The organism is Palleronia abyssalis, from assembly GCF_900302445.1.
GTDB classification, from domain to species: Bacteria; Pseudomonadota; Alphaproteobacteria; order Rhodobacterales; family Rhodobacteraceae; genus Palleronia; species Palleronia abyssalis.
The window spans coordinates 55,626-112,490 of record NZ_ONZF01000009.1; the positions used below are offsets into that span (position 1 = coordinate 55,626).

Annotated in this window: 50 protein-coding genes and 1 pseudogene (2 of these 51 running past the window's edge); 26 read left to right on the forward strand and 25 right to left on the reverse strand. The window is 65.3% G+C overall.

All coding sequences use genetic code 11. The features are described from left to right. The 4 genes from PAA8504_RS16205 to PAA8504_RS16220 form a co-directional block, all read left to right on the forward strand. A protein-coding gene (locus tag PAA8504_RS16205) for an ABC transporter permease (protein WP_108895251.1) crosses the window boundary here: on the forward strand, window positions 1-17 show its 3' portion. It extends 799 nt beyond the left edge of the window; only the last 17 of its 816 coding nucleotides appear in the window; the start codon falls outside the window, past its left edge; its stop codon occupies window positions 15-17. Next, a complete protein-coding gene (locus PAA8504_RS16210) occupies window positions 14-880 on the forward strand; it encodes an ABC transporter ATP-binding protein (RefSeq protein ID WP_108895252.1) in 867 nt (288 codons plus the stop codon). The genes PAA8504_RS16205 and PAA8504_RS16210 overlap by 4 nt, the downstream gene beginning before the upstream one ends. Further along, window positions 873-1,682 (forward strand): ATP-binding cassette domain-containing protein, encoded by an 810-nt coding sequence (locus PAA8504_RS16215; RefSeq protein ID WP_108895253.1) that lies wholly within the window; start codon window positions 873-875, stop codon window positions 1,680-1,682. Before PAA8504_RS16210 ends, PAA8504_RS16215 begins: the two co-directional genes overlap by 8 nt. A gap of 142 nt (window positions 1,683-1,824) precedes the next feature. Beyond that, window positions 1,825-2,481 carry a hypothetical protein gene (locus tag PAA8504_RS16220; RefSeq protein WP_108895254.1) on the forward strand — a complete coding sequence of 219 codons (657 nt, stop codon included), beginning with the start codon at window positions 1,825-1,827 and terminating at the stop codon, window positions 2,479-2,481. Window positions 2,482-2,547: 66 nt separating this feature from the next. Here the strand turns inward: PAA8504_RS16220 and PAA8504_RS16225 are convergent, their stop codons facing one another. The 4 genes from PAA8504_RS16225 to PAA8504_RS16240 form a co-directional block, all read right to left on the reverse strand. Next, window positions 2,548-3,117 carry a hypothetical protein gene (locus PAA8504_RS16225; RefSeq protein ID WP_108895255.1) on the reverse strand — a complete coding sequence of 190 codons (570 nt, stop codon included), beginning with the start codon at window positions 3,115-3,117 and terminating at the stop codon, window positions 2,548-2,550. Window positions 3,118-3,204: 87 nt separating this feature from the next. After that, window positions 3,205-5,799: a DUF927 domain-containing protein gene (locus tag PAA8504_RS16230; protein WP_108895256.1), complete on the reverse strand. Its 2,595-nt coding sequence runs from the start codon at window positions 5,797-5,799 to the stop codon at window positions 3,205-3,207. Continuing rightward, window positions 5,796-6,137 carry a hypothetical protein gene (locus tag PAA8504_RS16235; protein WP_219928938.1) on the reverse strand — a complete coding sequence of 114 codons (342 nt, stop codon included), beginning with the start codon at window positions 6,135-6,137 and terminating at the stop codon, window positions 5,796-5,798. The genes PAA8504_RS16230 and PAA8504_RS16235 overlap by 4 nt, the downstream gene beginning before the upstream one ends. Before the next feature lie 686 nt (window positions 6,138-6,823). Next, on the reverse strand, window positions 6,824-7,678 hold the full coding sequence (locus PAA8504_RS16240) for a transporter substrate-binding domain-containing protein (protein WP_108895257.1): 855 nt from the start codon (window positions 7,676-7,678) through the stop codon (window positions 6,824-6,826). Window positions 7,679-7,755: 77 nt separating this feature from the next. On the opposite strand from PAA8504_RS16240, the gene PAA8504_RS16245 reads away from it, so the two are divergent. After that, complete coding sequence (locus PAA8504_RS16245) at window positions 7,756-8,508, forward strand: DUF4760 domain-containing protein (protein ID WP_108895258.1); 753 nt, start codon at window positions 7,756-7,758, stop codon at window positions 8,506-8,508. Further along, window positions 8,505-9,179, forward strand: a complete 675-nt coding sequence (locus PAA8504_RS16250) for a DUF1028 domain-containing protein (RefSeq protein ID WP_108895259.1) — start codon at window positions 8,505-8,507, stop codon at window positions 9,177-9,179. Before PAA8504_RS16245 ends, PAA8504_RS16250 begins: the two co-directional genes overlap by 4 nt. Window positions 9,180-9,391: 212 nt before the next feature. Here PAA8504_RS16250 and PAA8504_RS16255 read toward each other — a convergent pair whose 3' ends face one another. The 7 genes from PAA8504_RS16255 to PAA8504_RS16285 all read right to left on the reverse strand — a co-directional run bounded on the left by PAA8504_RS16255 (window position 9,392) and on the right by PAA8504_RS16285 (window position 13,493). After that, entirely contained in the window at window positions 9,392-9,613 is a 222-nt protein-coding gene (locus tag PAA8504_RS16255; protein WP_108895260.1) for a hypothetical protein, read from the reverse strand. Further along, window positions 9,606-9,881: a BrnT family toxin gene (locus PAA8504_RS16260; protein ID WP_245897668.1), complete on the reverse strand. Its 276-nt coding sequence runs from the start codon at window positions 9,879-9,881 to the stop codon at window positions 9,606-9,608. Before PAA8504_RS16260 ends, PAA8504_RS16255 begins: the two co-directional genes overlap by 8 nt. Before the next feature lie 391 nt (window positions 9,882-10,272). Next, the gene (locus PAA8504_RS16265) at window positions 10,273-10,698 is read right to left on the reverse strand and encodes a type II toxin-antitoxin system VapC family toxin (protein ID WP_108895261.1); all 426 of its coding nucleotides are present in this window, start codon (window positions 10,696-10,698) and stop codon (window positions 10,273-10,275) included. Further along, entirely contained in the window at window positions 10,695-10,937 is a 243-nt protein-coding gene (locus PAA8504_RS16270; protein WP_108895262.1) for a FitA-like ribbon-helix-helix domain-containing protein, read from the reverse strand. The genes PAA8504_RS16265 and PAA8504_RS16270 overlap by 4 nt, the downstream gene beginning before the upstream one ends. A 575-nt stretch (window positions 10,938-11,512) precedes the next feature. Further along, window positions 11,513-12,544, reverse strand: coding sequence for an adenylate/guanylate cyclase domain-containing protein (locus tag PAA8504_RS16275; RefSeq protein WP_108895263.1), 1,032 nt, complete (start codon window positions 12,542-12,544; stop codon window positions 11,513-11,515). After that, the gene (locus PAA8504_RS16280) at window positions 12,541-12,942 is read right to left on the reverse strand and encodes a DUF1987 domain-containing protein (protein ID WP_108895264.1); all 402 of its coding nucleotides are present in this window, start codon (window positions 12,940-12,942) and stop codon (window positions 12,541-12,543) included. The genes PAA8504_RS16275 and PAA8504_RS16280 overlap by 4 nt, the downstream gene beginning before the upstream one ends. Further along, complete coding sequence (locus tag PAA8504_RS16285) at window positions 12,939-13,493, reverse strand: SiaB family protein kinase (protein WP_108895265.1); 555 nt, start codon at window positions 13,491-13,493, stop codon at window positions 12,939-12,941. The genes PAA8504_RS16280 and PAA8504_RS16285 overlap by 4 nt, the downstream gene beginning before the upstream one ends. Window positions 13,494-13,604: 111 nt before the next feature. On the opposite strand from PAA8504_RS16285, the gene PAA8504_RS16290 reads away from it, so the two are divergent. The 3 genes from PAA8504_RS16290 to PAA8504_RS16300 are packed head-to-tail and all read left to right on the forward strand — an operon-like array spanning window position 13,605 to window position 16,296. Beyond that, a complete protein-coding gene (locus PAA8504_RS16290; RefSeq protein ID WP_108895266.1) occupies window positions 13,605-13,994 on the forward strand; it encodes a hypothetical protein in 390 nt (129 codons plus the stop codon). Window positions 13,995-14,007: 13 nt separating this feature from the next. Continuing rightward, window positions 14,008-15,459 (forward strand): SpoIIE family protein phosphatase, encoded by a 1,452-nt coding sequence (locus PAA8504_RS16295; protein ID WP_108895267.1) that lies wholly within the window; start codon window positions 14,008-14,010, stop codon window positions 15,457-15,459. A 33-nt stretch (window positions 15,460-15,492) separates the two neighbouring features. Then, the gene (locus PAA8504_RS16300) at window positions 15,493-16,296 is read left to right on the forward strand and encodes an MBL fold metallo-hydrolase (RefSeq protein WP_108895268.1); all 804 of its coding nucleotides are present in this window, start codon (window positions 15,493-15,495) and stop codon (window positions 16,294-16,296) included. A gap of 76 nt (window positions 16,297-16,372) precedes the next feature. Here the strand turns inward: PAA8504_RS16300 and PAA8504_RS16305 are convergent, their stop codons facing one another. After that, the gene (locus tag PAA8504_RS16305) at window positions 16,373-18,157 is read right to left on the reverse strand and encodes a cyclic nucleotide-binding and patatin-like phospholipase domain-containing protein (protein WP_108895269.1); all 1,785 of its coding nucleotides are present in this window, start codon (window positions 18,155-18,157) and stop codon (window positions 16,373-16,375) included. A 514-nt stretch (window positions 18,158-18,671) separates the two neighbouring features. Between PAA8504_RS16305 and PAA8504_RS16310 the strand changes: the two genes are divergently transcribed. From PAA8504_RS16310 to PAA8504_RS16320, 3 genes are all read left to right on the forward strand, one after another. Next, window positions 18,672-18,917, forward strand: a complete 246-nt coding sequence (locus PAA8504_RS16310) for a type II toxin-antitoxin system Phd/YefM family antitoxin (RefSeq protein WP_108895270.1) — start codon at window positions 18,672-18,674, stop codon at window positions 18,915-18,917. Continuing rightward, entirely contained in the window at window positions 18,917-19,321 is a 405-nt protein-coding gene (locus PAA8504_RS16315; RefSeq protein WP_108895271.1) for a type II toxin-antitoxin system VapC family toxin, read from the forward strand. Before PAA8504_RS16310 ends, PAA8504_RS16315 begins: the two co-directional genes overlap by 1 nt. Window positions 19,322-19,887: 566 nt before the next feature. Then, window positions 19,888-20,133 carry a type II toxin-antitoxin system prevent-host-death family antitoxin gene (locus PAA8504_RS16320; RefSeq protein WP_108895272.1) on the forward strand — a complete coding sequence of 82 codons (246 nt, stop codon included), beginning with the start codon at window positions 19,888-19,890 and terminating at the stop codon, window positions 20,131-20,133. Here PAA8504_RS16320 and PAA8504_RS16325 read toward each other — a convergent pair. Beyond that, on the reverse strand, window positions 20,130-21,455 hold the full coding sequence (locus PAA8504_RS16325; protein ID WP_108895273.1) for a UDP-glucose dehydrogenase family protein: 1,326 nt from the start codon (window positions 21,453-21,455) through the stop codon (window positions 20,130-20,132). The two genes, PAA8504_RS16320 and PAA8504_RS16325, sit on opposite strands and share 4 nt — an antisense overlap. A gap of 257 nt (window positions 21,456-21,712) precedes the next feature. Between PAA8504_RS16325 and galE the strand changes: the two genes are divergently transcribed. Continuing rightward, window positions 21,713-22,735 carry a UDP-glucose 4-epimerase GalE gene (gene galE / locus PAA8504_RS16330; protein WP_306419537.1) on the forward strand — a complete coding sequence of 341 codons (1,023 nt, stop codon included), beginning with the start codon at window positions 21,713-21,715 and terminating at the stop codon, window positions 22,733-22,735. Between the two features lie 929 nt (window positions 22,736-23,664). Here the strand turns inward: galE and PAA8504_RS16340 are convergent. After that, window positions 23,665-23,862 carry a hypothetical protein gene (locus PAA8504_RS16340; protein ID WP_108895275.1) on the reverse strand — a complete coding sequence of 66 codons (198 nt, stop codon included), beginning with the start codon at window positions 23,860-23,862 and terminating at the stop codon, window positions 23,665-23,667. A 1,048-nt stretch (window positions 23,863-24,910) separates the two neighbouring features. Between PAA8504_RS16340 and PAA8504_RS16345 the strand changes: the two genes are divergently transcribed. Then, on the forward strand, window positions 24,911-26,074 hold the full coding sequence (locus PAA8504_RS16345) for a helix-turn-helix domain-containing protein (protein WP_108895276.1): 1,164 nt from the start codon (window positions 24,911-24,913) through the stop codon (window positions 26,072-26,074). A gap of 25 nt (window positions 26,075-26,099) precedes the next feature. Here the strand turns inward: PAA8504_RS16345 and PAA8504_RS16350 are convergent, their stop codons facing one another. From PAA8504_RS16350 to PAA8504_RS16375, 6 genes are all read right to left on the reverse strand, one after another. Further along, entirely contained in the window at window positions 26,100-30,998 is a 4,899-nt protein-coding gene (locus PAA8504_RS16350; RefSeq protein WP_108895277.1) for a lysozyme inhibitor LprI family protein, read from the reverse strand. Between the two features lie 5 nt (window positions 30,999-31,003). Next, window positions 31,004-31,840 carry a M15 family metallopeptidase gene (locus tag PAA8504_RS22550; RefSeq protein WP_245897669.1) on the reverse strand — a complete coding sequence of 279 codons (837 nt, stop codon included), beginning with the start codon at window positions 31,838-31,840 and terminating at the stop codon, window positions 31,004-31,006. A gap of 215 nt (window positions 31,841-32,055) precedes the next feature. Further along, the gene (locus PAA8504_RS16360) at window positions 32,056-32,766 is read right to left on the reverse strand and encodes a YrbL family protein (protein ID WP_181375831.1); all 711 of its coding nucleotides are present in this window, start codon (window positions 32,764-32,766) and stop codon (window positions 32,056-32,058) included. 180 nt (window positions 32,767-32,946) lie between these two features. Then, window positions 32,947-33,132 (reverse strand): hypothetical protein, encoded by a 186-nt coding sequence (locus PAA8504_RS16365; RefSeq protein WP_108895279.1) that lies wholly within the window; start codon window positions 33,130-33,132, stop codon window positions 32,947-32,949. Between the two features lie 122 nt (window positions 33,133-33,254). Then, a complete protein-coding gene (locus PAA8504_RS16370; protein WP_108895280.1) occupies window positions 33,255-34,043 on the reverse strand; it encodes a hypothetical protein in 789 nt (262 codons plus the stop codon). A 391-nt stretch (window positions 34,044-34,434) separates the two neighbouring features. Further along, window positions 34,435-35,232 carry a hypothetical protein gene (locus PAA8504_RS16375; RefSeq protein WP_108895281.1) on the reverse strand — a complete coding sequence of 266 codons (798 nt, stop codon included), beginning with the start codon at window positions 35,230-35,232 and terminating at the stop codon, window positions 34,435-34,437. A gap of 462 nt (window positions 35,233-35,694) precedes the next feature. Between PAA8504_RS16375 and PAA8504_RS16380 the strand changes: the two genes are divergently transcribed. Continuing rightward, entirely contained in the window at window positions 35,695-36,906 is a 1,212-nt protein-coding gene (locus PAA8504_RS16380) for a Hint domain-containing protein (protein ID WP_108895282.1), read from the forward strand. 25 nt (window positions 36,907-36,931) lie between these two features. Here the strand turns inward: PAA8504_RS16380 and PAA8504_RS16385 are convergent, their stop codons facing one another. Together PAA8504_RS16385 and PAA8504_RS22120 are read right to left on the reverse strand one after the other, a co-directional pair. Next, window positions 36,932-38,080: a site-specific integrase gene (locus PAA8504_RS16385; protein ID WP_181375832.1), complete on the reverse strand. Its 1,149-nt coding sequence runs from the start codon at window positions 38,078-38,080 to the stop codon at window positions 36,932-36,934. A 104-nt stretch (window positions 38,081-38,184) separates the two neighbouring features. Then, entirely contained in the window at window positions 38,185-38,412 is a 228-nt protein-coding gene (locus PAA8504_RS22120) for a hypothetical protein (RefSeq protein WP_181375833.1), read from the reverse strand. A gap of 93 nt (window positions 38,413-38,505) precedes the next feature. Between PAA8504_RS22120 and PAA8504_RS22125 the strand changes: the two genes are divergently transcribed. Continuing rightward, window positions 38,506-38,643: a hypothetical protein gene (locus PAA8504_RS22125; protein WP_181375834.1), complete on the forward strand. Its 138-nt coding sequence runs from the start codon at window positions 38,506-38,508 to the stop codon at window positions 38,641-38,643. Between the two features lie 218 nt (window positions 38,644-38,861). Then, window positions 38,862-39,086 (forward strand): hypothetical protein, encoded by a 225-nt coding sequence (locus PAA8504_RS16390; RefSeq protein ID WP_108895284.1) that lies wholly within the window; start codon window positions 38,862-38,864, stop codon window positions 39,084-39,086. 348 nt (window positions 39,087-39,434) lie between these two features. Here the strand turns inward: PAA8504_RS16390 and PAA8504_RS16395 are convergent, their stop codons facing one another. Continuing rightward, complete coding sequence (locus PAA8504_RS16395) at window positions 39,435-40,400, reverse strand: replication initiator protein A (RefSeq protein WP_108895285.1); 966 nt, start codon at window positions 40,398-40,400, stop codon at window positions 39,435-39,437. A 427-nt stretch (window positions 40,401-40,827) separates the two neighbouring features. Here PAA8504_RS16395 and PAA8504_RS16400 point away from each other — a divergent pair, with 427 nt between their 5' ends. From PAA8504_RS16400 to PAA8504_RS16430, 7 genes are all read left to right on the forward strand, one after another. Continuing rightward, on the forward strand, window positions 40,828-41,556 hold the full coding sequence (locus PAA8504_RS16400; RefSeq protein WP_108895348.1) for a class I SAM-dependent methyltransferase: 729 nt from the start codon (window positions 40,828-40,830) through the stop codon (window positions 41,554-41,556). Continuing rightward, a complete protein-coding gene (locus tag PAA8504_RS16405) occupies window positions 41,553-42,824 on the forward strand; it encodes a hypothetical protein (protein WP_108895286.1) in 1,272 nt (423 codons plus the stop codon). The genes PAA8504_RS16400 and PAA8504_RS16405 overlap by 4 nt, the downstream gene beginning before the upstream one ends. Further along, window positions 42,821-43,828 (forward strand): class I SAM-dependent methyltransferase, encoded by a 1,008-nt coding sequence (locus PAA8504_RS16410; RefSeq protein WP_108895287.1) that lies wholly within the window; start codon window positions 42,821-42,823, stop codon window positions 43,826-43,828. Before PAA8504_RS16405 ends, PAA8504_RS16410 begins: the two co-directional genes overlap by 4 nt. Then, entirely contained in the window at window positions 43,825-47,295 is a 3,471-nt protein-coding gene (locus PAA8504_RS16415) for a glycosyltransferase (RefSeq protein ID WP_181375835.1), read from the forward strand. The genes PAA8504_RS16410 and PAA8504_RS16415 overlap by 4 nt, the downstream gene beginning before the upstream one ends. A 248-nt stretch (window positions 47,296-47,543) precedes the next feature. Continuing rightward, complete coding sequence (locus PAA8504_RS16420) at window positions 47,544-49,454, forward strand: DUF4214 domain-containing protein (RefSeq protein WP_108895289.1); 1,911 nt, start codon at window positions 47,544-47,546, stop codon at window positions 49,452-49,454. A gap of 352 nt (window positions 49,455-49,806) precedes the next feature. Continuing rightward, on the forward strand, window positions 49,807-51,747 hold the full coding sequence (locus PAA8504_RS16425; RefSeq protein ID WP_108895290.1) for a DUF4214 domain-containing protein: 1,941 nt from the start codon (window positions 49,807-49,809) through the stop codon (window positions 51,745-51,747). A 132-nt stretch (window positions 51,748-51,879) separates the two neighbouring features. Then, complete coding sequence (locus PAA8504_RS16430; RefSeq protein WP_108895291.1) at window positions 51,880-52,899, forward strand: nucleotidyltransferase family protein; 1,020 nt, start codon at window positions 51,880-51,882, stop codon at window positions 52,897-52,899. Window positions 52,900-52,953: 54 nt separating this feature from the next. Here PAA8504_RS16430 and PAA8504_RS22800 read toward each other — a convergent pair. Beyond that, window positions 52,954-53,019: pseudogene (locus PAA8504_RS22800) on the reverse strand (BrnA antitoxin family protein); the annotation flags it as partial. A 468-nt stretch (window positions 53,020-53,487) separates the two neighbouring features. On the opposite strand from PAA8504_RS22800, the gene PAA8504_RS16440 reads away from it, so the two are divergent. After that, window positions 53,488-55,227 (forward strand): type I secretion system permease/ATPase, encoded by a 1,740-nt coding sequence (locus tag PAA8504_RS16440; RefSeq protein WP_108895292.1) that lies wholly within the window; start codon window positions 53,488-53,490, stop codon window positions 55,225-55,227. A gap of 37 nt (window positions 55,228-55,264) precedes the next feature. After that, complete coding sequence (locus PAA8504_RS16445) at window positions 55,265-56,560, forward strand: HlyD family type I secretion periplasmic adaptor subunit (protein WP_108895293.1); 1,296 nt, start codon at window positions 55,265-55,267, stop codon at window positions 56,558-56,560. A gap of 3 nt (window positions 56,561-56,563) precedes the next feature. Here PAA8504_RS16445 and PAA8504_RS16450 read toward each other — a convergent pair whose 3' ends face one another. Then, a protein-coding gene (locus PAA8504_RS16450) for a hypothetical protein (RefSeq protein ID WP_108895294.1) crosses the window boundary here: on the reverse strand, window positions 56,564-56,865 show its 3' end. It continues 1,417 nt past the right edge of the window; 302 of the gene's 1,719 nt are visible here — the last part of the coding sequence; its start codon lies beyond the right edge, outside the window — the gene reads right to left on this strand; it ends in the stop codon at window positions 56,564-56,566.

The following is a 56,865-nucleotide window of genomic DNA, read 5'->3' on the forward strand; positions in this document are numbered from 1 at the left end:
ACCCGGTGCTGCGATGAGCGTGGTTCTGGAGATCGACGGCCTGGAGGTGCGCACCCGGGGCGGCCAGCGCCTGCTGCGAGGCGTCTCGCTGTCGGTCGAGACGGGCGAGACGCACGGCCTTGTCGGGGAATCCGGCGCCGGCAAAAGCATGATCGGCAAGGCCGTCGCCGGGATCCTGCCGCGCGGCGTGACGGTAACAGATGGGTCAATTCGGCTGGACGGGCAGGACCTGCTTGCCCTCGGTCGCACCAAGCGTCGGCGGCTGGTGGGCGAACGGGTCGCCATCATCCCGCAGGACCCGCTGACCGCGCTGAACCCCTGCCGCCGGATCGGCGGGCAGATCACCGACCGGCTGATCCATATCCTGGGCTGGGACGCCAAACGCGCCCGCCTCCGCGCCGCCGAATTGCTCGAGGAAGTCGCGATCCGCGACCCCGCCCGCGTGCTGAACGCCTATCCGCACGAGATCTCGGGCGGGATGCGCCAGCGCGTGCTGATCGCCGCCGCCTTCGCCGCCGAGCCTGCGCTGATCATCGCGGACGAGCCGACGACGGCGCTGGACGTGACCGTGCAGAAACAGGTGCTGCGCCTGATCGGCGACCTGCAGGCACGCCATGGCACGGCGCTTCTGTTCGTGACGCATGACATGGGCGTGGTCGCCAAGCTGTGTCCCAGCCTGACGGTGCTTTACGCTGGGCACGTCGTCGATCAGGGCAAGGCCGCGCGCATCTTCGGCCCCGCCCCGCACCCCTATGCCCGCGCCTTGATCGCCGCGACGCCGCGCTATGACCGGCCAGAGGAGTCGCTGCTGCCGGTGCCGCAGGATGTGATCGACGCGCTGGACCGCGAAGTCGCGCAGGCGGATGGTGCCCATGGCTGACCCCCTCCTTCAGGTCCGTGACCTGCATCTGGCGCTGCCCGACCTGAATGCCCCGCGTCTGTTCGGCCCCGCCCCGCAGGTCGGGATCCTGCACGGTCTGACCTTCGACATCCCCCGTGGCGCGACCCTGGGTATCGTCGGGGAATCAGGCTCCGGCAAGTCGACGCTGGGCCGGTGCCTCGTGCGGCTGCTGGAACCGACCGGGGGCACCATTCTCCTGAACGGCGACGACATCACCCATGCCAGCCCCCGCGATCTGGCGGCACACCGGCGCGATCTGCAGATGATTTTCCAGGATCCCATGTCCTCGCTGAACCCGCGCCATTCCGTCTTGCGTCTGATCGCCGATCCCATGCGGCTGCACGGAATTCAGGACGCCGACGCCAAGGCGCGCGACATGCTCGACCGGGTGCATCTGGGCCGCCGCTTCGCCGACCGCTATCCGCATCAGCTGTCCGGCGGGCAGCGCCAGCGGGTCGGGATCGCGCGCGCCGTGGGCCTGTCGCCGCGCTTCATCCTTGCCGACGAGATCGTGTCGGGTCTGGACGTCTCGACCCAGGCGCAGATCATCCGCCTGCTGGAAGAGCTGGTGGCCGACATGGACCTGACGCTGGCCTTCATCAGCCACGACCTGTCGGTGATCCGGCGGCTGTGTCGCGAGGTGATCGTGCTGCGCGCGGGCCAGATCGTCGAGGCGGGGGCAACGTCGAAGATTTTTTCGGCCCCGGCTCATCCTTACACTGCGGCCTTGCAGTCTTCGATAGCTTTGCCGGAGCTAGACGAGGGCTGGCTTTTGTCGTGATGGGTTTGCGGGCGTTTGTGGTCTGGATGCGTGGTTTGCATGGTTTTTCATGTGCTTGCGCTGTGTTTTCTGTGGACAAGTGGTGGGAGGTTTCGGGACCGGGCCGTACCTTTGTGATGTCATGTCAACGAAGAGGGACATCATGTTTTTGACGGATTCGATACGGATCGATGCGGGGGAGTGGTCTGAACTTGAGGCGGCTTTCCGAGCGGGTGGGGGCAAGCGGAACACGCGGATGGAAGACGAGGTCGCGGACAGGGTCTTGACGCGGGGCTGGGCGGACATGATCGATGTCGATGACCTGATCTATGCGCAGGACGATCGTTTGTCGTTCGTGCTGGGGGCGGGGCTGGTGCGCGCGGTGGGGCGGGATATGGAGCTTGGAGAGATGTATGTGTCTCGTCGTCCGTCTCGTGCCGATCCGGCTCCGGTTGTGGATCGGGCGTACGGCATCCCGCAGCTGAGCTGTTTTCTGATCCAGATGTCGCGCCTGGGTTTCACGATCGACGCGACGCGGTTCTGCGCGGCGACGCAGCGCGCGTCTCGGGATCGGGACTGGATGACGCTGGAGGAGCGGATTGCGTGCGATCATCTTTCGCGCCGCCGGGCGTATCCGCCGGTGACGCTTGTCTCGTCGTCCTGCCGGTGGCCGGCGGTCTCCCGGGCCCAGGAGAGTGTGGTGCAGCCCTCAGGGGCGCGGGTGTCGATGTTTCGCGACGGAACGGGGAAGGTGGCACGGATCGAGATCCGCACGCCGAACCGGACGCGCGAAAGGGTGCCGGACATGGCCGCGTCGTGATCGGCTGATGTCCTGCGACGGCTTTCTTCGCGCCGGGGGGCGCATGCCCCCCGCGCGGACCGGGCATCACGGCTCAATGTCGGTGAGCTGTCCGGAGGGGCGGACGAAGCGGTCTTTGGCGCCCTGGGCCCAGGAGATGTAGGGGATGCCGGCGAGAAGTTCGATTTGGTGGTGCGCCATGACGCGGCCCCAGGAGTAGCTGGTATAGCGGTCGACCCGCGCGGCGCAGGGGGCGGTCGTGATGGTGGGGTCGGTTTTAGGCCGGGGCAGAAGACCTGCGCGGTGGTCGAGCAGGGCGCGGGTGATCTCGTATGCGGGGATGCCCCACGCGAAGATGCAGGCGGCCTGCCAGCGCGGTCCGATGGCGGCGGCGAAGGGGGCGAGGGCGAGAGATGGCCTGAGGCGTGTCATCTTGACGTACCAGCCGTGCTGACAGCGGATGGCGCCCACGAACATGTTGATCCGGTTCATGTCGACATGGCGTCCGGGCACCTTCCGCCGGGTCCAGGCGATGATCTCTTCGGTGATCCGGGCATGGAGGGCGGCGCGGTCGTTGCGGGTCGGGATCCGGGGAATGCGGGAACGAGGGGGCGGAGCTTTTGCGGGCGCGGCATGGGGGCGGGCGTGAGGCGGCACGGGCGATCTCTCCTGCGGGTCTGCTGGGACTTGGGCGTGGGTCCGCGTGCGCAGGGTCTGGCTGCGCACGCGGAGCTTTGGCGGTGATCAGGTCGGGTCGCAGCCCGCGTTCGGGTCGCCGGCTTCTGTGTCCGGGTCGCCGTCTGCGAAGAGGTTGCGCAGGACGTAGAAGCGGGCGCTGCCGGTTTCGGGTGTGAGGCGGACTTTCCTGGCGAGCCTGTTGCCTTCACCGGGGAGGAGAACGCCTGTGTCGCGCAGGTGACGGGCGACGCGGGTGGCGTCGAGATCGGCGCAGATCTCGCCGCGAAACACCTCCCCGAAGACGTAGAAGGTCTCGCCCTGGGGCTCGCTGCGACGGAAGCCGGCGCGGTTGTGGACGGGGCGGGTTTCGCGCGCGGAGCCGTCGTCCGGGCGGCGCGCCCCGTCTTCGAGAACGGGCCCGAGGTCCTCGAAGCGGCTGCGGCCATGGGCTGCGACGAACGCCCGGACGCGCGCGAGGGCCTTGATGTCGTCATGGGCGCCGGGGCCGCGCTCGGCCTTCCAGAGGCGGGCGAGGTCGGCCAGGGCATCTCGGGCGGTACCGGGGGGCCAGGGCAGCAGACCGGCCTGGATGGCGGTTTCCCCGGCGACGGCGAAGAGGGCGAAGCGGCGCAGGGCGCGGTGGATCTGCGGGTCGTCGCCGGCGTCGAGGACGCTGTCGAGAAAGGCCGCGAGGGCGGCGGGCGCTGCGGCGCGGATCTGGTCACGATGCACTGCGATCCAGCGCACCAGGGCGGGCCCGGCATGGCCGTAATGGGTCCTGGCCCTGGCGGCGATCCGGTCGGCGAAGGCCGTGGGGCCCGGGCTGTCGTGCAGGGTCTCGAAGAGACCGAGACCGACACCGGCATCGGCGGGCAGATCGAGCAGGCGGACGGCCTGGCCGCCGGTGACGTCCGGAGCGCCGTGGCGCGCCTGGGTGAGGCGTTGTGCGACGGTGAGCTCGCCGGAGGAAAGCAGGATGGTGCGCCAGTGGCCGATCGGACGGGCGCCGCCGGTCTGAGTGGCGCGCGCCTTGCCCTGACCATTGACGATCATGTAGATCATCTCGCCGAGATCGTCGGCCTTGCTCTGGCCGAGTTCATCTTGCACCAGGAGAGTGTCGCAATGCAGCCGGGCCTGGGCCTCCTTGCCGCTCGCGGTGCCGTGCCAGCTGTTCAGGAAGCCGTTCTTGTCGTCGCCGCGCCCCCAGATGCTCGCGGCGAGACGCAAGGCCGTGGTCTTGCCGCAGCCGGATGGTCCGTGGAGGTGGACGCCGCCGCTTTCCGCGCCGAGAAGCTGGAGGAAGGGGCCGGCGAGGCCGGCAGTGACGGCCAGGATCAGGCGGCTGTTGCCGAGGGCATCGGCGACCAGGTCCTGCCACCCCTCGAGGCTGCCGCCCCGGGCGTAGGCATGGGGGGCGTCGAGATCGATCAGGGCGGGCCGATCTTCGGGAATGACGCCGAGGCCCGGGATCACGAAACTGTCTTCGCCCATCCATCCGCTTTGCGTGGCGCGGGCCAGGACGACCGGGGGGCGCGTGGCGGTGATGTAGACATTGAGCGCGGCGCGGTCCTGTCGCTCGACGGAGATGTCGAGGCCGGCGGCGCCGAGCAGTTCGCGGGCCTCCTTGCCGTCGCCGGCGAAGAGGCGGTTTTCGAGAACGAGGGCGACGGGGCGCCCTTCGGGCGTCTCGAATTCGACGGCGCGGCCCCAGCCGCTGCCATCGGGCAGACGGCAATAGCCGATGACCCGGAGGGGCGCGCAGATCCAGGCCCAGATCTCGATCCGCTGGCCGGTCTCGCAATCAAGGGTCGTCCGGAGCTGCTCGACGCCCTCGGGCGTGAGACGGAAGCCTCGCGGCAGGGTCCCATGGGGGTCGTGTTCCGCGGGATCGTCCTCCGGCGCGGCCGGGACATCTTGCCCGGCCGGTGTGTCCTGGCCGGTTTCCTCGCGGGCGACAGCTGGCAGCGGACCGATCTCGACGAGCAGATCGGGCCGGTCGGCCAGGGCCTGTCCGGGAGACGGAGCCGCCAGGCCGGCCTCGGCGAGGTCGGCGATGTCGAAGCCCGGGGTCGGGGCGAGGTCGAAGTGGCGGGCGAGGCCTGCCATGTCGAGGCGGCGGATCCGGGCGGCGCCGACCCTGGTGAGGGCGGCGGCGACGGCGTCGGCCGCGGCCCTGCCGGGTGCGTCGAGATCGGGGGCGATGATCACGTCGCGCCCGGCCAGCGGCGTCCAGTCGGCGGCCGCGGCGGCGGTCGCGCCGCCGGGCCAGGTGGTGTGGCTCAGATCCGGCAGCAGGCGCGCGGCGGCCCGGACGCATTTCTCGCCCTCGTGGATCATCACGGTGGCGTCCGGCGCGGCAAGCAGGCGCGGCAGGTCGAAGAGCGGCAGATCGGGATGGCCGACCCGGTGCCAGGCGTACTGGCCGCCGATCCGGTGCAGCGTCAGCGGGCGGAGGGTCTTGTCGCGCTTGCCCGTTTCGGGGTCCGGCTCAGGGGTTTCGTAGCGCAGGATGTAGCCCAGCAGGGCGCCATCGGCATTGCGATACGGGTAGGCGGCGAAGAGCGGCCAGTCCTGGCACCTGTCGCGTTTGGGTGCGGGGGCCTCCTCGGGTACGGGGCTGACGAGCGTGTCGGCGGAGGGGCGCGGGGACATGTCGCTCATGGCCGCACCCCCAGCTCGCGGGCCAGGCGTTTCGCGGCGGCGAGCTGGCCAATCCCGTTGAGGTAGGCGTAAAGGCTCACCGGGTCGCTGCCGGCATCGTCTGTCGCGAAATCGGCCCAGACGCCGCGGGCGATGTTGATCTTGAAGCTGCCCGGGGAGCGATCGGCGCGGGTGGGGTTGAGGGCGACGTATTCGCGCCCCTCGCGGCGGCCGCCGGGGAGCCACTGGTGGAGAAGGCTGTCGAGGCGGGACATCGCGGCGGCGTTGACCGCGGCGATGAAGCGGCTGATGTCGTGGGGTTGGAGGGGGTGGCGCGGCTGCGCCTCTTTCGTTGTCATGGTCGTCGTTCCCTATGCCCTGCGCCCGGGGGGCGCAGGGGGCCCTCCGGGCGGTGCCCGGAGGGGAATGAAGGGGAGGGGTGGACCGGAAAGCCCGCAAAAACTGTATCCGTTCCGAAGAGCGGACGCGGTATTGCGGTCGCGCCCGGGTGCTCTCTTCGCCGGCGCGTCTCCCGTTATGCGCCGGTAAGGAGAGTATCGTGTTTCGGTGCGAAAACCGCAAAAGAAACCACGCCCTGGCGGTGCATCTTTATGTGGACAACCCGGTTTGGGCCCTGAAAACAAGGGCTGTGGGAGACGGACTGCCGGGCTGTTTCGCGCGCCCATGAAACGATCGCGGGGGCGGATCCGCCGGCCGATGGCCTGTCATCTTCCATTCTTGGCGCCCTCTTGCGCGACGGGGCAATCGGTGGAAAGGTCGATACAGGAAAGCCCGCAAACTTTCCCGTATTGCAGCCGGGCGCGCGCTCCCCGCGCGCGTCCGGTCAGTTCCTCCCGGCGACCACCTGGTCTGCGGCGCCCGCAATGGTCCTGCAGGGCGTGCCGGAACCGGTGCTCGCGGTCGTCCCTGGCAGACACGTCCCGACAGATCGTCTCGTGGCCCCCCGATCGGGGGTATGATCCTTGTCACCGGCCTTCAGGGTTGATCCGGCGGGATGCGAGAAGCGTTCCCCGGTGGGAGTGGCCTACTCCGGTACCCCGCCCAGTATGAAGGTGGCGATCAGGAGAGGACCGGGCTCGGCGCCGGGGAAATGGCGCGCGAAGATGTCCCACACGGCGCCGGTTCGCAAGAGAGAGGAGAGACCGGCATCGATGAAGGCCAGTCCTTCCCAGTCGCAGGCCTGAAGGGCAATGGCGTATGGCTCGAAGGAGTTGAGCCGGCCGCCGAGACGGAGTGGGGACCGCGCGGCGAGATACGGCAGCAACAGGGCCTGATCTCCGGCATGGGCGGCGACCTTCCGGTCCTTGAGCATCTGCACGCCTTCGGGATGATCGTCGACAAGGAGGATTTCGACCCGGTCAGACACACCAGCCTCCCCGAGCGCAGACCGAAGCCCGGCAAGGGTCGTGGTGCCGGTGACGACCGACACGGTCCGGTCGACCAGATCCTCCACGTTCAGCACAGGATCCGCACCGTAGGACAGGAAGTCCGCCCCGGTCACGAAGACCGTCTGGCTGAACCCGAGGCCGCGTTCGCGCCGGTCGATCGAGGCCGTGGTGGCCCCGCACAGGATATCGACTTGGCCGGCCAGTACGGCTTCGACGCGATCGGCCGGTGCCACGGCGGCCTCGTGGAGTGTTGGGACCGGGATTTCGGCTCGGACCGCGGCTGCCTCTACGGCGTCGCGGCAGAGATCCACCATGTATCCTTCTCCTTTGCCGTCGACGATGTCGGAGAAGGGCAGAGAGTCCACGACCACGCCCATGGTGATCGACCCGGCCGAGACGATCGATCCCCTGCCGTCGGCGCACGCCGCCAAGGCAGCCTCCCCCTGGAGGACCAGCGCCAGGACTGCACTTTGCCAGATACGTCTCGTCATAAGCGATATTGCCGTGCAAGCTCAGCATACGGTAGGCACAGCAGGAATGGGGGTCAATCGTGCGAAGCAAGCGCAGAGTGAGCCCGGGGCCTGCCGAGCTGATGCGCCTGTCGGCGGCCATGATCGCCGGGGCGGCCATTATGGCATGGGCCCTGATGGCGTGGGGACCTGCAACGCCGCCTGAACTGTCGTCCGATCGGATCGCGGAGTGCGCCTGGGGAACCACGTGCTGGCACAACACCTACTACGACGCATTCGTGCGGAACGGCCTTGTCGAAGGCCGCCCGGCGGAAGGCAGCGTGCTGGGCCTTCTTCGCTACCGGATCGAGGCCGTCACGACGCAGGATCTCTTCACCTCCCTGACGATCCTGTTTTCGGTTCTGATCTTTCTCGGGGGGCTTGCGTATGGCCGGCGCGAACAGTTGCGGATGCATACGGTCGAGGTTCTGATGAGCGTTTTCCTGTCCGACACGCTGGCCAGGGAGAACCCCCGCATGGCCAACCTGATGCGCCGTGCAAAGGAAGGTGATGTTCAGATCACCGGAGATTTGGACGGGGCGGATGACCAGACCCTCATCACCATGCTCGATTTCTACGAGTTCGTGGCCCAGAGCTGTTTCGAGCGGTCCCTGAGCACGCGTGTCGTCATCGAGATCCGCGGCGATGCGATGCGCAGGGCCTATGATGTCTGCCGAGGCTACATTCGTGACCGGCGGGAAGATTTCGATGAGGAGGGGCATGAAAGCCGCCTCTATGCGGCTTTCGAGCGTTTTGTCCGTGACTACCTGACCAGGCAGGACCGCTTTCATGCCGTGGACGACCTCTCGTGACGTACTCGATCCTCTGTCGCGATCCAGAGACCGGGGCACTTGGCGGCGCGGCCGCCACGGGAAGTCTGTGTGTCGGGGGATGGGTTCTTCGGGGTGCTGCGGGCATCGGTGTTTCGGCAAGCCAGGGAACGGCTCCCTCAACCTTATGGGGCGACGCGGCCCAGTCTCGCATGGCCCGGGGGACTTCCGCCGAAGCAGTCGTCTCGGACCTTGCTGCCGCTGATCCGGGGGCGGCATACCGCCAGCTTGCGGCCCTTGATGCGAGGGGGCGTATCGGAGATTTCACGGGGGAGCGTTCGGTGGGATGGGCAGGTGCCCGAACAGCCGCCAATGCTGTCGCCGTCGGCAACATGCTCGGGGGACCTCGGGTGCTGGAGGCCGCTCTCGAAGCCCTGATGGTACGAAACACCCGGCTCGACCTTCGCCTTCTGGACGCGCTTGCTGCAGGAGCGCAAGCGGGAGGGGACAGCCGGGGCCTTCTGTCCGCGGCCTTGCTGGTTGTGCGCCGGGACGCGGCGCCATTGACCCTCAGGGTGGATCATTCGCACCGCCCGCTCGACGACCTGCTGCGCTTGCACGCGCAGGCCATGGCCTCCCCCTATATCGACTGGCTGGATCATGTCCCCACACTCGACCAGCCGTACCGCAGACCGGCGGAGGAGGGGAAATGAGATTGTGAGTTACACCCGTGTGGCGTCGCTTTCTGATTGGCCCCGGGGGCGCTGTCGGGCGCTTGGCTCGTGCAAGATTTCGTAAGCCCCCGGGCTGAGCGTCGCCTTGACGCGCCTTCAGCCTCGTCACCGCGCCCCGATCCGGCCCGCGCAAGGACAAAGCAAGTCAATGGCGAACGCGTCTTGACCACGGGTGCGCATTGCATAGCGCATCAAAGCCCCAGGTAAGTCCGCAGGGCCTCGTTCACAGCTTCGCTTTTGTTCTTTTCGCGATCAAGCGCAGCGACCACGTCCGGAGCCAGCATCAAGTTCACGCGCTTCTTGCGTTGATCCGGATGCATGGGGGGGCGACCGCGTTTCGCTTCACGGAAGAAATGCTCATCCAGGTCTCGCACCTCGCCGTCGTCACCGATGTATGGGTTCTCTTCAGCCATATAGCTTTACCTCTCTGGCATTCGCCTTGCGCAGACTGATGACGCGCAAGACATCGTTCCTGTAGCACCAAGCGACCACGCAAAGACGCCCTCTGATGGGGGCCAAGGTGATGAAGCGCGTTTCGGGATAGGGCTGACGGGTGTCTTCCAGCGTGATGGCAGTCTCCCAGTCGATCAGCGCCACCTCGGCGAAGTCGAGGCCGCGCGCCATGAACGTAGCTTCGCGCTTCTGTTCGTCCCATTCGAGCTTCACGAAATTGATATACACACCTTAAAGCCTTCGCAAGTCTCCCCTCTGGGCCAGAGTTGCGTGATGCGGACGGCAGGCTCGGCCTGCGCGCCTGGGTGGGCGGCCGGAGCCGATACAAGCGCAACTGATTGGCAACCTTCACCAAACTGACTGACCTGCTCCCCTGCAACACCCGCACTTTCGGGATAGCCAGTTCTTCAGGCGGGGGTGATGAATAGTCTTTCCCGATGCATAGAGAGCGATCTTGCACCGGTAAGGGCGCTGGCCAGGCGTGAGAACACAGGGGCCAGCCAAACCTGGGCGTTGTGACCCTGAAGCGCAGGCCGCATCGCGTTCCGGAACGTCCCATGGAAGAACTGCCAAGGGCGATGAGATCCGGTTGCATCCACGGAGGCTGACATATCGGGCTCTATGGTCCGGGCTCCCAGGGGTTTTGGATTTGAACCCCTGAATTCGTGAAATCCTTCACATTTCGCGTTGCCAGTGTCGCCCCGCGAGACGCCGCGATGGATGCGATCTGGCAGTCGGCCTCCTTGACCGGTTTGCCGGCCCGGCGCCTGCGCGCGGCAATCTTTGGGTAGGCCTTGGCCGCCGTGCTGTCGAACGGCAGGATGCGCCCCGCGAAATCCTCGTCGATCATGCCGTTCAACGCGGCTTCCAGCCCAGACCGCCTCCTGCCATCGGGCAAAAGCAGGAGGCCGAAGCGCAACTCCGCCTCCACGATTGCCGGCAGATAGAGATCGGTCGCGGATTGGGCGGCGAACCACTCAAGAACGATTGGCGCCGGAACTGGCCGCATGACCTCTGAAAGGACGTTGGTGTCGAGCAGGATCATTCGAATGCCGTCGTTTCGCGCCCCGAAGACCGTTCCGGAATATCAAGGTCGACTCCGCCTTCGGCGCCAAATCGCCGGGAGATGGCGAGACCCAGATTTCCCGATGGGGGCTGGGTTTCCACGGCCCGCCGCAGGATGTCTCGAGCCTCTTCTTCCATGGAGCGCCCGTGCTGTGCGGCACGGACCCGCAAGCTGTGTTTTACCGCGTCGTCGAGATTGCGAATGGTGAGACTGGCCATGATCGGATCCTTCCTTGCGGAACATGTATGAGGTGCCAGCAAAGCAATCAATGCTATCAAAGCGTGCGATGCGGGCAAGCCGGTTTCAGCCCCCGGCCATCGTCAGGGACAAGGCACGCAGCCGTGGCAAGATCGACGACGGGCCTGGGACGTTCGGCAGGTGGCACTCCGGCCCCGTCCCTTTGCGCCAGGGCTGACGTCCAGCGGGGCCTCGCGCGGCTTCGGCGCGGCTTGCCGGGACAGGTGCGCCGTGCTTTCCTGGGGCGCGGGAGTCTTTACGCACATCTTTCCCGCGGTCTCGGGGCCGGCGTTTTTTTATGTACTCCGCGTCGGTCCCCTTTTTGCCGCATGAGCTTTCCGCGGCACGGCCATGCCCTGCTGATTGTCGACGGCCGTGGGCTTTGCCGGTGTTTCGTCGGCAGGGTCTGACGCCTTGGCGTCGATCCCCCCGGGCTTGGTGGGCCTCGGCCGCTGAGGTATCGGGCCCCATGCGGCCTGACCGTTGGCCTTGCGTGCCTTGGCAGACCGGCGGAACGGACCAGGTGCAGGATCGGCCCAGGATCGGTCAGGGCATGTCAGCCATCCATGGCCCGCAGCGCCTCGGCCAGAGCCGCACGGGCCTGCGCGCGGGCTTCGGGATCGGCGGCGTCGGGATCGATCCGCAGCGACATGTGGGGCGCATCCATCAGCACCCGGGCGCGGGCGGCTGTGGGGAGGATCCTGTAGACCTCGACCGGATAGGCTACGCCGCGAACGTCCAGCACCCCGCCCGGTTCGCAGGACATGTCGTCGCCCAGATGGGCCCGGGTCTCGCGCGAGATCAGGATTTCGCCGGGCCGGGCCGCGGCTTCGAGGCGTGAGGCCAGGTTCACCGTGCCGCCGACGATCGTGTAGTCCATCCGCGCCTCGGAGCCGAAGTTGCCCACCGCGCAATACCCGGTATGCAGCCCCATCCGCGCCTGCAGTCCCTCGACGAGGCCCTCGCGCCGCCATCCGTCCGACAGCGTCTCGATCCGGTCGCGCATGGCCGTGGCCATGGCCACGGCGGCCCTGGCATCCTCGGCCACCCCGCGGGTTTCGGGATCGCCGAAAAAGCACATGACCGCGTCGCCTATGAACTTGTCGATTGTCGCGCCGTGGGCCGTCGCGATCTCGGCCATTTCGGTCAGGTATGTATTCAGCAGAAGGGTCATGTCCTCCGCTTCCATCCTGTCAGTCAGCTCGGTGAAACCGACGAGATCGGAGAAGAACACCGTCAGCTTGCGCCGCTGGGCCGTGAGACGCACGTCCTGGCGCCCCTCGAAGATCGAGGCATAGACCTGCGGACTGAGATACTTGCCGAGCTTGCCCGACAACGTTTCGAGCGCGCGGGCCTTCATGGCCGCGTCCGTCGCGGCGGCCTCGTGGCGCTCGGCCATTTCGGCCAGGGCGCGCTCGTTGCGGTCGGACAGGCGCATCAGGCGGCGCAGTGTCTTGAGAAGGCGGGCATATCCTTCCGTCAGGGCGCGCAAGTCGGGATCGGTGCCGGCACCATCTGTCCTCAGCCGTGCCTGTGCCTGGTCCAGAAGGGCGGTTTCCCGATCGAAGAGGTCGTCCTGCCCGTTCACGGTTCCTCGCCAACCGGTTCGAGCCGGAAGGTCGCATGTTCGAGATCCTCTCCGAACTCCTCTCCCAGTTCTTCCATGCTGTCGTCCTCGGCATCGAAGCGCCAGACGACCTCGACCGCGGTGCCGTGCCGGGCCGCCTCGTCGAGCCGTTCGAACAGCATCATGATCGCCTTGGCCGAGGAGGAATTGAAGTAGAAGAGCGCCACCTCCAACCGGGCCGCGCCGGGAGCGGTCGCGAGCCAGGCGTCCACCGCCGCGATGACCGGGCCGAACAGCTTTGTCACGTCCTCGGGATAGCTTTCTCCCTCCAGCCGCAGGACCCCTTGCGAGAAACGGAAGTCGATCTCCGGCGTGCGCGGCCCGGCGGGGTGATGAATGTCGGCGGGTCCTGCGGTCATGTGTCCTCTCCGATCCGGGCCTCGATGGCGAAGAAACTGCGCCCGTCCTCCATGCGCAGGAAATCGAACTCCACCGGTGCCGAAGACCGCCGCGCGATCTCGATCAGGCCGACCCCGGCCCCGCCGCCGACGGTGGCGTGGCCATCGCGCAGCTGGGTTTTGTAAGCGGATTTGAGCGCGGTATCGTCCATGCCCCGCAGATCCTCGAGCCGGGCGCGCAGGGGAGCCACGTCCTGCGCGGAGACGACATTGCCGGAATGGACGACATAGCTGCCGGCGTCGCGGCCGATGACGAGAATGCCATAGCTCAGCGTCTCGCCTGCGGCATCGAGCCGTTCGTCCGAATATCGGATCACGTTCTGCATCTGCTCGACGAAGACCGCGAACACCGATCGGATCGTCCGCCGTCCTGCCTCATCCGAGGCCAGTTTGCGGCGCAGAGCCTGTCCCACGCCGCCAAGGATGTCGTCAGTCACATAGCCGGAGTAAGCGAAGATCACCCCCCGATCCCGGAGGTCGGCCCTCAGATCGTAGATGCGCTGCGCCAGCATTCCGTCTTTCTCCTGTTTTTGCCGGGGTCGTTTTCCTGAAATCAAAACCCTATCGCCGGGATGCGGTCCGCGCTACTCTCGCGACGGTATTTCGCAGCCGGGAGGTTTTTCATGCGGCGTCTTTCGATTTCCGTTTCCGCCGTCCTCGGCTTTGCCTTTCTGCCGCTGGCCACCCCGGCGGTTGCGGAGATACCGACCGATTTGCGCGTGGCACTGCAGGGCGCGATGCTGTCGCATGTGGATTCCGTCTCGGTGGACGGCGCCTATACGTATCTCGACACGACCACCGATACCTTGCGGACCGTTTATCCCGCCAACGTGCATCCAATGGTCGTGACCGTGGCCGGCGCCTATTTCGTCTGCTCCGAGATGGTCACCGAGACCGGTGAGCAGATCACGGCGGATTTCCTCGTCCGGGAGGTCGCGGGAGAGTGGACGGTCGTTCAGGCGGTTCTCAACGATCGTGCTTCGCTTGAGGCGGCGATGTCGAAAGACAAGTGACGGACCGCTCCGCGTGACGGGCCTCTTGCGCCGAAGGGTCTTCGTCAAATACGCCGTCTGGTCGCTCCTCATGGGAGCGGCGCTTTCGACAGCGGTGCTGACCCTTTACCGCGATCGGGTTCGCGACCGTCTCGTCGCGGAGGTGTCCACCGAGATCGCCACCCTGGCGGCGCAACTGGCCCGCCCCGCGGCTGCGCTGGCCGCGGACGGCGCGCCCAACCGGGCGGCCGAAATTCTCGCCGTCTTCGCGTCCTTTCCCTATGCGATCTGTGCCGAGCTCAGACGCGATGACGAGATCCTGGCGGCATGGCCGCGGATCGGATGCGGACCGATGCGCAACGGCCTGGACCTGACCCCCACCGTGACGGTGCCCGGAGCCACGTTTCTGGTGCGCATCGATGAGGCCGAGATCGGACAACGCCTGCGCGACGAGATGATCGTGCTGGGCGGGCTTGCCGCCGGGGTGGGTCTGCTGCTGCTGGCCACCGGGGCGGCGGGGTTCTTTCTGTTCGTCGAGCGACCGGTGCGGCGCCTCTCGCGGGCAATGTCGGCCTATGAACGCGGCCGCCCTGAGCGTGCGGATGTCCGGACCGGGGACGAGATCGGGCGGCTGATGGGCACCTACAATGCCATGCTCGACCGGGAGGCCGCCCGCACCCGTGACCTGCGGGAGGCCCATGAGGCGATTCTCGAGAATATCGGCTATGCCGCGCGTTTGCAGGAATCCCTGCTGCCGGACGGTCGGACCATGGATCATGTCTTCGGGACCCACGCCGTATTGTGGCGGCCGCGCGACGGTGTGGGGGGCGATCTCTACCGGCTGATCCCGGGCGCGACGGGGGGAGATATGCTCGCCTTGGGCGATTGCACGGGGCACGGGGTCCAGGGCGGGTTGCTGACGATGCTGCTTGCCGCCGAACTGGATGCGGCACTGGCACGGCAGCCGGGCATCGGTCCCGCCGCGCTGCTTGCCGCGGTCTCCGATCAGCTGAGGCAGCGCCTGACCGAACAGGGCCATGCGCGCGCGGGGGAAACGGGCGGGGACGGATTTGACGGGGCAATCTGCCGCCGCTTGCCCGATGGTGGCCTGCGGGTCGCGATGGCGCGGGTGTCGGTTCTCGTCCTCGATGCGGACGGGACGGCCGTCCGGTTGCGCGGGGATCGCCTGAGCCTCGGCTATCCCGACACGCCCCCGCAGCCTTCTTTGACGGAACAGTATATTGCGCCCATGCCGGGCCGGATCGCGGTGTTCGTGACCGACGGCATCCCCGATCAGCCCGGTGGCCCGAAGCGGCGGGCGCTCGGCCTCGCCAGGCTCGTGCGGACATGCGCGGCTGCTGCCGGCAATGGGCCTGCGGCGGTCGTTGTCGCGGCGCGTGATCTGGTCGACGGCTGGACCGATACGAGAGGTCAGCGGGACGATCAGACATTGATTGCCGTCGCTGTCATGCCGCGCGCCGGTTGACATGCGCGCTTCGACGGGGCCGGATCGCGGGCCATGATCAGCCTCACGATCCACGGGACCCGCGGTTCGCTCCCGGGGGCCACGCCATCGCCGATCTTCGGCAACGAGTCGATCTGCGCGGTCGCCCGCGGTGGCGGAACGGCGGCGATCCTCGATGCCGGCAGCGGGGCATTGGCGGCCGGGGCCGCCCTGCTGGCCGAGGGGCGGACGGACATCGACCTGGTCCTGTCGCATCTGCATCTTGACCACGTGATAGGTCTGCCTTTCCTGCCGCAATTGCTGCGGGGGGACGGAATTGTACGGGTGCATGTGTCAGAGCGGTACGGTCCGGATCCGGGGGCCGTCCTGTCCGATCTGCTGCGCCCCCCCTGGTTCCCGATTCCGCTCTCGCGACTGCCGGGGCGGCTGGAGGGGCATGCTTTCGGCGACGGCGCCACATTGCGGTTCGGCCGCCTCGCGATAGAGACGGCGCCCCTGCACCATCCAGGCGGCGCGACGGGGTTCCGGCTTTGCACCGGCGGGGATGCAGTGGCCGTGCTGCTCGATCACGAACCGGGGGACGCGCAGGCGGACACCGCCGCACGTCATCTGATGCGCGGTGTCCGCGCCGCGGTCATGGACGCCGCCTGGACCCCGCAAGAGGCTCCCGGCCGGGTGGGCTGGGGTCATGGCTGCTGGCTGAGTTGCATCCGCCTCGCCCGGGAGGCCGGTGCGGGAGCGGCGTACTTGTCCCACCATGCGCCGGCGCGGGACGACGTGGCGCTGCTTGACGAGGAGAGGCGCCTCCGCGCGGTCTGGAACGGCGCGTTGCTGGCGCGTGGCGGAGATGTCGTCTAGCGGTGACTTCGGGCCGGCGGATGCGCGCGCGGCGGACCGCCTGTCCGGAGGTCCCCATCAGCCGCCCGGCCGCCCCTCATCCAGGCGCGGTTTCGCCCTTGTCCGGAGCCTGGGCGGAGAAGGCATGCAGACGCCCCTGCGCGATCGCCTCGCGCGCCTGGAGATAGGCGGAGGCTTCCTGCTCGCGACCGCGTTTCCAGTCCATCAGGCCGATCCCGCGCACCGGTGTCACTTCCAGCAACATGTCGCCATCGAGGTCGGTGCGGGCTGTCTGCCGGCGGGAGGCCACCACCATTGCCCGGGACAGGACCTGGACGAGTTTCGGCACGCCCGTGCGCCGGCGTGTCACCAGATGTGCAAGAGTCCGCGTCCGCGTGGGGAGTTCCGAATAGGACACGCGGGCACGGTATTCACGATCCGGAGCGAGGCTGACCACCAGGTTCGGCCCCGCCTTGAGCTGCCGCATCGCGTCGAGGGGCAGGTTGTCGATCAGGCCGCCATCGACGAACACTTCTTTGTCCTCGGAGATGAAAGGCGGCAACATCATCGGCAGGGAACCGGAGGCCCTCACCGCTTCCCATGACGGGCCCAACCTGAACAGCTTGAGATCGTTGGCGGTCAGGCTGGTGGCGGTCGTGAAGACCGGAACCGGCAAATCGGCAAGATCTGTGTCTCCGTAGTGCAGGCGGAGCTGCCGATCGAAGGCATGGGCATCGAGAAGACCGTAGACCGGCGGTGCGAAGGTCGCGAGGGCCGCATTCTTGATGAATATCTCGTCGGTGCGATCCATGATCTCCGCCGGATCGAGACCGGATGCCAAGGCGACCGCCATGGCGCCGCCGACACTCGTGCCGCCCCAGTAATCGGCCGCCATCCGGGCTTCAGCGAGGGCGCGTGCCACGCCGATATGGGCACAGCCCAACGCGCCGCCTCCGCCCATCACCACCCCGCGCGCCTGCCCGGTCGCGAACCGCGCGATGCGCGCCGCGTCCGTCTCCAACGCAGCCGCATCGTCGATCCGCAGGTGGTGGTGTTGCGTCACATCCCACGCCTCGAGCCACGCCCGGCTTCCCGAGATACTCTCCCCCTCGCGCCAGAGCACCAGACGACGGGCAGCGGGGGCATGCAGCTCCGCCGCCAGCCGCCCCAGCCCCACGGGGGGCTGCGGCGTGGCGAGCGGAGCGAGGATCGTGATCCCGTCCGATTGCCGCACCATCGCCCTCCCGAGGCGGTCCTCCGCCCGTGCGATGTAGAGCGCGCGGGGCGCGCGGCTCTCGCCCTGCAGCAAGGCGGCCCCGAGCGCAGTGTCATCCCCTTGCGGCGCATCTGGGTCCCGGGCGTCCAGGACGCGGAGCGGACCCTGCGCCTCCAGTGCCGCGCGCAGCGCGGCGACGGCCTTTTCCGGCGTGCCGTTCGGCGCAAGAAGGCACATCACCCGCGGGACCGGTCGCTTCAGTGGCGGAAGATGCGCGGCCGCCGCGCCCAACCGCCTGGCAAGCCAGGCGGTCAGGGCCGTGCCGATCGCGGGCTCGCGGGCGACCAGCCCATCGAACGCGGTCCGGTCCAGTTCCAGCACCTCGGAGTCGCGGGCGGCGACCACGTCCGCGGTCCGAGTCCCACCCGTCAGGAACGCGATCTCGCCCACGGGCTCGGGCGGCGCGATCTCGGCCACCGTCTGTCCGCCGACACGCACCTCGAAACGCCCCTTGAGAACGAAAAACAGCGATTGTGCCGCAGCGCCCGCTTCGATGAGCTGCGACCCCCTGGTCAGGGTACGCCGGGTCCCCGCCGTTTCCAGCGCCCCCCCGGCCGAGCTGCGCAATACGTCCAGAAGGCCAGAAGCCGCGTCGATCGGTGCCATTCGTCGTTTCCCGGTCCCGTTACACCGGGAATGATCGCTGCGAGCGGCGCGGTGTCAATCGGGCCAGGGGAGCCGATCCGCTGCGGTACGCTGGTTCTGGTCTTCGGCCTCCCGGTCGGGTCGGCCCCTGCGTGCCGGTCCGACCGCGCGCCCGGCCGCGGGGCGTCTTCCGCGGGGGCGTTCCCGCGATCCCGCGGGTCCCGCGGTCTGGCGAGAAAAGAGCTGCCCATGCCTTGCATGGCGGCAGGGTCTGGCAGGCGATGTATGGGTTTTGAAAAAAGACGGGACCGGGGGAACAGGGTCGGGTTCTGCCCCGGTTTACAGGCTTCGGCGGCTGTTCCCGGTGGCGGGAGCCTCGGCGGGAACGGGGCAAGATGGGGACAGACCGGGGACAGACCGGGGCCCCCGGAGCGGCTTTCCTCTCTTGCATGGAGACGAGGAGGGGATTGCCTCGCAGATGCGCAGCTTCTACTTATTCGGCTAGCCGTCTGGCTAGATTAGGGATGAACCTCGCATGATGACGCTTCAGGATGCCAAGAACCGGTTCAGCGCCGTTGTCGACGCGGCGCTCGCAGGACGTCCACAAGAGGTCTCGCGGCGGGGCAAGCCGGCGGTCGTGGTGCTGTCGATCGAGGAGTACCAGCGGCTTGTGGACGCGGCCGGCGGCCCGCGTGGCCGCTTCGTCGATCATCTGCTGGCCTTTCCCGGCGACGGGGAGCTGTCGCGCGCCCGTGCGGCCATGCGCGACGTTTCGTTTTGATGCTCATTCTCGACACCAACGTGCTCTCGGCAGTGCGGCGGCCGGACCGGGCGCCGCAGGTGGCGACCTGGCTGGCCGCGCAGGAGGAGGATGCGCTGCGATTGAGCGTTCTGACACTCGGAGAGATCGAGCGCGGCATCGCTCTTCAGGCATCGCGCAACCCGACCTTTGCAGCCGATCTGCGGGATTGGATCGATCGCACGGTGCTGATGTTCGGCGACCGGCTGCTTGCTTTCGATGCGCGGGATGCGCGGATCTGGGGGGCGCTTTCGGCCCGGATCGGCCATGCTGGCGTGGACCTGATGATCGCGGCGCAAGCGCTTGCCCGCGACGCGGTAGTCGTGACCTTCAACGGATCGGATTTTACGCCGACCGGGGCCCGCATCCTCGAACCGTCGGCCTGATCGCGCGCTTTCGAGACCGACCTTCCCCGCTCCGCCGGGCCGGCCCCGCCCCCGAGCTCTAGGTCAATTGTTTTCGGCCTCGGGCGCGGGATGCCGCTGCCGGATTGCGCTGCCCCTGGCATTGCTGTCACGAGGGTCAGTCCGGTATGGCGGGGGTGTGTTCCCGCGATCCCGCGTGTCCCGCGGTCTGGCGAGAAGAGAGCTGCCTGAGGCCCTGCATGGCGGCAGGATCTGGCAGGCGATCTGTGTTTTAGAAAAAGGGACGGATTGGGGGAACAGGGTCGGGTTCTGCCCGGGTTTGCAGGCATGGGCGACTGTTCCCGGTGGCGGGAGCCTTTGCGGGAACGGGGCGGGATCATGGCTCCCCGCAGGATCCTGCCCGGCCGGGGCGGACTGCCATCGGCCTGCCGGTCCGCCGTTTTTGACGCATGCGGCGGCCGGCGTGCCGGTCGAGGGGACCGAGTGGCTTTCCCTCTCTCGAGCGGAGAGGTCTGGGCGATTGCCGCGGGGGCCGTAGCTTCTGCTCATTCGGCTGGCTGTCTGGCTAGATCAGGGATGGACCTCGCATGATGACGCTTCAGGATGCCAGGAACCGGTTCAGCGCCGTCGTCGACGCGGCGCTCGCAGGACGTCCGCAAGAGGTTTCGCGGCGGGGCAAGCCGGTGGTCGTGGTGCTGTCGATTGAGGAGTACCAGTGGCTCGTGGCCGCGGGGCGGCGGCCCGCGCGGCGGATGAAGCGCGTCAATGCTTCTAGGCTGTGCCGTGCCTTGGAGCCGTTTATCCTTTCGAACGTGCGGCTTGGGGCCGTCTAGCGATTGGCACCGACCCCTGCGCGTCCTACAGCGAGATAAGAGGAAAAACCGGACCGTTTGACATCTTCGGCAGCATATATATTGCGCAGGTCGGCCATCTTCGGGCTGCGCATGCCTCGGGCGATCTGCGACAGATCCAGCGCCCGGAACTCGTTCCACTCGGTCAGCAGGACCAGCAGATCGGTCTCCTTCGCGGCCTCGTAGGGGTCGTCGTGCCAGCTGACGCCGGGCAGCATCCGCTCGCCCTCGCGCTTGCCCTGGGGGTCGCAGACGCGCACTTCGGCCCCACCGCCCACCAGCGCAGGCACGATGGTCAGGGCAGGCGCGTCGCGCATGTCGTCGGTGTTGGGCTTGAACGTCACGCCCAGCACGGCCACCCGCTTGCCGTTGAAATCATCACCGCACAGGTCGTGCAGCTTGTCGATCATGCGTCGCTTCACCGCTTCGTTCACCTCGATCACCGCTTCGGTGATCCGCATGGGGGCCGCGTATTCCTGGCCGATCCGGGCCAGCGCCTTGGTGTCCTTGGGAAAGCACGACCCGCCATAGCCCGGCCCGGCATGCAGAAACTTGTTGCCGATGCGCCCGTCCAGCCCCATGCCGCGGCTGACCTGCTTCACGTCCGCCCCGACCTTTTCGCACAGGGCGGCGATCTCGTTGATGAAGGTGATCTTCGTGGCCAGGAAGGCATTGGCGGCGTACTTGATCATCTCGGCCGATTCAAGGTCGGTGGTGATGATCGGGAACTCGCGCAGGAACAGCGGGCGATAGATCTCGGACATGACCGAAGCGGCGCGCTCGCTCTCGACGCCCACCACGACGCGGTCGGGCCGCATGAAGTCGTCGATCGCGGCGCCCTCGCGCAGGAACTCGGGGTTCGAGGCGACGTCGAAATCCAGCGACGGGTTCGCCGTGGCCGCGGTCTCGGCCACCTTGCGGTTCGTGCCGACGGGTACCGTGGACTTCGTCACGATCACCACGCCGTCCTCGGCCGCCTTCGCCACATCCTCGGCCGCCGCCATGACATAGCTAAGATCCGCGTGGCCGTCGCCGCGCCGCGTTGGCGTTCCCACGGCAATGAACACCGCCTGTGCGCCCTTCAGCCCGGCCTTCAGGTCGGTCGTGAAGGTCAGCCGTCCGGCCTTGACGTTCTTTTCCATCAGAATGTCGAGCCCGGGCTCGTAGATGGGGACTTCGCCCTTTTCCAACCGGGCGATCTTGCCTTCGTCGCGGTCCACGCAAACGACGTCATGCCCGAAATCCGAAAAGCAAACGCCCGAAACAAGGCCGACATAGCCCGTGCCGATCATGGCGATCTTCATTCGTGGAACTCCCCTGGTGCCCGAGTCGCGACCCGTAAATCCCGCGGATCCGCTCAGGTCAATCTGAACCAACTTCGAGCTTCGATGTTGCCAAGTAGTTTTGCCGCCGTTCCAGCGGCTACCGGGCCGACACAACCTTGCGGTCTGGGGGGCGGATTCGGGGGCGGTGGTCTTTCGATCCGGGATGGCGCGGGGGCTGGCAGAACACGCCGCGGTTCGGCAAGAGCTCAGGGCAGGAAAGACGGGGCAGACTGGCGATGAGCATGCGGGTTTTCGTGACGGGCGGCGCCGGGTTCATCGGGTCGCATACGGTGCTGGCGCTTCTGCGGGCGCGGTACGAGGTGCATGTCTACGACAGCTTCGCTAACTCTTCCCCCCGGTCGCTGCGCCGCGTGCGCGAGCTGACCGGGGCGCCCATCGGGTTGACCGAGGGCGACGTGCTGGACCAGAAGGCGCTGAACGCCGCCATTGCCGCCTTTCGTCCCGACGCGGTGATCCACTTCGCGGGCCTCAAGGCCGTGGGCGAAAGCGAGGAGAAACCCCTCGACTACTTCACGGTCAACGTGCAGGGCACGGTGAACCTGTTGCGTGCGATGGACCGCAGCGGATGCAAATCCATCGTATTCTCGTCCTCGGCCACCGTCTATGGCGCGCCAGTCTATCAACCCTTCGACGAAGCACATCCTATTGCCCCCATGAACCCCTACGGGCGCACCAAGGCGTTCGCGGAAGGGGTGATCGGCGACTGGTGCCGCGCAACCGAAGGCGCCTCGGGGATGTTGCTGCGCTACTTCAATCCGGTCGGCGCGGACGAGTCGGGCCGCATCGGCGAAGATCCGGCGGGCCGCCCCAACAACCTCATGCCGTTCATCGCGCAGGTGGCCGTGGGCCGGCGGCAGGCGCTGCGCGTGTTCGGCGGGGATTACCCGACGCGAGACGGTACGGGAGAGCGTGACTATATCCACGTCTCCGACCTCGCGCGCGCCCATCTGGCGGCGCTGGAATACTCGGTCAACTCCACCGGGTGCGAAGCGGTCAACGTGGGCACGGGCCAGGGCGTGACGGTCATGGAACTGATCCATGCGTTCGAGTCTGCCACCGGCCGCGAGATCCCCCACAAGATCGTTGAGCGTCGCCCGGGCGACCTCGCCAGTTATTACTCCTCGACCGAGCGTGCGAAATTCCTGCTGAACTGGGAAGCGCGGTTCGGGATCAAGGACATGTGCGCCACTACATGGAAATGGCAAAGCGAGAACCCGAACGGCTATCGCGACGGCTGAGGGGGCAGCAAGACTGCATGGCTTTTCTGGCGGTGCGCGCGGATTGGGCGGCAAACCAGTCAAGAACGGTCGGCATGGGAACCGGCCGCATGACTTCTGCGACAGATCCGGTGGCCGCGACACGCGGCTGTGGGCATTCGGTATTTTGCCGCCGATCCTGCCTTGGCCTGGCCCGAAACCTGTCCCGGTCCAGAGCCCGATCACGTCGCTTGCCCCTTTTTGCAAGGTGCGATCCGCGACGTGGCAGGCGCCGTGGTCCGCCAGCCTGGCCTCGGCGGCGGGATGCTGCCGCGGGATCGAGCCACCCCCGGCATTGCTGTCACGAGGGTCATTTCGGTGTGGTGGCGCGTGTGTTCCCGCGATCCCTCATGTCCCGCGGTCTGGCGAGAAGAGAGCTGCCCGAGGCCCTGCATGGCGGCAGGATCTGGCAGGCGATGTATGGGTTTCGGGAAAAAGACGGGACTGGGGGAACAGGGTCGATTTCTCCCCGGGTTTGCAGGCATGGGCGGCTGTTCCCGGTGGCGGGAGCCTCAGCGGGAACGGGGCGGGATCATGGCGCCCCGCAGGGTCCTGCCCGGCCGGGGCGTGCCGTCACCGGCCTCCCAGCCGGCCGCTCTGGAGGGGCGCGATGTCAGGTGCCTGGCGCCCGGAGGAGAGGCGGTCGCCGGAGCCGCGATTGAGCGTGTTGGCGCAGCGGTCGCAGAGACGGCCCTTCAGGCTTGCGTGCCGGGCGGGGCGGGCACCGCATACGGCGCAGGGCGCGCCGGACCGGAGCCGGGCGAAGAGGTTTGCAAAAGGGGCCATGACGGGGTCTTTCGAACCGCGGGCGGGACAAGATGCATGTCATGGAGAGTGGCGAACCGCGGGCGCGCGGTCAACGAAAAGCATGCCGCAAGGTCAGCTTCGGTCGACGCCCCGGACCAGATTGATCAGGTGTGGTAAGGGTGGCCGGGAAGCCGGCCGGGGTGGAACGTCTGCTTGCTGCGCGGGAAGGGTGCGCGGGAGAAGGCATTCGCGCATGGCAGGCAGAGATGGTCGCTGTCCGTGGCGGCCAGGGCATGCGCGTTGCAATAGCTGCACTGTGCGTGGGGACGCAGGACGGCGGCGAGGCGCTTGAGGATGGTCATGGCGGGTCTGCCTTAAGTCATGCGGCGGGAGCGGCTTCAACTTTGAAGTGTGCTGCGGCGGATGCAACGCGTCAATGATTCTAAGCTATGCCGTGCCTTCGATTTGCCGGGAGGGGAGGCCGAACGCGTTTGGGGAGAGCGTTGCGGCCTCCTGCCGCCTGTCGGGGTCTGCAACAGCGGGCGGCGTTGCCATGATGGCACGGATCGGTGGGATTTTCTGCTGGCGGGTCGTCGCGGCGCGGCCAGTCGGCCTTTTCCCGCGCAAGACCGGCCGGATCCTGCGTGGGACCGAAGACCGGTCCCGATGATGGCGCCGATCTCCAGCCGCTCCGGTTCGCGACGGCTGATCGGCGCGGGGCAGCATGGCACGGGGACGCGGACGGGGGTGAGAGGCGATGGGGCCCCGGGAAAGACAGCGTGCGGGGACCGGCGCGGATTGAGACGCGACCGATCCCCTACCGCCGGGCGTCGTTTCTCCTGGCGGCTTGCAGGACTATAGCTCGACCGTGGCGTCGCACAACGATTTGGCGGGGGGATGTGGAGGCCGGTGCGTTCAGTGACAATTCGCACATCGGCCTCCTGTGGCCGCGATCTCGGGAAGCCGCGTCCGGTGGGATGGTCCCACGCGGCGCGATCTGCGCGAAAGGGCAAAGAGAAGCTGATTGCCTGGTGCGGTTCCCTTGCAGGGGGCGCACGGCAGTCCGTTAGCCGGGCTGAAAGACCCGCCCCATTTGCCGCGCGGCGGCTGCGCGAGCGGGGTGTGGCTGCGTGTCTGGCTGGATTTTTGAAGGCGGTTTCGGAGTGTTTTTCTGGGGATCGATAAGGGGCAATTATCAACGCCTAAAGCTAGGTTCCAGATATGCCGAACCAACGGAAAATACCCCCTGACAATTTTCCGTCACAGTTGTAAACTTCTATTCAGAAACGGGAAATATTTCCTTCCATGTGACCTCGCGGGCACAGCGATCCGAGTCTTGTTCCAAGGGCTTCGCAGGGCCGGTGGCCGGGAGAGCGTCCCGCATTTCCGAGCGGAGAGGTAGCGAACGACATGACGGACATGCCGATCGATGCCGTGGCGGCCCGCATCGTGAAGATCGAGATCGCGGCCGGACGGCTGGAGGGCGCTTTCGCTTCTGATCCGGCCCTTGGCGCCCTGTGGCGCGGACAGGTCGCGATTACCGAGGCGTGCCGGTCGGTAGGCCTGGAAGATGTTCATCTCGAGGAGGAGGATCTGGTCCTGCGTTCGTATGCAGGCGGGGCCGTGACAGCCGAGACGGCGCGGGCGGGATGGTTTGCCGAAGGCGTACTGCGGGTTCTTGCCCATCCTGGTGATCTCGAGACCGATCCGAGCGGCGTGCTCGCGAGATGCCTGGACGGAGGGCGGATCAAGGATCGTGCCGGTTTCGACCGGGGCCAGCTTGAGAAGCTGGGGCAGCGCGTTCTGGAACGCATGCGTACCGCCGAGGGCCCGTTCCCGGCCGCGCTTGGCGCGGCAATCCTGTTCCGCGGGGCGACGGGCGGACGCCATCCGGCTGCCGAGCGGCTGCTGTTCATGGCTGTCGACCACGCCTATCGATCTGAGCGGGAATCCAGGGCCGATGCAGAACAAGGCGCGGAGGAAATCCTGGCCAATCTCTCGGCACGGTGGATCTTTCCGCCGGCCATGGCTCTGACGGGAGACGGCTTTCGGGCCTGGTTCCCCGCATCGCCGCAGGGGCAGGCCGCACTTCTCGTCGGGCTCGATCGGGAAATGGACCGAGCCCTGGGCCAACTGCCGCTCCTGCGACGGTGGCGCAGCGACGCGCAGGCTCTGTCGCAGTCGAGCTCGGGCAAGTCCAAGCTGGCCGATCTCGTGACCCTGGTGGCGCAGCGGCCGATCCTGACCAGCGCCATGGTCGCGGATGCGCTCGGCGTCACGCCCCGAACCGGGTTGAACCTGCTTGTTCGTTTGACCGATGCGGGACTGATGGCAAACATTACCGGCCGACGGACCTACCGGGCTTGGGCACCAACGCCGATCGCAGACCGCCTGCGCGCCGACAGGCGCGTCCCTACGAGGCGGCGCGAGACCGTGTCGCGGCCAGATCCGAAAACCTCACTGGCCCTACGAGCCTCCGACGGGCCTCGTGATCGCGCCGGCGAAGAGGCTGCCTTGGCCGAGCTCGACCGCGCGATGGCGCGCGCCGATGCGATCCTTGGCAAATACATGTGATCCCACGCACGGTGCCCGGATCGCGCTACAGGTCGAGATCGAGGGATGGGGGCTCTGCGGCCTCCGCCTCTTCCCGGGCCGCGGCGAACATCTCTTGCGCAGCCTTCTCGTCATGGAGCCAAACGGTCAGGATCAGGGCCTCCTCGGTCCGTCTGAGAAGTGCGGTCACGGTTGGGCCGCATTGGGGCACGGCGACGAGCGCATCCTGCCTGTCCAGTTCCTCCGGCCAGCCGATATAGTCCCAGAAATATCGCGGCATGTCTGCATTTGCGGGCAAGAGATCGGGGCGACTGCCATTGGTAAACTTGCGGGACCCGCCGCAGGCCCCGCGCCTGTCCAGCATCCGATCGGGCGTCCCCCACACAAGCGTGAGGCGTGTGTCTTCGTCAAAGACCTGGTCGGGCGGCCCGTACTTCTTTTCCAGCGAGGTCTGAAGCGCCGGAAAAGAAGCCGTGTCCGGCGCAAGGCGCAAGGAGCGGGCCATGGCCAGAAGGGGCGCTTCTGTTTCTTCCGTCGCCGGCAGGGCCAAAAGCGTTTCGCGCAGATCGGCGCCGGCGAAGGCAAGGCCCGTTCCGTAGATGCGGGTCGCCTCGCCTCCTTCGTAGCGTGTCGCGTCGGGCAGGCGCGCCATCGCAGCCGCCTCGAACTCCGATCGGGTCAGGGACAGATCGAGCCCGGCGACATCGAAAGCCGGTGGAGGGCTTGCCAGCGCTCCGTTCCAATCCTGCGGCGTCAGGGAAACCGTTCTGGTTGCCGGGGCCCGGAAATTGGAGGCCGTCCATATATCGATTGCCGCGACATCCGCTTCCACGACGAGCGCATGGGACAGCCCCGTGCCGTCGTTCTGCGCAGGCGAGATCGGCTCCATCCGGAGGCGCGGCGCTGCCAGCGTGACGTCGGCCGCGGCGAACCGGTCCGGCAACGGCCCGAACTTCGGCATGGCGGGAATATGGACCAGGAGATCGGCATAGGGTGCGGAGGCCGATACATCGCCTTCGACTTTGCCTACACACATCTCGCCTGACCCGCGAGCGACGAGCGACGGCCGACCCATGACCGCGAAGCTTGCCGGTCCACCCGGGGCGGGACGTTCGGACACGGCACGTGCCTCCGTCCAGCGCTGCGCGGCTACGGCTTCAGACCCAAGCAGCGCGTCGAGCCTCGTGGAGACGGCTCGCGCCGGATTGGATTGATCTGCCACGCCCGCCCCTACGCACCCGGTTTCGGGATGCATCCGCCCCTGCTCTGCAAGGGGCAGGATGAGGGTTTCGGGGAGCGCCGCCACGCGGGCCTCGGTCCAGGCTCGGAAGGCAGGCAAAAGGTCTGTGAGTGCCGCCGCGGGAAGCGGCAGGCAAGGCGTCTGGAATGTCTGGCTCCAGACAGGCACCGTCTCCTGTTTCTCCGCGCCGCATTCCAGGGCAAGACGCTCGGCCAGCATCCGGCGCAGCATCGCGTCATCCAGAAGGGACGGCTCTTGCGAGATGGCGAGCAGGTCCGCGGACTCCGGGGTCAGTCGCAGCGTCTCTGGGGGTGTGACCGGTGTTCCGGCGCGCCAGGCAAATCGTCTGTCGGCTCCATCGATCCTGATATCAAGGGCGAGAGTGGGAAACAGGCCGTAAGGTCCATCGGGGCCCGAAAGGATCCGCACCGGTCGGCCGACGCCGCCTTCGTTGCGCCGCGGATCGTAGGGGCCAGCAAGGGGAGCCTGAACCAGGACCCCGAGGCGGTTGCGGCTATGGAGCAGGGTTTCCACGGTCTCCCTTTGCGCCGGCGGTACCGGAAGCAGGCGCCAGTCGGCCGGGTCGGCGACTTCCAGGTCGGGCGCGTCGAGACCGTCGAGATCCGTCCCGTCCAGATCGTCGTCGGCTGTGGCGGGAGAGAACTCCACCTCCCGGATCGGGAAGCCCTCCGCCTTCTCGTCATAGGCATCGAGGATCAGGTCGGCACCCAGCCAGAACAGCTCCTCGGGCGTGCGCGCCCTGATCTCGGCGGCCAGTTCCGCGATCCGCGCCGCCTTCGCGGCAGTGGGCAGATTGGAAATGTCGCGGCGAAAGGCAAGCCGGTCTTCCAGAGCGCCGGCCCCCCCCGGCACACGTTCCAATCCGGCCAGGACCGTTGCCCCTGTCGTCGCCCGTGCCTCGGGAGGAACACCTTCCATGGCAGTCCCCGCGGCTTCCGGGGCGGCCGCGAAGGCGATATCGAGCAAGGGAGGGCCATCACGCGTCGTCTGCTCGAAGAGGCGCAGCCGTTCCAGGCGTCCCGTCAGGGCGACAGCGGCGACATCCTCCGGTGTGATCGGCCCCGAACGCCCCAATCCGGGAGGAATTGCCCTGATCGTCAGGTCTGTTTCCACGACAACGCCCTGGCGAGGGAGGGCGTCGATGAGCTCGACGGCCCGATCTTCGGGAACCGAGACGAAATCCGGCACGCGCTGGTCGTCGGGGAGGTTCGCCACGGCCTCGCCGATCCCGAGGCCCAACTGGTGCCGGTTGCCGAGACGCAGCGCAAAACCACCGCCGACCCGATCATATGGCCCGAGATTCATGAACCGCAGCGTGCGCGCCTGAAAGGCATCTGCCGGGACACGCGTCAGGATGGCATCCCGGATCTTGGGGGAAATTTCTTCAAGGAGCCGCGCTTCGGCCAGGTCGTTCATCGTGCCGGCGGTGAAGGCAGGTGGCAGAAGCGCAACCTGCTCCTCCGGGGTCAACACGGCATCAAGGGCCGTTCGGACGACTTCCGGCGTCATCTCGCGGCTCGCGGAGGCCCCCAGCAAGGCGGCAAGACGCATGGCCGTGCCCAGCCGTGGACCGACACCGGATCCGCCGGATCCGGCGATAGCCCCGCGGACCATGCCGCGCCCCAGAAGATCGTCGCGGGAGTATAAAAGCCGACCCTCCTCCTCCGCGCCGCCATAGAGTGCGACAAGGCCCGCAATCTCCCCTGCCCCATCGAAAGACCCCAAAGCGGAGCCGCTCTCGGGACCCGGCCAGACATGGACGATCTTGCCTTCGGCGATCAGCGTGACGTCCTCAACGGCAAAGGTGGCGCGGATGGCGGGGCGCTGATTGACGCTTTGCGCGCCTGGGGAGACGAGAATCCGCTGATCCGTGAGACGGCCACGGAACTGGAGCTGCAAACCGTTGACTCCGGCAAATTCGGCCAGGCCGGCGGGCATGGCCAGAGGGACGGTCCGGTCTGCGACCAGTTCCAGGGTGGCCGGGCGGCCGAGGAGTGGAAGGGCGACAAAGGTGCGTTGAAACACGGCGTCGCGTGTCTGCGGCAACTCGGTCGTCATCTCGGGCGGCAGGGAGAGTTTCAGATGCCCATCGGGGGTCTTTTGCGGAAACGTACGAACAGCGAAGGTCACCGCGCTCGGTGGAGTTCGGTCCGCAAAGGCCCGGGCAAGATTATCCATGGCCTCATTCGTGGCTTCTCGCGACAGAAGCGTTGCCTGCTCGACGGGCGCCGCTTCGGGCCAGTCTATTGCCAGCCAACCTCGCGATTGCCCGTAAAGATTGCGGGCAATCTCGGGCCGCTGCCCGAGGAGCCAGGCGGCCATGTCTTGCTGCACATCCGACAGCGTCGTGGGGGCCGGCGTCCCTCCCGTTGGAACTGGCGTGGACGATATGCCAGCAGACGCAATCTGCGGGACGGCGGGCGCTGTTGCCTCCGGGCTGGTGCCAAAACCGGGAAGCCCCTGGGTCGCCGACTGGGCGGCCAGCGCCGCCACGGCAGCTCCCGGTGACGCCTCGCCTTCCAGTTCGGCCATGCGAAGCGTCATCGTGCGCGCGAGACAGGCGGCGTCGGCCCTACAGGCGTTTCGGCTTTCCAGCCAGCGCGCCTGCATCTCCGCCGATCCCGCAACGGTCCCGGCAGCCCGGCCGAAAGCCCGTGCCATCTCGGCATCGCGCCGGGCCAGGCGGGGGGCGGCGCAGATCGCACGCTCGGTATCGGTCGATGCGCGTCCGCAGGCGAAGGAGGGGGACGGCTCCGGGCGATTCCGCGGCCCGGTTGCGCAATAGGCGCGCAAGTCCGACAGCGCGGCGGACGATCCACGCAGCGCGACGGTCGTACGTCGGTTTCCGGCCGTTATCTCCAAAATACGGCCGCGGCGGATTGCATCGATCAGCGGACTTTCGAGCACGATCGGCATTGTTGCCGCTCCTTCGGGGCGGGCGAGTGGGACATCGTCGGTCAGGTGCGTGACCCCGTCGACCGAGACGGTCGCCCGAGCTTGGGACGGGCGGCCCGTGAGGTCTGGCGAAATCATCAGAAAGGCAACGCCGGGGGCCGCCTCACGCGCAACATGGCTGTCCGGTGTTCCGCGACCCACATGGCAGCGGACGGACACCGCCGCTCCCGACGGCCCCATCGCACTGGCCGCTCCTGTTTGCGCCGCATCGTCCCGGTCGAAGCGCCATTCTGCGGCAATCTCCGCTCCTGCCGCAGTTCCAGGCGCCGGGCCTGGAGCTGGGACGGATGGGCTACTAGCCAATCGCACGACGACCCGGTCCCGGCCGCCGCCGCGGATCACTTCGACCTCGACCCTCGTGGTCGATCCGCTCCGGATCGCCTGCTCTGCGGCTGGATCGAGCCGGCCGGCCGCAAGCAGCTGCCGGAAGCGTGCCCTGTTGTCCCGATCCGAGAAGAAGTTGTCCGCCTGGTCGCCGGCCTGGCGAATGCCGAAGCGGTTCACGTTCGCCCGGTCCTGCTGGAGAACGTCGGCCGGGGCTCTCAGGGACGCACCGCGGGAGTTGCGTCGGTCCTCCGCGCCGATCACCGCCTGGTAACGTTCGACGACGGTTTGGGCGGACGTCTCGAACGCGAAGAGCGGTGTCAGGAGCAGCGCAAACCCTGCCAAGTGTGACAGCCGGAAGTCGACACGGCTTTTCGGGCGGAAGGAAGAAATACGCCTGGTCATCAAATCTACTCCGGGCTGGAAATCAGTCTTGAATGAAGGATGAGCTCGGGCCGATACTCGAAATGCATTCCGTCGAAATGATGCCACTTGCCGCCCCAGATGAAGCCGCGGCGCTCGAAGGCGCGGACGAGCTCTTCGGGAATGCGTGTCTCGTACTCCCCGGCATTTCCTTCCGGACGCCCCGACCAGCGCCAGTATCCGCCAAGGGCCGCATTGATATCGACGGCAATGCCGTAGCTATGCGCGCTCAGGCGGTCTGTCCCGGCGATGCGGCGCCAGTTGAAGGATCCGCCGGGATCCTGGAAGAATGGCGCCATGCCAGGTATGCCTGCCAGGTCACGCAGCACGGCCGAAAGCTGGCAATCAACCCCATGCCGGCGTGTGACCCGGTAACGGACATCGCTGAGAGCAGGTTCGGCCACGGTTGTCAGGGACGCGCGCGCAGCGGCCTCGTCGGAAAACCACAGTTCGGAAAAGAATGTGGCCGACCGTGCCCGTCCGGGATCGAACCAGGCTTCGCTGCGCGCCGCCATGTCGAACTCCAGAGGGTACGGGATTCGGAACTGGTCGATCAGTTCGGCCTGCAGGACGCTTTCCGATCTCGGGCCCGTGTCGGGCGTGCCCAGGGGGTGCCATGGTCCGCCCTCCACGGACCAGCTGCCGGTTTGGGGCGAAACCGTTACCGCCCCTGGGAATGCCAGTTCCAGGGATGCCGCGACCGGGTGTTCCGGGTCGGATGGGAGCGGAAGAGCGTGGAAATCGACCGGCGCGCACGCGTCGACGGCGGTGGCAACGAACAGGAACGCTGCAACGGCTGATGCGATTTGACGATACCTGGCCATGACAATGCCTCTTTTCCCCCGGGATAAGACTGCCGTGCTTGACCCTACGGAAGCAAGAAAAATGGTAATCAGGGCGTGGTCGGTCATGGCGCATGGCACGGACGCGCCCGACCGTGATACTCTCCGACCTGATCGGCCTCCTTTGTGGATCCCTGCGAACTCACCTTGGCACATCGAGGCTATCAGGGGGCGGTCACACCATCATCAAAGCCCCTCTATGCCGAAAAAGACCAGTCTCGCGCATTCCAGGTAAGACCGACCGAGTTTGCCAGTTTTTCGAGTCGCCGCGACAGGCTCCGGTCATTGATGCGCTTTGACCAGCGACGAAGCGGGATGAGGTTTCGCGACCCATAGCCCTCGATCAGAACGATCCGCGCGCGCGCGTGCCGCGTCTCGTAGACGAGATTGCCGGCATTGAGGTCATTGCCGATGATGCGGAACGTGCTCAGCTCCCGGGCAAACAGAGTCAGAGCGGCAATGATCTCGTCGTCAATCCGGCCGTCCCGCGCGAGCTGGAACAAGGTCGGGGCCATTTCGCCGCTCCGGTCCCGAATCTTCTGTACCACCACACCCAGGCCGAGATCCGTGAGCAGGACGCCGCGCAGATGCGCCAGAGGGGGCGCCCGGTCGAGTTCGGCCGCACGCAAGGTCGCCTCGAGATAAGCCCGGTTCTGGCGCAGAAACGTCTTGTGGGGTCCGATGCCGCGCCATCGCCGGATCCGGTTCTTGATGGCCCGCGACGAGGCGAGCGCTTCGATATGGCGATCGTGATGCACTTTGATGAGTTGGCTCGGTTTTCCGGGCCGGACGAAAATATGGCTTTCGGCCCCTCCTGCGACCGGCTCCAGTCCGGACAGGCGAATGAACCATGCGGCGTCTGCCAGGCTGCTCTCTGTCACAGGGCTCTGGGTCACTGCAGGCATCATCTCTTGGAAATCCCTATACGTAAGGCGCGGCGGGCAGCTATGACGCGTAAGATGGGCAAAGGCAAAGAGAGCCGGACGGGCGATCCGGGGCTCCCGGGAGGCGGTCGCGACCATCCGTGCCGCGGCAAGATACCCTGTCTTGGCGATGGCACGGGGAATGGCAAGATTGAAGCGGCCCGGTCAGGGCCGCTTGGATGTCCCGGCCCCGTCGGTATAGGGGTCTTCGATCAACAAGCGCCGCGCCGTCTTCGACAGACCGTACTGGCGGGCATAATCGGCAAGGGCTGCCTCGAGTTCGGCAATGCGTGCTTTCGCTTTGTCCAGATCGCTCATCTTGCACTCTTCGTCGCTGCTGCGGTCGGTCATGGTGCGCCCGCCGTTGGATCGGCTCCGTCCGGAAGGACGCCGGTCACGGGGGGCCAAAGGGCGATGGCCCCCCAGGCGATCCCTCTTTCATCAGGCGCGCCTCGCGCATCAAGATTATTCGCTCAGAACGGAAGCCCCGTACTGTCGAACAGTTTTTCGCGGTTGGAATTCGGCTGATTGCCGAACAGGACTGCAGCGCCCACCCCGATCGAAAGTCCGTCTGCGTCAAAACCGTCGAATTCCGCCATGTCGCGTCCGACCGTGGCAGACAGCCGGACGGGAGCTTTTTGCGAATTGACGTAGTAATCCACGCCAAGAGAAACCGTGGAGAGATTGAGTTCTTCCTCGATCCCGTCGGCCGAGAGTTCCGCACCGTCGAAGTTGGCGGTCAGCTGCAGCGCCGGGGAGACGTCGAAATCCGCCCCGATCCCGTAAAGCGTGGTCTCGAGGAATTCAGGCCCCTGGACATCCGCGACGCCGGCATATCCGTGATAGGTGAACGACCCGACCCGGCTCTGTCCTTCGACGCCGTAGCTCAGGACATCCTCATCGATATCGAACCCTCCGACCCCGAAAATCTCCAGTTCGCCCACCCTGGTAAGCCCTGCAAAGACCCCGGCCTTCGCGCTTCCGAAATCGCCGTAGATATGCCCGTCGATCGTGTAGGATTCGATATCGCCCAGATTGTCGACGGAGACCGTGTCGTAGGCCCCCCCCAGCTGAATGCCGAGCCCGGCCGCGGACACAAAGGCGCCTGCGCCATATGCTTGGAAGGTGTCCACGTTGGCGTCCACGTCTTCGATGTCGCCATATCCGTAGGAGGCGCCAATTTCCCCGAAGACATTTTCTTGTGCCACTGCGGGGCTGGTCCCGGTCATGACGGCCAGGAACAGGATGGTGTTTCTTCTCATTTTATCGCTCGATCAGTTTCTTATACGCACTTGATGCCTTTCGTGGGGGGGGTGCGACAAGAAGGTTGGGCCGCCAGAGGCGATGCTGTATCCTGATCGCTACAGGATTGTGCCAGTCTCGGCGGTCTTCGCCGTATAGGCGAAACGAACCGGCGAACCCCAAGCAGAGGACCATGGCCAACGTCGATCAGAAGACCTGAGCAAAGGCCGCAGCTTCTTGGCGTGATGATCGGGAGTTCTATTGCCTGCGCGCTTGATATCTTTCTCAAGGCGGTCTTAGGACCCACCCACAACGGGCGCAAAAGCGTGTTACCGTGGCAGTTTCCTATGCCGCTTTCGCGTTATGCGAAAGCGGTCTTGGCCCCGGCGGACCAATTAGGGAGCGACCGCCCTATTGAAGGGCATTGAGGTAGGAATTTCGGGATACCCGAACCCGCAATCCGCTCTCGGTCAGGACGGGTGTATTGCGCAACTGCACACACACAATCCGATTGGGGTATTGCGCGGGGGTAGAGCAAACCCTGTCCTCATCCGAGGAGGTGATGGTACCGAGCATCACACCGCCATTGCCGATCAGGGGCATGCCGGTCACGGATCTCCCCGCGGTATCGGTATTGACGGTCCTGCTCGTGCCGGCATTCCTTCCGGTCGATCTGCCGGGCGCATTTTGGGTTCCACGATTGAAGACATCACCATCGTCTGCAGTGTTCGATCCGACACTTGGCCCGCTTTGACTGTCGCCGTCGGACCCGCCGCCGACCTGGGCCCCGGCACTGGCTCCGCTCCCCCCAATCTGGGCATCAACACGCGCTGTGCTTGTGCCATCCGACCCGCTCAAGACCTCTGCCTCCGCATCCACCAGATTGTCCGAGCCCCCGACGGTGGCGTCCACATCGGCGACGCTGCTGCCATCTGGGCCGCTGAGAACCTCCACATCGGCATCGGCTGCACTGTCACGCCCCCCGACGGTGGCATCGGTGTCAACAACACTGCCCTTGTCGGAACTCAGGATATCGGCGTCGACATCGGCGGCGCTATCTCCGCCAACTCCCACATCGATATCGGCAATATTGTCGTTTGACCCTCCTACGCCGATCCCGACGGACAGATCCGAGGCGGATGCACCGGTAACCGTTGCCAGAAGCAAGGACACGGAAAGTAGTCCAGTTCCAGTTATCAATCGAGACATTCTATACCTCCTTAACAAATTCAGATTACGCGTCTCGTTATGTGAGGAAAATTATTGGTATTTTTTCGTTTGAAATCGGAAAGAACTAAGGCAGCCTAACCTCCTGAGAGAATCCGTTTAAATTTACGGTCTAAAATCCTCAAACACTTGGGGCATGATCAGAAACACTTCGTTTCTCGAGATTATGAATATGATTGTATACTGAACCCCATGAGATCCGCTTTCCGAGACCGGAGATCATGATTAGTTTAGCGTTATCAGATCGTTATTTCTTATGTCCGACATGATGTACGATCGCGATATCCCGTCGCTGACGCGATGCGGACTGCCACTTTCATAACTCAAGTTGGCTTAAAGAGGTGCTTTCTACCTTGACGCGAATCACGTCATGGCTCTCAAGAAGCGTGGGGATTTCGGCCGGCGAGCTTGCTCGTCACGGTCTCTATCTAACGAGGGGGTGCCATGGCGCTTATCAGCCTGGATCTTGGGTCGAGTGACCAGACGATCGACGGAAACAACGCGAATGACGGTGATACCGTCAACATCAGGGCACTCGGGTCGCAGACCCTGACCGTGGACGGGGTCGACGTGACCATCACAAACCTGGCAAACGCACAACTAGGGGCCGAGCCCATCTTCAGTGCGATCAACGGGGCCAACCTGACATTCGGCGGGGGTCTCGCGAACATTTCCGCTCTGAACGGGATCACCTACCGGATTGGCGGCAATTCGCAGATCGAGGTGAACGGATCTTTGCTGAGCGCGCAGCTCAACAATCAGCGGATCGACTTCACGGGAACCCAGGATGGCCGGTTCACCTACGATCCGGGCGGGATCAGCGTGGGGGATCCGGCTTTCGACGTCACCGGGCTCGAACCCGGCGATCAACTGGCCGTCGAAGGCCGCGACAACTTCAGCTTCGACTACGATGACGATACTGGTCAGGCGACCTTGCAATCCGCTTCTTTCCTTGGCCTTGGAGAAGACGTGACCTATCGTTTCGCCCTCGACACGGAGAGAGCAAATCTCATTCGAGACAATCCCGATCAGTATATAGACGACGGGGTATTCACCTATCCGTTCCTGAATCTCGTCTGTTTCGTGGCAGGAACCCTGATCATCACCAACCAGGGCGCCCGTCCGGTCGAAGAGCTCGAGGAAGGCGATCTGGTCCTGACAATCGATCGCGGCTTCCAGCCCATTGTCTGGCATGGCCGGATCACCCGGAATGTTTCCGGTAAATTGCGGCCGATCCGTATCAAGGCAGGCACCTTGCGCAACACGCGCGATCTCGTGGTCTCTCCGCAGCACAAGGTCATGGTGCCTACCGACGGTACGCCGGCAGCGTTCGACCAACCGCATATCCTGATCCCGGCGAAGCATCTTCTGGGCCGCTGCGGCGTGACCCAGGAGCCGGCCGGTGTCGTCGAGTATCACCACATCATGTTCGATACGCACGAAATTATCTTTTCCGAAGGGATCCCCACGGAAAGCTTCCATCCCGGAGAAATGGGCCTTTCCGCTTTCGACGCGGAGACCAGGGCAGAACTTTATGACCTCTTCCCGGAACTCGCCGACAAAGCCTTCCTCGAGGAGATCGCGGCCGCGCGCATGGTTGCCAAGAAGCACGAAGCCCAGCTCGTGCTCGATGGGCTGGCACGCGTCGGTTTCTGATCGAGGCGGTCTTGTCGGGCCCCTGTCAGTCGAGAAGCCGTGCCGCGCGCCCGGAACGCTTCTCGATATCCTGGAAATATCCGTGCACGCTCTTGATGGAGCGGTGCAGTGTCTGGCCCATGACCTCCTCCATCCGCAAGCCTTGCCCCAGCGCCTCGGTCACGAACCCGGATCGTAGGCCGTGGGCGCTGAACAAGGCAGGGTCTTCCCCGATCTCTTTCAGGCGTGCCTTGAGAATGCCGTTCACGGCCGCATCTGCGAGGCCGTGTTCGGAAAGGGCCCCCCATCGGTCGATCCGCCGAAACACCGCGCCGCCGGTAATGCCACTTGCCGCAAGCCAGCGCTCCAAAAAAACCACCGGCGGACCGCTGACATAGACCCGCAGATCGTCTTCTGTATCGCTGGTCTTCGTCCGGCCCATGCGGATACTCAAGCTAGGCCGATAGGTCCCGGTCTGCGGATCCTCGATCGGGGCCAGTGGGTCGAGCTGCGACATCATCAGGGAGGCCATCTCCGAACGGCGTCGGCCTCCCGACGCAAAGGCGATGGCCAGAAGGGCTCGATCGCGCAAGGCGGCGAGACGCACCCGGTTGAGATCGCGGTCCCCGAGGGGACGCGGGGTACACCACGGCTCCAGCGCTTTCAGGATCCGCCCCAGCATGTCGATTGTTATCGGGCGGGCCGATTTGCGATGCCGCGGGCGGTCGGCAGCTCGGATCGCTGCCGACAGCGTGCGCAGCACCACCGGATCCGAAAAGACCGCCCCGTCGATCTCACGCCATTTGCCCATCGTACGCCAGGAGGAAAGCCGTCGCCGGACTGTCGAAGGAGCATGGGGCCCCCGCACCCGCAGATGACCGCTGGCGCGCAGGACGGTTTCGATCTCGGGCGGCATGCCGTGATCGGGGTCCTCCGCGCGTCGCGCCGGGTCCCATAGATGGTGGGCGATGAAACGCAGTAGCGTCGCCCGATCCGGGGGCCATGGCAGGTGCGCCCCTGTCGCGGCCAGGGTCCAGGCTTCCAGGTAGTCGATATCCGAGCGCAGGGCGCGCATCGTATTTTCGCCAAGCCCGGTCCGGATCAGGTGACTGATCGTGGCGTGGTCCGCCTCCGTCATCGCATCCCCAGGAGCGTAGACGTCGAACCGGGCAAGCGGGAAAGCCGAACGGGACATGCCTGCACGATACCGGACATGGCGCCTGGAACAAAGAGCGAAAACTCCCCTGCGCGACACGCCAAGCGTAGGAGCGTGTTTCGTCACAGAACGGCCACTGGCTTTCAGTGCCGCGGCTCCCCTGGTGCCAGAACCGCCGCCGCGGAGCGCAGGACGATCACCGCCAGGCCGTAGCTGACATCGGGAGCTGCGAGATCGTCGCGATGAACGGCCAGAAGAGCCGCCGCGCGCGTGATCGCCGCCTCGTCCTCTTCCCCTGCTGCCTTCGCGGATTCGAACGCACGCAGGATATCGCGGACCAAATCCTCGACGTCGTTCCAATGCGGCATCATGCACCCTTTCCAAACGATCGCTCACCGCCCTTGCGAGAACTTGAGAACCCCGTACCCTCGGACGGGACATATTCCACATCACCGGCCGCCACCTTGCCCAAGAAACACGATAAATACCGCGATAGCGATTATCCTGCGGGCAACATTCCCTCGTGGTTCTACGTCGCCGCGCTTGTCGTCATCATGATCGTCGTCGCCGCATTCTTGTTCGTCGGGACCATTTCCGGCTGATCCTGAGAGCATCGGGGACGCGCAGCTACCGAATACAGACCCAGGATATGTACGGTCCTTCCGCCCGGCAATCCCGTGATTTCGAATGAAACCACCCGACTTGAGCGTTCGGCGTCCCGCTCTGCGCAAGGCGGAGTTGTAGTCCTGGGCGTGGTCTGCCGCACCGCAGCATAATATGTCGGGATCAACGGACACTGACATAACCGAAAGGCACTTCCATGGCCTACGCTTCCACCCATTCCGATCTTCACGCCACCCGCCCAGGCCTTTTCACACGCACCCGTGCCGCCCTCGCCCGAGGTTTCGCGCGCTGGATCGAGGTAAACAGCCGCGCTGATCGTGTTGCCGCCCTCCAGGCGAAATCCGATGCCGAGCTTGCGGCACTCGGCTTGCGGCGCGACGACATCGTTCAATACGTCTTTCGCGACCGCATGATCTTCTGATCGGGCGCTCCTTTCGCTTCGGTCCGAACCGGGGCGACGATCTGTCATCGGTCCCGTAGAGCGGGCCGAACGTCCGTGCCTTACCGTCTCTGTACCATCACCTCACGCTGCGCTTCGCGCCCCACGGCGATCTACGTCGATGCCGTGGGGCGCGAAGCACAGGACGTCGCGGCCAAGATGCGGAGCTGGCGCCATACCGCGCGCCGCAACCTGGCCTTTGGCGAGACCGTGGGAATTGCGCATCCACATCATCAATGGCGGACATGGCCGCGGGTCAGGTCAATATCTCAAATTCCGGATTTTTGCCTTGCCTCGGGATATCAAGCCGTAGCCTGCTCTTGAGAGCTCTTACCGGGTGATGCGGCCCTTTACCCAAGCCACGAAGGCCCGATCGGGCTTGGAAAGCCGGGCGCCCGTCTCCGTGGCCCAGGCCCGCCATTCCGCCTCGAGGGCGTAGACATCCCATCCCGGCGCGATCATGCGGATCTCGTCGAGAATATCTGGGCCGAAGCGCGGCACGGCATCGTCGATGACACGGATGCGCTCGAACCGGATCAGATCGCCGGGCTCCTCGACGAGAGCGTAATCGGGCAAGCCCTTTTCCAGCATCTTGCGCACATTCGCCCGGAAAACCCGCAAGGGCGCAGTGCTTCCCGATTTCTTGTGCAGGACGGTGACGCTGACCGTCCAGGAGGCCTGCCGACCGCAATGTTTGCGCACGAGTTCGTAAAGGCGGCGCTCCAGGGGTTTTCTGAGCCGGAAATAGTCGCGCGACAATGTCAGGACGGACCGGGCCAGAACCGCGCGATAGAGCCATTCGGACAAGGTGACGGAGACAGAGATCATGCGCCCGCCCCGGGTCCGGCGTACGATCTCCCAGGCTTCGATCAAGCCGAACCCGCGCGTGGTCTCGATGCCGCCGGTCTCGATATTCGTGGTGATCCGGGTTCCGGCCAGGCGCTCGAACGCCTCGCGCAGCCGAACGTAGCCGTCTCCGGACGTATCCCTGTTCGTCGCGACAAGAAGATCGTGGGCCGTCAATCGCAAGGTCCGGGAAATCTCCCGCCCCGCATTCAGCGCCGCGACAAGCTGGCTGACGCAGTAGATGATGATGTCCTTGTCGAACAGCGTTGCCCGCCCCCGGACCGACGGCGTGACCGTGATCTCCGTACCATTATGCGTATATTGCAGGATGCGCCGGTCCGGCCGGGTCGCCAGCGAGAAGATGGGATGTTCCATCGACCCCAGATCATCCTTGGGAGACGCCCCGAAGATATCGGCGATAAAGAAATCGCCGCCGTGCCGATCCGGCATGAGGGACCCCGACCCGGTCATGGGCCGGGCCCGAGGCGACAGGCAGGGGCATCGAGGCAGAACTGGGCTGCGATAGCGTACACGAGAGATGACCTGCCGCTTGCGGTTTTGCGGAACATGTCCTTTTTTCCATGAAATGGGCGAGCTTGAAACCTTTCTTGTCCCTTGGCGCCTCGAGCGCGGCTGGTATGTCGCAAAATTCCGGAATTTCGGGCACTTTCGAGCAGAATGGGAGATAGTTTTGGGCCGATCACGCAAGACATGGACGGATCGTCTGCGCCCCCGGTTGAAGAAAGGGCGCCAGCCGACCCGGGATGCCCCGCCGGCTGCCCAATCCTGGCAGCCCGGTTGGGTCTTTCCTCCCGGCGAGGGGACCGAGACGCACAGGGCGAGTCTTCTTGACGATCTCTGCGCGGAACGCCCCGACATGAACGCGGCGCGCGATCTTATCGAGACCGAGATCGCCGCAGCTCCCGACACCGAACAGGACCACATGAGCGCCCATCTGGTCCGGCACCTGCAAAGTTACGCCCTTTTGCCGAAGGGCCCGGGCAGGCTTCTCGATATTGGTGGCCCGTCGCTTTACAGCCTGCCTCTCTCCCGCCTCAAGGACTGGCAAATCGAGACCGTCGAGATCCTTGCCATCGATTACGAGCGCGATCCGCTGCCGCGCCCCGGTGACAGCATGGATGCGGTGACCTTGTGCGAGGTCATCGAGCATTTCACCTTCGACCCGCTCTTCTGCCTGGCAGAAGTGAACCGCGTGCTGCGACCGGGAGGCGTTCTTTTGGTAAGCACGCCCAACGCGGCGTCCTGGTTCGCCATATACCAAGCGCTCCAGCACCGCCCGTCCAACCGCTGGCCGGTTTATGCCACGCCGGACGCGCCGAACCGCGAAAACCATATCCATGCCCGCGAATACCTGGTCGACGACCTCGAGACGCTGCTCACCGCGGCAGGTTTCAAATCCGAGACGATCCTGACCCGCGATTACGGTATCCTGCCGTCCTACGTGCCGATCCCGGGATTTCCCGAGGATCATCGAGGTGAGACGATCTTCTGCCTGGCCCGGAAAGCCGGCCCGCCGCGCCTGCGCTGCGTGCGGCCCGTCTATCTCGAGGACCGCCCCTGGCCGGCCGGGGAGGAGGCCCTGTGAGCCCGCGCGGCTGGGTGGCGGACTGGCGGGTGTTCGGACCTGTCCTGATCTGGGGCGGGCTTGCGGCCCTGGGCTTGCTCGCCTTGGCAGAACGTGTCGAGGCCTATCTCGGGATCGATTTCTTCTGGGATCTCGGGGTCTATACCGAGGCGGTGCGGGTCCATGCGGGGGGCGGCAATGCCTATGGGGACCTAGACGGCCTGCGCTACGTCTACCCCCCGATCGTCCTGTCGGCCATGACGGCGCTCGGGGCCGCGCTCGTTCCCCTCCTCCTGGGCTTTTATGCAGCCGCGCTCGTCCTTTTGCTGACCGCTCCGATGCGCAAGATCGCCTTGTGCCTGGTCCTCTTCGCCGGTCTTACCTTCGGTATGGACGACACGTTCATCCGCTCGGTCGCCACCGGCAACCTGACCCTGTTCGCCCATATCGTCCTGATCTGGCTCTTACTGGTACGATGGCCCGCGGCACCGGGCCCCGCCTTCTGGATCACGGTGTTCCTGCTGTCCCTCCTGAAACCTTATTTTTTGGCCTATGCGGCCGTCCCACTCCTTGCGATCGGGATGACCCGTCCCCTGGCTCTCAAAGCTCTGATAATCATCGCGGCGTCCCTGGCCGTCTGGGCGGTCCAGGCCTGGCTCTTCCCCGAGCGCTCCGGCGCGTTTCTCGGGTCCTTGAGAGCCCAGGTCTTCCAGGGAGACCCGGGCTATGTCACGGGCGATGTGGGGTTCGGCCTTTATGCCTTTGCCGCATTGATCACCCCGTATCCCGCCTTGGCGCTGGCGTTGCACACCACGATCGTCGGCTTCGGCGCGGGCCTCGTCCTGGTCTGGCGCCGCAGCACGGCGTCCTCCGCGGAGACGATCCTCGTGGCCGCGATCCTGGTCGCGGTCCTCGCGAACCCGCGCCTGAAAATCTACGATGCCTGGGTCGTGCAGGCCGGCGCGATCTTCCTGATCATCTCGACGCGGTCGATGTGGTTGCAAATCCCCGCGCTTCTGGGGCTGTTGCTTGTCTACCAGAGTGTTCCGGTCCCCCGGGGGGGAGATCTGCTGGGTCCGGATTTCGAGATCATCCGGAAATTTGCCATCGGGCACCTGCCTTGGATCGTGGCCCTTTTCGTTCTGTGGCTCGCGTATTCCGGGGCGCCCGGCGGGACGGCTCCGCCCCAGGAACACGATCGGCGCAGACGGTTTGACAAGAAAGAGGCTCCCTCGGAGAGTGACATGAAATCGCCAGCTCGGGCCCGGGAGGTCGCGCAAGAGACATGACGCCACCGCTTCCGCGCCTGTCGGCTGCCGATGCCGAAACCCGCCGGGCCAGGTTCCTGCCCTTCGTCCTGCCCTGGCGCGAGATCGATCTCCTGCCGCGGGCGCTCGATCTCGATTGCGGTGCCGGGGGATGGTTGCAGCTGTTGTCCGCCGCAGGCTTCGACGTGGAAGGCAGTGAGATCGATCCGACCTTGCGCGAAGAAGCGCAAAACGCAGGCTTCGCCGTTGCCGAAGACATGTCGTTCCACCTGTCGGAGCTCACAGAGGGGAGCTTGGCGGTCTTGTCGGGGTTTGAAGTACTGACGCGCCACGATCCGGCCGGGATCGACGCCTTGCTGCCCCATATGCTGCGGGTCCTGCGTCCGGGAGGCCTCCTGATCCTCGGGGGTGCGGATGTCGAGCATCCCGATGCTCCGCCAGCGCGGACGCGGGCCACCGATCTCTTCGAACGCCTTCGCGCCGAAAACCCCGGCCGCCTCAAGATCGTCCGAAGTGGTAGCTTGGCGGACGATCCCTGGGGGACCAGCCCTGCGAATGTGACGCTCGTCCTGCAGACCGATGCCAAAGGGGCGGCCTTCGACCGCTTCCACGCCGCCTTCGCAGCAGCCCCGTCTTTGGAGGATCTGCATCCGACCCGGTTCGACGCCTATTTGCTGGACCGGTTGAGCCAGCTCGACGCCATTCACATGTCCACACGCCAGGCGGCGGAGGAGCGGACCTTGCGCCTCGAGCGCCGGGTTACGGAGCTCGAGGCCCTCCAGGCTGCTCAGCGCCAGGAAATCGAGAGCTTGCGCCACCTGACGCGACGGAGGGGGCTGCGCAAATGGCTGCACGACCGCCGGGCCGGCCGGAAGACCGACCCCGATGCGGCAGACGCCGATGCCCCGGGGACCGATCTTCCGGCCGTCTCTCCCCTTTCCGTGCCGGAGCGGCCATCTCCGTCCGCCCCCTTGCAGCCGCTCTCGACACGGATGCAGGCGCTTCGGGAGCGTCTGGCCGAATGACGCGGATCGTGATCGATTTGCAGGTAGGCGAAAGCAGCCCGCCCCCCGATCGGTTGCGCGATATCGAGGCGCTTCTCGCAGAAGGGGAAAGACGCGGTCTGGATCTGCACCTTCTGGTCGCGGCATCAGTCCGCCGGGTCCTCCCGGATCTGCAGCGCCGTTTTGCAAAGCAGGTCAGCCAGAACCGCCTGCACGTGGTTTCCACCCTGCCTGGCGTGGAGCCGGATCGGCGGGGGGGACCTTGGCGGGCGGCGACCTCAACGGCCTTGCATGACGCGATGATCGCCGGTCTCGCGCCCGCGGCGGTCCTGCGGATGCCCGTGTCGGATATCTCCGGACCTCCGGGCGATCTTCCCGTGATCGGAGTCTTGCCGGGGCCAATGGCCGCGAACACGGCGCGGCCCTATGCCTGTCTCATCGCGCCTTCGGAGGCGCTCGGACGGGAGGCGTCGCAGGTCTTCCCGGCGGATTGCGTCGTCGTGGTCCCGCCTGGAGCGGCTCCAAGCTTTGCGCCCCCTGATCTTGCCATCCGCGACATGGCGGCCTGGCGTGACCGTCACCACCTCGACAGGCCCTATATCCTGGCGACCGCCCCGGCGCCGCGTATTCTCGAGGCCTACGCAGCCCTGCCAGAGGGATTGCGCGGACAGGTCGATCTGATCCTGCGCGATCCCGGGAAGGAGGCCGCCCTCCCGGCGGTCGCACCGGGCCGCATCCGCAGATGCGCCACCCTGCCGGAGGCAGAATGGCCGATCCTCTACGGTCTTGCCGAGATCGCGATCGCGCCGGCTCCGGGCGATGGCCGCTTCGCACTGGAAGCCATTCGCGCGGGAACCCCGGTCCTTGGCCCCTTTCCCGAAGACGAGCGGATTGGACGGAGACCAGGCGCATCTCCGGAAGAGCCCGACCTCGCCCAGGCCCTGGAGGGGATGCTTGCAGACCCCGCGGCACGCGCCGATCTTGCAACCGCGCAGCGGTCCCGCACCGCGTCCCTCCGGGACGCTGATTGGGCGGACCGTATTCTCGATCATCTCGCCGCCGCGGCCTGCGAAGATACAGGCCCCCTGCCCGATCCCGATCGGATAGAGGTCGAGCTCGTTACGCGTTTGCGCACGCTCGACGCCGCCGGGGCCCCGGATGAAGACGATCTTGACCGGGCGGCGGCGGCCATCGACGATCTGCGACGCGCGCTTCTCCGGGCCACCCGGCCCCGCACGTTGCCCGCCCCCCTGCCCTGGCAGCTGGAAGGCCCGTTCGACAGCTCCTACAGCCTGGCGGTGGTGAACCGCGAGACCGCGCGCGCGCTCGCAGAGCAGGGCGTGGACCTTGCCTTGGTCTCCGCCGAAGGCCCGGGGCCGTTCGACCCGGACCCCGATCTCTTGAACAGCACGCCCGATCTGGCACGCCTGCACGCTCGGGGGCGCGATCCCGAGCGGCCGGCGCCGTTCGTAACCAGTCGTAACATGTTCCCGCCCCGTGTGGACGACATCGCCAGCCCCTATGCCATCCTGCATGGCTACGCCTGGGAGGAAACCGGGCTACCTGCCCCGTTTACCCATGATTTCGAGACCTATCTCGACGGAGCCCTTGTCACCTCCGAGCATGTCCGGCGCGTCTTCATCGACCAGGGTCTGTCCATCCCGGTTCATGTCGTCGGCAACGGCGTTGATCACCTCGAGCAGGTCCCCCCGGAGCCATTGCCGGAGGGGTACTGGCCCGACGGGGCGGTCCGGTTCCTGCATGTCTCGACGTGCTTTCCCCGCAAGGGCGCCGATGTGCTGATCGAAGCCTTCGCGCAGGCCTTTGCGGGCACCCAGGATGCGGCTCTGCTCATCAAGACCCATCCCAATCCGCACAACACTATCCGCACCCTTGTCGACGCGCTGAAAACCCGTGTTCCGGACTGCCCACCGATCAAAATCATTGAGGACGAACTTCCCGCAGGACAGATGCGACAGCTCTATGCCGAGGTCGACTGCCTCGTCGTACCTTCCCGGGCGGAGGGATTCTGCCTGCCCGTGGCCGAGGCGGTTCTGGCCGGCACACCGGTCATCACCACGGGCTGGAGCGGTCAGACGGCTTTTGCCGGCAATCCCCTCGTCAGCTTCTGCGATTACAGTTTTGCACCGGCCGAAAGTCACCTCGGGGCCTGGGACAGTGTCTGGGCCGAGCCCGACCGGGAGGACCTGGCGGCAAGGATGCGCGCGGCTTGCGACGCCGGCCCCCCGGATGCCGACACCGTGGCGCGAGCCGGCGAGATGGTCAGAGCCGAGTACACCTGGAGCCGCGTGGCCGAGAAGAGCCGCGCCGCCTTGCGCCATATTGTCGAAACGGCGCCGCGTCCTCCCGCCCGGATCGGCTGGATCAGTACCTTTAACGCGCGATGCGGGATCGCGACCTATTCGGCGCATCTGATTGCCGAAATGCCCGACCATATCACGGTTTTCGCGGCCCATACCGCCGATCGCCCCGGCCCCGAGGATGACCGGACGATCCGCTGCTGGTCCCAGGACGGCATGGATGACCTGTCGGATCTCGATCGCGCCATCGCAACGGTCGATCCCGAAATCCTCGTCATCCAGTTCAATTTCGGGTTTTTCTCCCTGCCCCATCTCGAGCGGCTGATCCATCGCTCCAGGCGGGCTGGACGGACCGTCGTGGCCATGATGCATGCCACAGATGATACGGGCTTGCCTCTGACCCGCCGGTTGGGACGGCTGACAAGCGCCTTGCGATCTGCAAACCGCGTACTCGTTCATTCCGTTCATGACCTGAACCGGCTGAAAGCGATCGGTGTCGAGAAGAACGTGGCTCTCTTCCCGCACGGGGTCGTGCAGCCTGCGGCTCCGCGCGCCCCCGAGCGCGGGCGGACCGCGGCCTCTCTCGTCCTGGCCAGCTATGGCTTCATGCTACCCCAGAAAGGCCTGCCGGAGCTTGTCGATACGCTGGCGCTTTTGCGGCAAGCCGGATGGGACGCAAAGCTGCGCATGGTCAACGCCGATTATCCTGCCCCCGTCTCCGCCCGAACGAAGGCGGAGGTCTCAGCCCGGATCGCGGCGCAGGGCCTCGAGCCGCATGTCCATCTCGTGAGTGATTTCCTGTCCGACAGGGACAGTCTCGCAGAGCTCGCCGCGGCAGATATTCTGGTCTTCCCCTATCGACCGACCCAGGAAAGCGCGTCGGGCGCCATTCGGCTCGCCCTCGCGGCCGACCGTCCGATTGCGGTCTCGCCCTTGCCAATCTTCGACGACGTGGCCGACCTCGTCACCCCCTTGCCAGGCGTGTCACCCGAGACAATGGCAGTCGGCCTCTTGGATATCGCGACGGCCGTGGGAAACGGCGCGCAGGACACGCCGGTCCTTGCGCGACAGGCACGAGCGCGGGCGTGGTGCCGGGCCCATGCCTATCCGGTCCTGGGCCCGCGTCTCTGGCGCCAGCTCCAGGCCATTCACAGGGAGGGCGGCTGATCCGAGCCGACCCCGGGTCATCGCCTTGAGCGGATCAGCGCCGATGTTCTTCCTGCACTGATTGGGAAAACTCCGGGAAAATCCGGCGGGGTATGCACTTCACTATACAATTTTTCTTGGCAGGCCGGGGATGCGTCTTTATGGACTAGGTACCGGTCCGCGGGCGAGGCCATGGCATCTGTCGTGCCGGCGTACGTGGGCGCAAGGTTATGCCACGGGCCGCGTGGTCCGTCTAACAGGAGATATCCATGGCTATCGATCTTTCGGAACTGAACCCGCAGGAGGCGATCACCGCCCTCTATGTCGGCTATTTCGACCGCGCCCCCGATCCGGCCGGACTTGAGTACTGGTCTGGCCGCCTGAACGCCGGCATGTCGCTGGCCGAAATCGCGCTGTCCTTCTCGGTCCAGCCCGAAGCGACCTCCGAGTACCCCTATCTCGCGGTCCCGAACGTCGCCAACTCGACCTCGTTCCTGCAGTCGATCTACCAGAACCTGTTCAACCGCGACGTCGATGCCGATGACGAGGGCCTGCAGTACTGGTCCAACGAGCTGATGTCGAACCCCGACGATCTCGGCCAGATCATTCTGAGCATCATCAACGGCGCCCAGAACGAAGACCGTGATGTCGTGCTCAACAAGATCGACGTCGGCGTCGACTTCGCCCAGACGCTGGCCGGTCTCGGCATCGTCGTCTTCGACGAGGACACCAACGAGCAGGCCAACGCGCTGGCCGAGACGATCTTCGACGGCGTGACCGACGACGAAGACACCGTCGCGGCTGCCATGGAGCAGATCGACGACTTCGCCGCCGACCCCAACTCCGTGCCGACCGACGGCCAAACCTTCACGCTGACCGCACCCGGCGTTCTCAACCCCACCTTCGACGACATCACGGGCACCACCGGCGATGACACGTTCCGGGCTGTGACGAACAACTCGCTCAACACCAATGACGTCATCGACGGCGGCGCCGGCTCCGACGTCATGAACCTCGCCGACGATGCTTTCAGCGATGGTACGGCCCCGATCATCACCAGCGTTGAGCGCCTCAACATCGCCGAGGACGATAACGATACGCTCGATCTCGAGGAAGTCGACGGCACCACTTCGATCTGGGCGACTGGCGATGCCGATTTCAACCTCGACAACGCCTCGACCGACATCACTTACGGCGCGTTCAACACAACCTCGAACACGTTTGTTGACATCGACCTCGACGACGACGTCTCCGGTGACGACGACACGCTGATGCTGGCTGTCAGCAATATCGGAGCCGGCGTCACGGCGGTCTTCCGGACCGATGACGACGACGACATCGAAGCGGTGTCGATCAATGCCGTGGGCAGCAGCGCAGGCACCATCAACATCGATGATCTCAACGACATCGAAACGCTGACGGTGACGGGATCGGGCAATCTCGATATCGAGGCTGATGCCAGCGATCTTGAGACGATCGACGCCTCCGCCGCCTCGGGTAATCTCGAGTTCGACATCATCACCTTTGGGGAAGACCTCAACGTGATGCTGGGTTCGGGCGATGATACGTTCAACACCGGCGCGACCGGCGATGACACGATCGACGGCGGCGCCGGCGACGACCTTCTGGTCGGCGGCGACGGTGACGACGAAGTCATGGGCGGCGAGGGCAACGATATCCTCGCGGGCGGCGCGGGCGAAGACACCCTGACCGGCGACGAAGGTGCGGACGAGTTCCATTTCGACATCACGGCTTCGGAAGACACGATCACCGATTTCACCTCCGGTGAAGACGTGATCTCGCTGCTGAAGGATGCTGGCGGAAACGGCCTCGCGTTCGACAACTCGACCGACTCGGGCATCCGTGGCGCGTCCGACCTGGCGGCGGAAGACTTCAACAAGCTCGCCGATTTCGGCCAGGTGACGGGCGCCCAGGACCAGGAGCTGGTGGTCTTCACCGACAGCTTCGACGATCAGGCTGAAATCACCGCCGCGGCGAACGGCGTCGGTGCTATCGCCGAGTACTTCTTCGTGGTTCACAACGATGATGAAGGCAACGCGCAGCTCTATTACGATGACACGACCGACGGCAACGATCCGGACCTGATCGCCGATATCGAAGGCGTCGACCTGGCCGGTGTCGCCGCGCTGACTGCCGACGATTTCGACGTCTACATCTAAGACGCCGTCATCTCGGAACATCGAATGAAAAGAGGGCCTCCGGGCCCTCTTTTTTGTTTCGGCCAGGGCATCGCCATGCGGGCGAAACCCCCTCTTCCGGGGCGCCGTGAGCAATAGGGGCGTTCCGGGATCCTTGAGCAATCTCTTGCCGATACGTGCCTTTGCTGATGCGAAAGCCCCACAGGGGCTGGAGAGGTATGCATTTCACTATACCATGCCCTTGGCAGTCGGGGGGGCGTTCTTTAGGCAAGGCCCACCCGGCTTGCGGGCAACGGCATGGTGTTCGTCATGTCGGTGTGTGCAGGCACAAGGTTACAAAGGGCTTCCACGGCCCGTCTAACAGGAGATATCCATGGCTATCGATCTTTCGGAACTGAACCCGCAGGAGGCGATCACCGCCCTCTATGTCGGCTATTTCGACCGCGCCCCCGATCCGGCCGGACTTGAGTACTGGTCTGGCCGCCTGAACGCCGGCATGTCGCTGGCCGAAATCGCGCTGTCCTTCTCGGTCCAGCCCGAAGCGACCTCCGAGTACCCCTATCTCGCGGTCCCGAACGTCGCCAACTCGACCTCGTTCCTGCAGTCGATCTACCAGAACCTGTTCAACCGCGACGTCGATGCCGATGACGAGGGCCTGCAGTACTGGTCCAACGAGCTGATGTCGAACCCCGACGATCTCGGCCAGATCATTCTGAGCATCATCAACGGCGCCCAGAACGAAGACCGTGATGTCGTGCTCAACAAGATCGACGTCGGCGTCGACTTCGCCCAGACGCTGGCCGGTCTCGGCATCGTCGTCTTCGACGAGGACACCAACGAGCAGGCCAACGCGCTGGCCGAGACGATCTTCGACGGCGTGACCGACGACGAAGACACCGTCGCGGCTGCCATGGAGCAGATCGACGACTTCGCCGCCGACCCCAACTCCGTGCCGACCGACGGCCAGACCTTCACGCTGACCGCACCCGGCTTTCTCAACCCCACCTTCGACAACATCACCGGCACCACCGGCGATGACACGTTCCGGGCCGTGACGAGCAACTCGCTCAACACCAATGACGTCATCGACGGCGGCGCCGGCTCCGACGTCATGAACCTCGCCAACGACGCTTTCGGCGATGGTACGGCCCCGGTCATCACCAGCGTCGAGCGCCTCAACATCGCCGAAACCGGCGGGGATACGCTCGATCTGTCCGAAGTCAGCGGTACCACCTCGATCTGGGCCACCGGTGCCGGTGCTAACTTTGACCTCGACAACGCCTCGACCGATATTACTTACGGCGCCTTCGATGTCACCGGTTTTTCTTCCATCGACATCAACCTCGACGACGACGTCTCCGGTGACGACGACACCCTGATGTTCGCCACCAATATTGGTGCCAATGCTACGGCGTTCTTCAATGTCGATGACGACGACGACATCGAAGCGGCCTCAATCAATGCTATGGGTGGCAGCCAGGGCGCGGTCGATATCACCGATCTCGACGACATCGAGACGCTGACGGTAACCGGGTCCGGCAATCTGGAAATTCGGGCCGATGCCAGCGATCTTGAGACGATCGACGCCTCCTCGGTCTCGGGCAACCTCGCCTTCAACCTGTCCAATGTCGGTGAAGATCTCGACGTGATGCTGGGCTCGGGCGACGACACGTTCCTGCCCCTCACCAACTCGGGCGATGACACGATCGACGGCGGGGCCGGGGACGATCTGCTCACCGGGTTCCAGGGCGATGACATGCTCATGGGCGGCGAGGGCAACGACATCCTCGGTGGCGGCGCCGGCGAAGACACCCTGACCGGCGACGAAGGTGCCGACGAGTTCCACTTCTCGACCGGCGCGTCGGACGACACGATCACCGATTTCACCTCCGGTGAAGACGTGATCTCGCTGCTGAAGGGCAACAATACCGACACGGTCGGCGCACCGGGCGGTGCAGGCCTCGCGTTCGACAACTCGACCGACTCGGGCATCCGTGGCGCGTCCGACCTGGCGGCGGAAGACTTCAACAAGCTCGCCGATTTCGGCCAGGTGACGGGCGCCCAGGACCAGGAGCTGGTGGTCTTCACCGACAGCTTCGACGATCAGGACGCGATCACCGCCGCGGCGAACGGAGCCGCCGGCACGGCCGAAATCTTCTTCGTGGTCTATAACGACGATGAAGGCCATGCGCAGCTCTACTACGATGCCGCAACCGGTGACGCCACCGATCCGACCCTAGTCGCCGATATCGAGGGCGTGGACCTGGCCGGCGTTGCCGCGCTGACCGCCGACGATTTCGACGTCTATATCTAAGACGCCGTCATCTCGGTACATTGAATCGAAAGAGGGCCTTCGGGCCCTCTTTTTTGTTAGGGACCGCGTACTGCGCGGAGTAGGCATTCGACCTGCTCTACCCTACAAATTAAAATTTGTAGGGTAATAGTTATGATCACGCATCACAGCCACATCGGTACTGCCGCTTGGGCCGACCTTTTGCGCATGTTGAAGGACGGCCAGGTCTCCGAGCTCCGGGGGTCGCCGAAGCTGAAGACCGTAGGGCAGAAAAGATACTGGTATGACCAGTATCGGATCGGGACTGATGTCGTCGATCGCTACATCGGGGAGGACAGCAAAGCACTCCGCGACCGACTCGATCGCCTGAGGGATCTGGCTGTGAGGCGCAAGGTGAATGAGCGGGAGCGTTCCCGCCTTATGCGGGTGCTTCGGGCCGAGGGATACTTAATGGCCGACGCTCAGACCGGACAAGTGGTGTCGGCAATGGAGCGCGCTGGTGTCTTTCGACTGGGCGGCACCCTGGTCGGCACGCAGGCCTTCCGGCTTTATGAAGGAGATCTCGGGATCCGGATCGGGTTTGGCAGCTCGGCAGTCACCGATGATATCGACATTGCCAGTTTCGAGCGACTGTCGATCGCCTTGGGAGATACCGTACAGGACCACCTTTCGGAGGTCTTCTCGCAATTGAAGTTCGCCCCCGGCCCCTCGCTTGAGAACAACAAGGTCTGGCGCTGGCAGCAGACGGATCGGGCCACGCTGGTCGAGTTCCTCACGCCGTCCTTCGAGGAAGATGAGGGAATCCGAGATCTCCCTGCTTTCGGTGTCAGCGCACAGAGCCTGCATCACCTCAACTTCCTGATCGCCGAACCGATCCAGACACCACTCCTCTACCGCTCGGGGTCGCTTGTGCAGGTTCCGAGACCGGAGCGCTTTGCCATTCACAAGCTGATCGTCGCGGATCGACGTCGGAGCGATCCGAGCAGATTGAAGGCCCGGAAAGACAGAGCGCAAGCAGATCTGCTTATTGAAGTCCTAAGTGAAGAAAGGCCTGACGAACTTGCCGATGCATACGAGGAGGCAATGCGGCGAGGACCAACTTGGCGCAGCGGGATATCGGCTTCGCTGGATTTGATGCCTCAGGCCCGCAAGAGGCTCGACGACATCATATGACGCAGCGAGATGTGCTGAGGGTTCTAGACCCCGGCCGGCTTCTTCAGCCGCGTCAATGCGGCGTTGCCAGCCAAGACCGTCGGCCTTGAAGTGACGAAGCACTTCCGGGCTCAGACGGATCTAGACGGCTCCTTGGCCCAACAGCAGCAATCGGCATAACGGCTTCACAGGGCATCGATAGACCAAGCCCCCAAGGGATAAGTTGGCCACTGTGCGGCCAACCGAAGCATCTGGTAAGGGGCTTGCTGGTGACCCAGGCCTTTTTTGCTGTTTCAGCGTGTGACTGACTGGGGGATCACGCCGTGCCGCTGCGCACTCTGCGTGACCGCAACGGCTTCCATGAAAGGGCAAGGCCGCCCCTGCAATTCCCATACTGATGGGGCACCCGGCGAAACCATCCCCTACTGAACAAACGTCCATGCCCAAGGGCGAGACCCCCTCCCCCGATCGCAGCAGAAGGATTTGCGCGGAAATTCTCCGTATAGGCCCCATTTTGCGGTGAAGTCGTGCGATCCGGTGGTGAAGCGCCGTGCAAGCTGTGTTACGCCCGGATATGGACCGGCAGTTCCTTTCAAGGTGACATACGCGATGCAAAAGAAGACGTCCCTCGATGCGGCCTATGGCCGGTTCCGTACGACGCTTCTGGCGACGATCGTCTTCAGCTTTTTCATCAACCTTCTGATGTTCGTCGGCCCGCTCTACATGCTGCAGATCTACGACCGGGTTCTCTCGAGCCGGAACGAGTACACACTCGTGGCGATCACCGTGATTGCAATCGGCCTCCTCGTCTCCTACGGCCTGCTCGAATTCACCCGCTCACGGCTGCTCGTCCGGGCGGGCCTGCAATTCGATGACGTGTTGGCCAACGACACCTTTGGCAAGGTGGTCCGTCGACAGACCGCGCAGCCCGGCGGATCGGCGCATATGGCCCTGAGCGATGTCGACAAGGTCCGCGAGTTCATGACCGGACAAGGCATTCTCGCCTTCTTCGATGCGCCTTGGGTGCCCCTGTTCCTGGCGCTCTGCTTTGCCTTCCATCCACTTCTGGGCCTCGTGGCCACCACCGGGGCAATTCTCATCTTCGCGCTCGCACTGGCCAACGAGTTCACCACGCGCGGGGCCCTGAAGGAAGCCGGCCAAGCGGGCCAGGGCGCGTCGCATTTCGTGCAGACCACCATGCAGAACGCGGAAGTCATCCGGGCGCTCGGCATGGAGCGTGCCCTCACGGACCGCTGGCTCGTCCAGCACGAGAACATGCTGGCCCACCAGGCCCGGGCCTCGAACCGCGCCGGCATCGTGATGTCGGCCTCGAAGTTCATTCGCATGAGCCTGCAGATCGCGATCCTGGGGGTCGGTGCGTATCTCGCCCTGGGTCGTCATATTTCGCCCGGGATCATGATCGCCGCCTCCATCGTGATGGGACGCGCCCTCGCACCCGTGGAACAGGCGGTGGGGCAGTGGAAGCAGTTTGTAGGCGCACGGCAGGCCCATGCCCGTCTGAAGCAACTCTTCGCCTCGGTCGCCGACGAAGAAGAGCGCACCGAACTACCCAGCCCAAAAGGTCAGCTGGTGGCCGACAAGGTCTTCGCGACCGTACCCGGAACCCGGACCTCCCTTCTCAAGGGCGTGAACTTTTCTCTGGGCGCCGGGGAGGTGATGGCCATGATCGGTCCGAGCGGGTCGGGCAAGTCCACGCTCGTGCGCCATCTGGTGGGGGCATCGCAGCCGGTCTCGGGTGCGGTCCGTCTTGACGGCACGGAATTGCAGCACTGGGTTCCCGAGCAGCTCGGCCGCCACATGGGCTATCTGCCCCAGGATGTGAAACTGTTCCGCGGTAGCGTCGCCGAGAATATCAGCCGGTTCCGCGTCGGAGCGACGGATGCCGATATTGTTGCCGCAGCCACGCTGTCGGGGGCGCATGAGATGATCCAGTCCCTGCCGGAAGGCTACGAGACGGATGTCGGCGATAACGGGCAGAACCTCTCCGGCGGCCAGCGCCAGCGCATTGGTCTCGCCCGTGCCGTGTTCGGGGGCCCCTGCCTCGTTGTCCTCGACGAGCCGAACTCCAATCTCGACAGTCCCGGCGAAAAGGCGTTGACCGCCTGCATCCAGAAGCTCAAGCAGATGGGAACGACCGTCGTCCTGGTCACGCACAAGACCGGCCTCTTGTCGCTGACCGACAAGACCCTGGTTCTCAAGGACGGGACGGTGAACAAGTTCGGTCCCACCCGCGAGATGTTCGAGACCCCGGCTCAGCAGAAGCCGGCGGCGGCCCGGTCCGGCGCGGCGGTCGTTCCGATGGCCACACCGCATTCCGCGCCGAACTGAGTCCGATTTTCGCACGCGAGCGAGTAGGTTTTTTAACATGGCAAAGAACATGTCGACCCGGCCCATCATGATCCTGGGCTTCACGATCATCTTTCTCACCTTCGGCGGGATCGGGGGATGGGCCACGGTGGCGAAGATCGACAGCGCCGTCGTGGCGCCCGGCAGTATTGCCCTCGATGGCAACCGGAAGGTCATCCAGCATTTCGAAGGGGGTATCGTCGAGGACATTCTCGTCGACGAGGCGGATACGGTCGAGCAGGGACAAGTGCTTCTGCGGCTTAGCGATGTCGAGTCCCGCTCCAATCTCGGGGTTCTATCGAACCGGATCGCCGTCGCCGAAATCGTCGAAGCCCGCCTTCTGGCCGAGCGTGACATGCACGACGCGATCACCTATCCCGAGGCCTATGTGGGCGAGGATTTGCGGCCCGACCTGGCTGCGATCGTGGCAGATCAGAACGGCCTTTTCGAGGATCGCCGCTCCATCCTGCGCTCCCAAGTCGACATCCTCAACAGCCGGGTAGGCCAGACCCGCGAGCAGATCCAAGGGCTGACCCAGCAGAAGACGGCCCTCGAAAAGCGGACCGCGAATTTCACCGAAATGCTGGAGCGGATGCGGGGCGGCAACGAACGCGGTCTCGTGGAGACGAACCTTCTGAGCCAGAGGGAGGACGAGCTGATCCAGATCGAGGCCAATCTCGGCAAGGTGATTTCCGAGATCGCCCAGGCCAAGAACGTGATCAGCGAAACCGAGATGCAGGCCCTGCAGGTCGAACAGGAATACCGCGAGCGCGCCAGCAACGAGCTTGAGACGGTCCGCGCGGAGTTGACCGAACTCCTCGAGCGGGAAAAGGTGGCCAGAGACGTCCTGCAGCGTACGGAAATTCGCTCACCCGGCGACGGGTCGATCCAGAACCTGAAAGTCCACACTGTCGGTTCCGTCGTCCGGCCCGGGGACGATTTGATGGAGCTCGTCCCGGAAAACGAGAAGCTCGTGATCAATGCCAAGGTCTCTCCGACCGATATCGACAACATCTCCCCAGGGCTGTCGACCGAGATCCGGCTGGCGGCTTTCAAGGCGCGTCTGATGCCGATGATCCTGGGTGAAGTCGCTTCGGTCTCGAATGACGTGATCACGCCTGAAAGCCCGGACGAACAGCCCTACTACCTGGCGCGGATTGCCGTCGAGGAAGTGGATATCCCTGACGAGCTTGCGGGACGCCTGGTGGCCGGCATGCCAGCCGATGTCGTGATCATCACCGGGGAGCGCCGGGTCGTGGATTACTTCACCTCGCCCTTGCTCGACGCGGTCCGCAAGAGCCTGATCGAGGAATAGGGCTCAGCCGAGCCCCGCGTCGAGATCGGCGAATGTGGATTGCAATCCGGTGATCATGACCTTCGATCCGTCGTCCATCTCGTAGGTCATCGACATGGTCTCGGCGAGCGGGGCGTATTGCGCCTCAGCCTCGACCACCCATAGCCACGCCCCGCTGTCGGCAATCTCGAGATCCACGTCCTGTTCGAGCAGGGTATGGATGGTCGTCTTGGCAGCACCGTTTGTCATGTCCGCGAAGACCTGGCTCACTTCGGCGGAAACATCCGGATGACCCGTCCCCGGTATCGCCCCGTACTCCTTGCCGG

Excerpts from the sequence above, each read along its gene's own strand:
- PAA8504_RS16320 (WP_108895272.1), top strand. The coding sequence starts at position 19,888 with ATGATGACGCTTCAGGATGCCAGGAACCGGTTCAGCGCCGTCGTCGAC.
- PAA8504_RS16395 (WP_108895285.1), bottom strand. The coding sequence starts at position 40,400 with ATGCCGGATCGGCACGGCGGCGATTTCTTTATCGCCGATATCTTCGGG.
- PAA8504_RS16415 (WP_181375835.1), top strand. The coding sequence starts at position 43,825 with ATGACGCGGATCGTGATCGATTTGCAGGTAGGCGAAAGCAGCCCGCCC.
- PAA8504_RS16290 (WP_108895266.1), top strand. The coding sequence starts at position 13,605 with ATGCGGCGTCTTTCGATTTCCGTTTCCGCCGTCCTCGGCTTTGCCTTT.
- PAA8504_RS16220 (WP_108895254.1), top strand. The coding sequence starts at position 1,825 with ATGTTTTTGACGGATTCGATACGGATCGATGCGGGGGAGTGGTCTGAA.
- PAA8504_RS16255 (WP_108895260.1), bottom strand. The coding sequence starts at position 9,613 with ATGGCTGAAGAGAACCCATACATCGGTGACGACGGCGAGGTGCGAGAC.
- PAA8504_RS16390 (WP_108895284.1), top strand. The coding sequence starts at position 38,862 with ATGGCCTACGCTTCCACCCATTCCGATCTTCACGCCACCCGCCCAGGC.
- PAA8504_RS16315 (WP_108895271.1), top strand. The coding sequence starts at position 18,917 with ATGCTCATTCTCGACACCAACGTGCTCTCGGCAGTGCGGCGGCCGGAC.
- PAA8504_RS16370 (WP_108895280.1), bottom strand. The coding sequence starts at position 34,043 with ATGAGAAGAAACACCATCCTGTTCCTGGCCGTCATGACCGGGACCAGC.
- PAA8504_RS16215 (WP_108895253.1), top strand. The coding sequence starts at position 873 with ATGGCTGACCCCCTCCTTCAGGTCCGTGACCTGCATCTGGCGCTGCCC.
- PAA8504_RS16310 (WP_108895270.1), top strand. The coding sequence starts at position 18,672 with ATGATGACGCTTCAGGATGCCAAGAACCGGTTCAGCGCCGTTGTCGAC.
- galE (WP_306419537.1), top strand. The coding sequence starts at position 21,713 with ATGAGCATGCGGGTTTTCGTGACGGGCGGCGCCGGGTTCATCGGGTCG.
- PAA8504_RS16375 (WP_108895281.1), bottom strand. The coding sequence starts at position 35,232 with ATGTCTCGATTGATAACTGGAACTGGACTACTTTCCGTGTCCTTGCTT.
- PAA8504_RS16280 (WP_108895264.1), bottom strand. The coding sequence starts at position 12,942 with ATGACCGCAGGACCCGCCGACATTCATCACCCCGCCGGGCCGCGCACG.
- PAA8504_RS16230 (WP_108895256.1), bottom strand. The coding sequence starts at position 5,799 with ATGAGCGACATGTCCCCGCGCCCCTCCGCCGACACGCTCGTCAGCCCC.
- PAA8504_RS16420 (WP_108895289.1), top strand. The coding sequence starts at position 47,544 with ATGGCTATCGATCTTTCGGAACTGAACCCGCAGGAGGCGATCACCGCC.
- PAA8504_RS16425 (WP_108895290.1), top strand. The coding sequence starts at position 49,807 with ATGGCTATCGATCTTTCGGAACTGAACCCGCAGGAGGCGATCACCGCC.
- PAA8504_RS16340 (WP_108895275.1), bottom strand. The coding sequence starts at position 23,862 with ATGACCATCCTCAAGCGCCTCGCCGCCGTCCTGCGTCCCCACGCACAG.
- PAA8504_RS16345 (WP_108895276.1), top strand. The coding sequence starts at position 24,911 with ATGACGGACATGCCGATCGATGCCGTGGCGGCCCGCATCGTGAAGATC.
- PAA8504_RS16350 (WP_108895277.1), bottom strand. The coding sequence starts at position 30,998 with ATGACCAGGCGTATTTCTTCCTTCCGCCCGAAAAGCCGTGTCGACTTC.
- PAA8504_RS16400 (WP_108895348.1), top strand. The coding sequence starts at position 40,828 with ATGAACGCGGCGCGCGATCTTATCGAGACCGAGATCGCCGCAGCTCCC.
- PAA8504_RS16325 (WP_108895273.1), bottom strand. The coding sequence starts at position 21,455 with ATGAAGATCGCCATGATCGGCACGGGCTATGTCGGCCTTGTTTCGGGC.
- PAA8504_RS16270 (WP_108895262.1), bottom strand. The coding sequence starts at position 10,937 with ATGGCCAGTCTCACCATTCGCAATCTCGACGACGCGGTAAAACACAGC.
- PAA8504_RS16235 (WP_219928938.1), bottom strand. The coding sequence starts at position 6,137 with ATGACAACGAAAGAGGCGCAGCCGCGCCACCCCCTCCAACCCCACGAC.
- PAA8504_RS16285 (WP_108895265.1), bottom strand. The coding sequence starts at position 13,493 with ATGCTGGCGCAGCGCATCTACGATCTGAGGGCCGACCTCCGGGATCGG.
- PAA8504_RS16240 (WP_108895257.1), bottom strand. The coding sequence starts at position 7,678 with ATGACGAGACGTATCTGGCAAAGTGCAGTCCTGGCGCTGGTCCTCCAG.
- PAA8504_RS16300 (WP_108895268.1), top strand. The coding sequence starts at position 15,493 with ATGATCAGCCTCACGATCCACGGGACCCGCGGTTCGCTCCCGGGGGCC.
- PAA8504_RS16265 (WP_108895261.1), bottom strand. The coding sequence starts at position 10,698 with ATGATCCTGCTCGACACCAACGTCCTTTCAGAGGTCATGCGGCCAGTT.
- PAA8504_RS16380 (WP_108895282.1), top strand. The coding sequence starts at position 35,695 with ATGGCGCTTATCAGCCTGGATCTTGGGTCGAGTGACCAGACGATCGAC.
- PAA8504_RS16305 (WP_108895269.1), bottom strand. The coding sequence starts at position 18,157 with ATGGCACCGATCGACGCGGCTTCTGGCCTTCTGGACGTATTGCGCAGC.
- PAA8504_RS16440 (WP_108895292.1), top strand. The coding sequence starts at position 53,488 with ATGCAAAAGAAGACGTCCCTCGATGCGGCCTATGGCCGGTTCCGTACG.
- PAA8504_RS16445 (WP_108895293.1), top strand. The coding sequence starts at position 55,265 with ATGGCAAAGAACATGTCGACCCGGCCCATCATGATCCTGGGCTTCACG.
- PAA8504_RS22120 (WP_181375833.1), bottom strand. The coding sequence starts at position 38,412 with ATGATGCCGCATTGGAACGACGTCGAGGATTTGGTCCGCGATATCCTG.
- PAA8504_RS16385 (WP_181375832.1), bottom strand. The coding sequence starts at position 38,080 with ATGTCCCGTTCGGCTTTCCCGCTTGCCCGGTTCGACGTCTACGCTCCT.
- PAA8504_RS16365 (WP_108895279.1), bottom strand. The coding sequence starts at position 33,132 with ATGACCGACCGCAGCAGCGACGAAGAGTGCAAGATGAGCGATCTGGAC.
- PAA8504_RS16430 (WP_108895291.1), top strand. The coding sequence starts at position 51,880 with ATGATCACGCATCACAGCCACATCGGTACTGCCGCTTGGGCCGACCTT.
- PAA8504_RS22550 (WP_245897669.1), bottom strand. The coding sequence starts at position 31,840 with ATGGCCAGGTATCGTCAAATCGCATCAGCCGTTGCAGCGTTCCTGTTC.
- PAA8504_RS16410 (WP_108895287.1), top strand. The coding sequence starts at position 42,821 with ATGACGCCACCGCTTCCGCGCCTGTCGGCTGCCGATGCCGAAACCCGC.
- PAA8504_RS16210 (WP_108895252.1), top strand. The coding sequence starts at position 14 with ATGAGCGTGGTTCTGGAGATCGACGGCCTGGAGGTGCGCACCCGGGGC.
- PAA8504_RS16360 (WP_181375831.1), bottom strand. The coding sequence starts at position 32,766 with ATGATGCCTGCAGTGACCCAGAGCCCTGTGACAGAGAGCAGCCTGGCA.